Source organism: Ancylobacter defluvii, from assembly GCF_018390605.1.
GTDB classification, from domain to species: Bacteria; Pseudomonadota; Alphaproteobacteria; order Rhizobiales; family Xanthobacteraceae; genus Ancylobacter; species Ancylobacter defluvii.
Window position 1 is genome coordinate 55,798 of the sequence record NZ_JAHBGD010000028.1, and the last position, 55,620, is coordinate 111,417.

Genomic DNA, 55,620 nt, shown 5'->3' on the forward strand with positions numbered 1-55,620 from the left:
CATGGCGGCATTGCGGGGCGTCGCGACGCGCGGGGCGCCGGGAGCGGCGGCCGGGGCCGACGGCGTCGCGGCAGCCGGTGAGGCGGCGCGGGGCGCCGAAGGCGCGGCGGCCGGGGCCGACTGCGGCGCGTTCTCCTCGCCGAAGCGCTTGCGCGCCTCCTGCTCCGACTTGCGCTTGGCCTCTTCTTCGAAGGCGCGGCGCGCTTCTTCCTCGCGCTTGCGGGCCTCGGCGGCTTCGCGCTCGACCTTCTCGCGGGCTTCGCGCTCGGCGCGCCGGCGGGCTTCTTCCTCGGCGCGCTTGCGCTCTTCGACCTCACGTACGCGCGCGTCCTGAAGAGCGGCGGTGCGGGCCCGGGCCTCTTCCTCGGTCAGCGAGCGCAGCACGACGCCGCCGGGACGGGTGCCGACGGGGCCGGGACGCGGCCCGGAATAATTGGCGCCGGGATTCGGCTGGGTGCGACCCTGCGCCGGCGGGCGCTGCGGCTGCTGCGGCGTCGCGGCAGGACGGGTGCCCTGCGGCGTCGGCGCCGGGCGCGCGGCCTGAACCTGGGGGGCTGCCGGTGCCGGACGCGGCGCCTGCTGTGCCGGCGCGGCAGGAGCGGCAGAGGCGGCGGCGGCCGGAGCGGAAGGCGCGGACGGTGCTTCGGGCTTTTCGCCCGGACCGATCACGCGCCGCTTCACCTTCTCGACCACCACCGACTTGGAGCGCCCATGGCTGAAGCTCTGGCGAACGACGCCCTGCTCGACAGGCCTCTTGAGCGTCAGGGTCTTGCCCTGGCCCACGCCCATCGTCTTCTCGCCGGGGTTCTTCGTATCGGTCATTCGGTATCCGTTCCTGAGCATCCACGCCCCTTGCGGGATGCCTCACATCTGTGCGCTAGCTTCGCTTATCCAGCGCGCCAGCTCTCGAGCCTTCTCACGCGCGCAAGAAACCCTGCGCTCGTCGGATGGGCGAGCAGCGCAGCATGTACCACATTTGCCCGCCCCAACGCCAAGTCCAATTGCACGCCTGACAAAGAGTTAACGAAGGCTATTTCCTTACCCTCCGCCTCGCCGACGCGCCGGGCGAGTGCGTCGAGCTTGGCTGCCCCGTCGCGCGCCGCGTCACTGGCGTGAACGAGGATGGCGGCGCCACCCACCAGGGCTTCCCCCACCTTGGTCGTGCCGGTCACCAACTGCCCCGCCTTGTTGGCGAAGCTGAGGGCACTGAACACGTCCTTCTCAAGCAAGGCATCGACCAGGTCGATAAGACCCGGATCGACCCGGCCCTTGCCGCGGAACGCGCGGCCGAAGGCCCTTTTCTTCAGCGCCAGCGTCAGCTCGGAGCGGGTGGCCCCGACCCAGGCGCCGCGTCCGGGAAGCTTGGCGGCGAGGTCGGGCACCACCAGCCCGTCCGGCGCCGCCACGAAACGCAGCATCTCGCCCACCGGCCGCACCGTGCGGCTGGCGAGGCACAGGCGCGACAGCACGCGGCGCGCCGCGGCGGGACCGGCATCGGTCTCCTCCGGCTCGCCGGCACCGGCGGGGATCTCGTGATCCCCGACCTGTTCGCTCGCCTGCTGCATCGCTGGGCGATACTCCCTCTTTACCGGATCCGACAGTGAGTTCGGAGCCCCCGTCCCGTCACCCATATCGGGCGGCCGGGCGAAAGGGCTCCGCGGCTCACGCCGCGTTGCCGGCGTCCTCTTCAGTCGTCTCTTCGGCCTCGTCGCCCGCCTGCGCGAGCTCCTCGGCCGAAATCCAGCCCGCCTTCACGCGGGCCTGCATGATCAGTGCCTCGGCGTCTTCCTTCGAGAGCTGGAAGCCCTCCAGTGCGCCGGCGATGCGGACGGTCTCGCCATCCTTGCGCTCGCTCCAGCCGACGAGATCGTCGGTGGCGCAGCCGGCCAGGTCCTCGACGGACTTGATGTCGTTCTCGCCGAACGCAACCAGCATCGGCGAGGTCACGCCCGGCACTTCGCGCAGCTCGTCCTCGACGCCCAGCGCACGGCGGCGCTCGTCCAACTCGGCTTCCACCTGGGCGAGGTGGCCCTGCGCGCGGTTCTGCAGTTCCTGCGCAGTGTCCTCGTCGAAGCCCTCGATGCTCGCCAACTCGTTGATCGGCACATAAGCGAGCTCTTCGACGGTGGCAAAACCTTCCGAGGCGAGCAACTGACCCATCATCTCGTCGAGATCGAGCGCCTCGGCGAAGATCTTCGAACGTTCGGCGAATTCCTTCTGGCGCCGCTCGCTCTCTTCCGCTTCGGTCATGATGTCGATGTCCCAGCCGGTGAGCTGGGAGGCGAGGCGAACATTCTGGCCGCGGCGGCCGATGGCCAGGCTTAGTTGGGCATCGGGCACCACGACTTCAATACGCTCGCGGTCCTCGTCGAGCACCACCTTGACGACTTCCGCCGGCGCAAGGGCGTTGACGATGAAGGTCGCCACATCGTTCGACCACGGGATGATGTCGATCTTCTCGCCCTGCAGCTCGTTCACCACGGCCTGCACGCGCGAGCCGCGCATGCCGACGCAGGCGCCGACCGGGTCCACCGAGGTGTCGCGCGAGGTGACGGCAATCTTGGCGCGCGAGCCGGGGTCGCGGGCGACCGCCTTGATCTCGACGATGTTGTCGTAGATTTCCGGCACTTCCTGCGCGAACAGCTTCGCCATGAACTGGGGATGGGTGCGCGACAGGAAGATCTGCGGGCCGCGCGGTTCGCGGCGCACGTCATAGACATAGGCGCGGATGCGGTCGCCGACCTTGAAGACTTCGCGCGGCAGCAATTCGTCGCGACGAAGCGAGGCTTCGCCTTTGCCGAGGTCGACGACGACGTTGCCGTACTCGACGCGCTTGACCGCGCCGTTGATGACTTCGCCGATGCGATCCTTGAATTCTTCATACTGCCGGTCGCGTTCGGCCTCGCGCACCTTCTGCACGATGACCTGCTTGGCCGACTGGGCGGCGATGCGGCCGAAATCGAAGGGCGGCAGGGTGTCGGCGATGGAATCGCCCACCTGCGCCGCCGGGTTCAGCCGGCGGGCGCCGACGAGGTCGATCTCGGTGGCGTAGTTCTCGACCTGATCGACCACCAGAAGGTGACGGGCAAGGCGCAGCTCGCCGGTGCGCGGGTTGATCTCCGCATGGATGTCGGTCTCGGCGCCGTAGCGGGAGCGCGCCGCCTTGGCGATCGCGTCCTCCATGGCGGCGATGACGATATGCCGGTCGATCGACTTTTCACGCGCGACCGCATCGGCGATCTGCAGCAGCTCGAGCCGGTTTGCGCTGACGACAGCCATCAGTGCGTCTCCTTCGCGGGGGTTTTCCGTTTGGCGTTCGATTTCTTGCCGGGCTTGACGCCCGGCGGTTTCGGCCAAGCCTTCGGCGACGGCTTCTTCACCGCCGCCTTGCGCACCGGCGTCGGCTTGGCCGGAACGATGCGCACCAGAACCTGCTCGTCCGCCCCGTCGCCGGCATCGTCCTGCGGGTCGTCGTCCAACTCGTCGCCCAGTTCATCGTCTTCGTCGAAGCCGCCGCTCTCGCGCAGCGCCTTGTCGCGGCGCAGCGCGTCGCGGATCAACTCATCGGTCAATACGAGGCGCGCATCGCCGATATCGGCGACCGGCAGGCGATGCGTGTCGGGGGCGCCGGCGGGAGCGTCGGGAAGACGAACCACCGCCTCACCGCCCTCGACGCCGAGCAGCAGGCCGCGAAAGCGCTTGCGCCCCTCATGCGGCACCGCCATCTCGACCTTGACGTCATGCCCGGTCCAGCGCTGGAAATCGCTGACGCGCACCAGCGGCCGGTCGATGCCGGGCGAGGACATTTCGAGATTATAGGCGCCGGAGATCGGGTCTTCGACGTCGAGTACCGGCGAGATCGCACGGCTTGCCGCTTCGCATTCGTCGATGCCGAAGCTGCCGTCCGGCCGCTCGGCCATGATCTGCAGCGTCATCGAGTCGCCGCCCGAGATCTTCACGCGCACCAGCCGGAAGCCGAGCCCTTCCAGCACCGGCGCGACGATCGCCGCCACCCGTGCGGCCGGGCCGGTCTCGGTGACGAGGCGCGGCTCGTCGAGCCGGGCTTCGATGGCAGCGGTATCGGCGTTGATGTCGTTCTCGCTCATCGTCCTCACCGGACCCGACATGGTCGGCAATGCAAAAAGAGCGGGTCCCGTCGGCGGAACCCACTCTCAACCAACCGTCAGGTCATCTGAGATATGTGAATGACCGTCATATACAGCCAAAACCCCCTTCGGCGCAAGTCGCCGCTTCGGCGGGCCGATCGCCGCCGCCGCTTGCCGGCCGGCGCGCCGCCGCTCATAAGCAGGGCATGCCCCATCCGACCACCGCCGCGCCGACCGCTTCATCCCCGCCAGCCGCGCGGCTGGCGGAGCGCGCGCCGGCCAAGATCAATCTCTCCCTCGCCGTGCTCGGGCGCCGGGCCGACGGCTATCACGAATTGTCGAGCCTCGTCGCTTTCGCCGGTGCGGCGGATCGGCTGGCCTATGATCCGGCCGGCGCGCCGGGCCTCGATCTCGCCGGTCCCGGCGCCGCGACGCTCGCCGTCGAGCCGGACAATCTGGTGCTGAAGGCGGTGCGGGAGCTGACGGCGCGCGTGGAGGGGCTGGCCGTCGGCCGCTTCACCCTCGACAAAAGGCTGCCGGTCTCCTCCGGCATCGGCGGCGGCTCGGCGGATGCGGCGGCGGCGCTCCGGCTGCTCGCCCGAACCAACGGGCTGGCGCCCGACGACCGGCGCATGTTCGAGGCGGCGCTCGCCACCGGCTCCGACGTGCCGGTCTGTCTTTATGGCCGCGCCTGCCTGATGCGCGGGCGCGGCGAGGCGCTGACACCCGTCGCCCTGCCGCGCTTTGGCCTGGTTCTGGTCAATCCGCGCATTCCGGTGGCGACCGCCGCCGTATTTCGCCAGCTCGGCCTCGTGCCGGGCGAGCGGTGCCGGTCGGTGCCGCCGCCTCCCACCGGCTTTGCGACGCGGGCCGAGGTGCTCGCCTTCCTCACCGGCATGCCCAACGATCTCGAACCGCCGGCCCGCGCGCTCGAACCTTCGCTCGGCGAGGTGGCGGACCGCCTTGCCGGAACGCCGGCGGTGCGGCTGGTGCGGATGTCCGGCTCCGGCGCAACATTCTTCGGGCTCTATGACGATTGCCGGGCGGCGGCGCGGGCGGCGAAGCTCATCGTCGCGGCGCGGCCGGACTGGTGGGTCAAGTCCACCATCATCGGGTGAGGGGAAGCCTTTGACGACGGCATTCGTCTACGCGCTGGCGGCGCTCGCCGAGATCGCCGGCTGCTTCGCCTTCTGGGCGGTGGTACGTTCGGGGGCGAACCCACTCTGGCTGGCGCCGGGGGCGCTGAGCCTGATCGCCTTCGGCGCGCTGCTGACGCGGGTCGATGCCGAGGCGGCGGGTCGCGCCTTCGCCGCCTATGGCGGCGTCTATATCGCCGCCTCGCTGGTCTGGCTGTGGGCGGCGGAGGGCTTTCGTCCGGATCGCTGGGACCTGACCGGCGGCGCCATCTGTCTCGCCGGCGCGGCGATCATTCTCTACGCGCCGCGCGGCTGAGGGCTCTTGGCGGGCGACCTTTAGCGGGCCCGCGCGACGCAGAACTCCACCACGTCGAGCAGCGCCTGCTTGGCCGGGCCGTCGCGGAACAGGCCGAGCGCGTCCTTGGCGATGGCGCCGTAGTGACGGGCGCGCTCCACCGTGTCGGCGAGCGCATTGTGGCGGGACAGCAGCTCGATCGCCCGCTCGAGGTCGCCCTCGCCGATCTCGCCATCCTGCAGGCAGCGCGTCCAGAAGCCGCGCTCCTCCTCATTGCCGCGCCGGAAGGCGAGCACGATCGGCAGGGTGATCTTGCCCTCGCGGAAGTCGTCGCCCACATTCTTGCCGAGCTTGGCGCGCTGCCCGCCATAATCGAGCGCATCGTCGATCAGCTGGAAGGCGATGCCGAGATTCATGCCGTAGCTGCGGCAGGCCGCCTGCTCGGCCTTGGTGAGCTTGCCGAGCACCGGGCCGACCTCGCAGGCGGCGGCGAACAGCTCCGCCGTCTTGCCGCGGATGACGGCGAGATACTCGTCCTCGCTGGTCGATGTGTTCTTGGCGGCGGCGAGCTGGGCCACCTCGCCCTCGGCGATCACCACCGCGGCGGTGGAGAGGATGTCGAGGCAGCGCATGTCGCCGACCTCGATCATCATGCGGAACGCCTGGCCGAGCAGGAAGTCGCCGACCAGCACGCTGGCCTCGTTGCCCCACAGCATGCGGGCGGCCGGCTTGCCGCGGCGCATGTCGCTGTCGTCCACCACGTCGTCATGCAGCAGCGTCGCGGTGTGCATGAACTCCACCGAGGCGGCGAGCTTGACGTGGCCCTCGCCCCGATAGCCGGCGAGAATGGCGGTGGCCACGGTGAGCATTGGCCGCAGCCGCTTGCCGCCGGAGGAGATGAGATGCGTCGCCACTTCCGGGATCATGGTGACGTCGGAGCCGGTGCGCGACAGGATCAGCGCATTGGCGCGCTCCATGTCGTCGCGGACGAGAGAGATGATGGTCTCGAGCGACGGTTCGGCAACGGGATCGAAAGGAACGACGACAGCCACAGTCATTTTCCGACAGGATGAAAACCGGCGCCACAATAAGGACAGGCCCGCCTCTCGGGCAAGCCGCCCGCGGGAACGCCGGTTTCCGGGCGAGGCCGGCCGGCGGGATCCGGCGGGCGGAATCGGCGCGCCCCTCCCCAGTCGGAGGGCGCCGTGCCATGATGCACGCATGCGGGAAATCATGCGTACCAACGACCCGGTCCTCATCAGCGCCGTCGAGTCGCTCCTCGCCGCCGACGGCATCGGCCATCTGGTTCTCGACCGGCATATGAGCATCCTCGAAGGCTCGCTCGGGGTGATCCCCCGCCGGGTGCTGGTGGAGGACGACGCGGCGAATCGCGCCCGCCGGCTGCTGGTCGAGGCCGGCCTCGGGCGTGAACTGGTGCCGGAATGAGCGCGGGCGAGCCGCCACCGGACGATCTGCCGCTCACCGACGACGCGCTGCTCGGCGGCCGGCTGCGGCTGCTGCAGCCGGCGCGCGGCCACCGCGCCGGGCACGACGCGCTGCTGCTCGCCGCCAGCGTGCCGGCGGCGATTCGCCGCGCGGTCGACCTCGGCGCTGGTGTCGGCGCGGCCGGCCTCGCCGTCGCCGCACGGCTGCCGGCGACGCGGCTGCACCTTGTCGAGATCGACCCGGTGACCGCTGCGCTCGCCCGCCGCAACGCCGCGCGCCAGCAGCCCGATCTCTCGGCGCGGGTGTCGGTGGTGGAGGCCGACATCGCGACGCTCGCCCGGCCGGGCGGGCCGGCGGAGCCCGGGGCCCGCGCCGCCGACGCCGTGCTGATGAACCCGCCCTTCAACGATCCGGCGCGCCATCGGGTCTCGCCCAGCGGCCGGCGGGCGCTGGCCCATATGGCGGAAGACGTTGCGCTCGACGACTGGGTAAAGGCGGCCGAGCGGCTGCTGGCGCCGGGCGGCCATCTCGCCCTCATCCACCGCCCTGAGGCGCTGGAGGCCATCCTCGCAGCGCTGTCAGGCCGTTTCGGTGCCGTGACGATACGCCCGGTCCATGGCCGGCCGGACGCGCCGGCGATCCGCGTGCTGGTCGGCGCGGTGAAGGGGCGGCGCACCCCGCCGGCGCTGCTGCCCGGATTGCTGCTCGCCGATGCCGGCGGCCGGCCGACGCCGGCGGCCGAGGCGGTGCTACGGGATGGTGCCGGGGTCGCGTGAGACCCTCGGCTGCGCGCGCTCGCCGGACCGTTATCGCGTTCGCCGGCGGATGCGCTTGAGCCGGAGCGCGTGCGGCCCTATGTCTTGCTGATGGCAACTGCGTCCCTGTTTACCCAGCTGCGCCGGCACATGGCGCCCATCCTGCCGGCTTCGCTGCGTGACGACGCGGCCATCGTGCCGGTGGTCCGCCTTGCCGGCACCATCGGCGTCGGCACGCCGCTGCGCCCGGCCCTCACTCTCGCCGGGGTGGCGAAAAGCCTCGACAAGGCCTTCGCCGTGAAGGGCGCCAAGGCGGTGGCGCTGGTCATCAATTCGCCCGGCGGCGCGCCGGCGCAGTCGCATCTGATCTATAAGCGCATCCGCGATCTCGCCGCCGAGAAGCACCTGCCGGTGATCGCCTTCGTCGAGGACGTGGCCGCCTCCGGCGGCTACATGCTGGCCTGCGCCGCCGACGAGATCGTCGCCGACCCGTTCTCGATCGTCGGCTCGATCGGGGTGGTGAGCGCCGGTTTCGGCTTCGACAAGGCGCTGGAGAAGCTCGGCATCGACCGGCGCGTCTACACCGCCGGCGAGCGCAAGGTAATGCTCGACCCGTTCCAGCCGGAGAAGGCGGAGGACGTCGAGCGGCTGAAAAGCCTGCAGAAGGACATCCACGCGGTGTTCGCCGGCCTGGTGCGGGCGCGGCGTGGCGATGTGCTGACCGCCGACGAGACGACGCTGTTCTCCGGCGAGTTCTGGACGGCGGAACAGGCGCAGGAATTCGGCCTCGTCGATTCGATCGGCGACCTGCGCGCGTTCCTGCGCGCCCGCTACGGCGAAAAGGTCGTCACGCCGCTGATCCAGTCCGGCGGCGGGCTTTTCGGCCGCCGTGTCCCCGGTGTCGGTGCCCAGGCCGAATCGGCCGCCGCGATCGGTGCCGGCTTCGCCGACGAGATCGTCCAAGCCGCCGAGGCACGGGCGCTTTGGGGCCGCTTCGGCCTGTAACCGAGGAAACCGTTCATGCCCCCTTTCCTGATCGTCGCCCTGGGCGCCCTGGGCGCCGCCGCCCTGATCAAGAAGCTGGCGCAGGAGTCGCGCCGGGTGAATGCCGAACTAGATGAGGCCCGCAACGACGAGACGGCGGTCGCGCCGCCCCCGGCCACGCTACGGCGCGATCCGGCGACGGGTGACTACCGGCCGCAGCAGCGCTAGAGCCCATTCCGATCGGGCGGAATCGCCCGGTCGATAAAAAGGGCTCTGGAGGCAACGCGTTAGGTAATGGCGCCCGCGGGCGACATTACCGCGAATTCACTTTATGCCGTGCGGCTTCCGGTCTATCCCCTTGGATGGACAGGGAAAGCGGCGGAACGGCGATGCTTCAGCGCTCTGGTACGGAATTGGGTGAGACGCGCCTCGCGCCGCGCCGGCGGCGTTGGCCGTGGCTGGCGCTGGTGGCCGTTCTGGCGGCCGGCGGCGGCGCCTATGCCTATCTCGCCGGCGAGCGCAATGCTGCCGAGGCGCCGGCTTACCAGACCGCCAGGGTCGAGCTCGGCGACATCGAGACCGTGGTCACCGCCATCGCCAAGCTGCAGCCGAAGAACTATGTCGATGTCGGCACCCAGGTCTCCGGCCAGCTCCGCGTCATCCATCCCGATGTCGGCGCGGTGGTGAAGAAGGGCGATCTGCTCGCCGAGATCGATCCCACCGTGTACCAGACCCGCGTCGCCGGCGACCGCGCCAGCCTCGACAATCTGCGCGCCCAGCTTGCGCAGGCGGAAGCACAGCTCACGCTCGATCGGCTGCGCAACGAGCGCGCGCAGCAATTGCTGGCCAATCAGTCCGGCAGCAAGGATGCCGCCGATGCCGCCACCGCCACGGCGCGCATCAGCGAAGCCAAGATCGACGCCCTCAAGGCTCAGATTGCCCAGACGCAGGCGACGCTCGAGGGCGATCTCGCCAATCTTGGATACACCAAGATCTACGCGCCGATGGACGGCACCGTGGTGTCGATCACCGCCCGCGAAGGCTCGACGCTCAATGCCAATCAGAGCGCGCCGATCGTGCTGCGCATCGCCGACCTCCAGACCATGACGGTGACGGCGCAGGTCGCCGAGGGTGACATTCCGCGCATCCAGGTCGGCACCCCCGCCTATTTCTCCACGCTGGGCCTGCCGGACCGGCGCTGGGAGGGCACGGTGCGGCAGGTCGAGCCGACCCCCACCATCGTAAACGACGTGGTGCTCTACAACGTGCTGATCGACGTGCCGAACCCCGATCTGATGCTGATGACCGACATGACGGCGCAGGTGTTCTTCCGGCTCGGCGAGGCCAAGGGCGTGCCGCTGGTGCCGACCGCCGCCATACGCACCGGCCGCGACGGCGCCAAGACGGTGCGCGTGCTCTCCCGTGGCGGTGCGGTGGAGGAGCGCGCGGTGACGACGGGGCTGTCGAACCGTTCGATGACGCAGATCGTCGAGGGCCTGGCGGTCGGCGACCGGGTGATCACCGGCAACCGCGCGCCGGGCGCCGCCCCGGGGCAGGGCCGGCCGCCGATGATGCCGCGGCTCGGCTGAGGCAGCGCCATGAGCGATGGAGCTACACGCGATGGAGCCACAGGCGACAGGTTGATCGGCGAAGCCGGCCTCGACGGCCGCCACTTCCCCTCTCCCGTTCAGCCGCCGGGAACGCCGATCGTCGAGTTGGTGGATGTGAGCCGGCTCTATCCGAACGGCGAAACGGTGGTGTGGGCGCTCGACCGGGTGTCGCTGTCGATCATGCCCGGCGAGTTCGTCGCCATCATGGGCCAGTCGGGCTCCGGCAAATCGACGCTGATGAACATCGTCGGCTGCCTCGACCGGCCGAGCAGCGGGCAGTACCGCGTCGCCGGCGTCGATGTCGCCGGGCTGGACCCCGACGCGCTGGCGCATCTGCGCTGTGCGAGCTTCGGCTTCGTGTTCCAGCGCTACAACCTGCTGCCGAGCCTGACGGCGGCGGAAAATGTCGAGATCCCCGCCATCTACGCCGGCCTGCCGCGGGAGCGGCGGGTGTCCCGTTCCCACGCCCTGCTCGCCCGGCTCGGTCTTGCCGAGCGCGCCGAGCACCGGCCGAGCCAGCTTTCTGGCGGCCAGCAGCAGCGCGTCTCCATCGCGCGGGCGCTGATGAACGCCGCGCCGGTGATCCTCGCCGACGAGCCGACCGGCGCGCTCGACAGCCGCTCGGGCGAGGAGGTGCTGGCGCTGCTCACCGAGCTGAACGCCGAGGGGCACACCGTCATCCTCATCACCCATGACGCCGAGGTGGCGGCGCATGCAAGGCGCATCGTGCGGTTCCAGGATGGGCACATCGTTTCCGACGAGCCCACCCCGCGCGCGGCGCTGCCGCCGCCCTCCGCCCCGCCCAAGCCGGCGGGCCATCTGCAGGGCCGCGGCGGCCTCGCCCGCTTCGTGCCGGATCTGGCGGAAGCGGTGCGCATGGCCTTCGCCTCCATGTACGCCAACCTGTTCCGCACCGTGCTGACCCTGCTCGGCATCGTCATCGGCGTTGCCTCGGTCATCACCATGCTGGCGGTCGGCGATGGCGGCAAGCAGCAGGTGATGGAGCGCATCGCCCAGATCGGCACCAACCTGCTGATCGTGCGGCCCGGCGCCGCGGGCATCCGCACCTCCGGCGACAATGCCACGCTGCTGCCGGAAGATGCCGATGCGCTGCGCGCCATTCCCGGCCTTGGCGCCGTCGCGCCGGAACGGACCGGCCGCTACACCATGCGCTTCGGCTCGGAGGATTATTTCACCCAGATCACCGGCACCACGGCGGACTATCTCGCCGCGCGCGACTGGCCGATGGAACGCGGGGTGATGTTCTCCGCCGACGACGTCAAGGCCTATGCGCCGGTGCTGGTGCTGGGCCAGACGGTGGCGAGAAACCTGTTCGGCGAGGATGACCCGATCGGGCGCTACGTGCTGGTCAAGAACGTACCCTATCAGGTGATCGGCATTCTCGGCGCGCGCGGCGCCAACGCCTTCGGCCAGGACCAGGATGATGTGGCGCTGGTGCCGCTCTCCACCGGCTTCGTGCGGGTATTCGGTCGCCGCTTCGTCAATTCGGTGACGCTGAAGGTGGACGACGCCGCCAATATCCCCGCCGTCGAGCGCGAGATTACCCGCATCCTCACCGAGCGCCACCAGACCGAGGACTTCCAGGTGCGCAACACCGCGCAATTCCTGGAGACGGCGGTGGCGACGCAGGAGACGCTGACGCTGGTGCTGGGCTGCGTCGCCGCCATCTCGCTGATCGTTGCCGGCATCGGGGTGATGAACATCATGCTGGTGAGCGTCACCGAGCGCACCCGCGAGATCGGCATCCGCATGGCGACCGGCGCGCGCATGAGCAACATCATGCTGCAGTTCAACACCGAGGCGCTGGTGGTGTGCGGGGTCGGCGGCGCCGTGGGCGTGGTGCTCGGCCTCGGCGCGGCGGTGGCGCTGGGCGCGCTGGGCGTCAACATCGTGCTCTCGCTGCTGCCGCCGCTGCTCGCCTTCGGCTGCGCCTTCCTCACCGGGCTGATCTTCGGCTATCTGCCGGCGCGCAAGGCGGCGGGGATGGATCCGGTGGTGGCGCTGGCCTACGAGTAGATCCCGTCTTGGCCCGGCGGCCCCTTGCTCCCCGGCGCCGGGTCGTCTAGGCGAAGCGCGGACCGGATGGCGCGTAGCTGGATGACGCGCAGCCGAATGACGCGAACGGGAGACGAGGCATGAAAGTTCTGCTGCTGGGCTCGGGCGGCCGCGAGCATGCACTCGCCTGGAAGCTGGCGCAGAGCCCGCTGCTCACCACGCTGATCGCCATTCCCGGCAATCCCGGCATTGCCGAGCATGCGCGCTGCCTCGAGTCCATCCCGCTTACCGATCACGACGCCATCGTCTCGATCTGTGCCGCCGAGAAGATCGACCTGGTGGTGGTCGGTCCCGAAGCGCCGCTGGTCGACGGCATTGCCGACCGACTGGCCGCCGAGGGCATCAACGTGTTCGGCCCGCGCCGGGCCCCCGCGCAGCTGGAAGGCTCCAAGCTGTTCACCAAGGAGCTGTGCCGCCAGCACGATATTCCGACCGCCGCCTTCGGCCGGTTCTCGCAGGCCGACGCCGCCCGCGCCTATGTGCGCGAGCGCGGCGCGCCGATCGTGCTGAAAGCCGATGGGCTGATGGCCGGCAAGGGCGTCGTCGTCGCCATGAGCCTCGACGAGGCGCTCGCCGCCGTCGACGAGGTGTTCGCCATGGGCACGCCCGGCACCGAGATCCTCATCGAGGAGTTCCTCGAAGGCGAGGAAGTGAGCTTCTTCTGCCTCGTCGATGGCGAGACGGTGCTGCCCTTCGGCTCGGCGCAGGACCACAAGCGCGCCTTCGACGGCGATCAGGGGCCGAACACCGGCGGCATGGGCGCCTATTCGCCGGCGCCGGTGTTCACCGCCGAGATGGAGCGCCGCACGCTGTCGGAAATCGTCAAGCCGACCGCCCGCGCCCTTGCCGATGGCGGCAGCCCCTATCGCGGCATCATCTTCGCCGGGCTGATGATCACCATCGATGGGCCGAAGCTCATTGAATACAATGTCCGTTTCGGCGACCCGGAATGCCAGGTGCTGCTGATGCGGCTGGAGGGCGACCTGCTGGAGCTGCTCCATGCCACCGCCACCGGTGCGCTTGCCGACGAGCGCGGCGTTTCCATGGCGCCGGATGCCGCCATCACCGTGGTCATGGCCGCGCGCGGCTATCCGGGTTCCTACGAGAAGGGCACGCCGATCAAGGGTGTCGGCGCCGCCGGCGCGCTGCCGGGCGTGCATGTCTTCCATGCCGGCACCCGGCTGGAGGGCGGGCATCTCGTCGCCAATGGCGGGCGGGTGCTGAACGTCACCGCCATCGGCGCCAACGTCGCCGAGGCGCGCGAGCGTGCTTATGACGCCGTGGCGCTGATCGACTGGCCGGAGGGTTTCTGCCGCTCCGACATCGCCTGGCGGGCGCTGGCGGAATAGCCTGACGGGCGAAACCGCAAAAGAAGATCGTCGTGCCGGCCGAACCATGAGGCTGTCGCGACGTTTTCAAACAATTGCCGTGGAATCATGCGACATAGCCGCCATGGACGACCCTCACGCCGGGCGCGGACGTCACGCGCCGCCTCACGAACCGGTCCTTTCCTCGCACGGTACCTCGCTTGCCGGGCGTGAGCCTTCGCTTGCCGTGGCGCTGGGGTCGGGTGGTGCGCGCGGTCTGTCGCACATCCTGGTGCTGGAAGCGCTGGACGAACTCGGCATCCGCCCCGTCGCCATTGCCGGCGCCTCGATCGGCGCGCTGATCGGCGCCGCCTATGCGTCCGGCATCCCGGCGCAGGAGCTGCGCCATATGGTGTCGAGCCTGTTGAAGGACCGCGGCGAGGTGATGCGACGCCTGCTGGCGGCCCGTGTGGGGCGCATCGCCGACCTGTTCGGCGGGCTGGGCAATCCGGTGCTGCTCGATGCCGAGCGTTTCCTTGAGGGTTTTCTGCCCGCCTCGGTGCCGGAGCGCTTCGAGGAGCTGGCGATTCCGCTGCATGTCGTCGCCACCAACTACTGGGCCCGGCGCGAGCAGGTGTTCTCCTCCGGCGAGATTCGCCCGGCGGTGGCGGCGTCGCTGGCGATTCCCGGGCTGATCCGCCCGGTGGTGCATGGCGGCCATACGCTGGTCGATGGCGGCGCGGTCAATCCGCTGCCGTTCGACCTGCTGCGGCTGCGCGCCGACAAGGTGCTGGCGGTGGATATCACCGGCGGCCACGGCGGCGAGACGCGCGGCGTGCCGCGGCCCTTCGACGCAATGTTCGCGGCGTTGCAGATCATGGCCGGCTCGATCGTCGCCGAGAAGCTTAAATCCGGTGCGCCGGATATCCTGATCCGACCCAATGTCGACGGTTTCCGGGTGCTGGACTTCTTCCGTTCAGCCGCGATCTTCAAGGCCGCCGAGCCGGTGAAGGACGAGGTGAAGCGCCGGGTCGAGGCGGTGCTGGCGTAGTTCCGCGCCGCCCGCCTAGCGCCGCGTCACAAAGAAGCTTTTCAGCAGTGTCGCCGCTTCGCTTGCCCTGATACCGTCATAGATCTCCGGCACATGGTGGCAGGTCGGCGCCGAGAAGAACCGCACGCCGCTCTCCACCGCCCCGCCCTTGGGATCGGCGGCGCCGTAATAGAGGCGGCGCAGCCGCGCCCAGGCAATGACGCCGGCGCACATGGTGCAGGGCTCCAGCGTCACATACAGATCGCAGTCGCTGAGCCGATCGGTGCCGAGAAGCGCCGCGGCCCGGCGGATCGCCAGCATCTCGGCATGTGCCGATGGGTCGGCGAGTTCGCGGGTGCGATTGCCCTCCGCGGCCAGTACCGCGCCTTCGCGTACCACCACCGCGCCGACCGGCACCTCGCCGCGCTCGGTGGCCTTTCGGGCCTCCTCAAGGGCCCTTTCCATGAAATCCGGCCGTGCCGTCGCCTCATTCAACCGTTGATGCCCCCAAAAGCTCGCGTCCGCGTTCCGGACGTGATAGCACCGCCGCCCAAAGTTCGGATCATCCCCATGCCCAAACCGCCTCCGCGCAACCCGTCCGCGCCCCGCAAGGAACAGAACCGCGTGCCGCGTGCGCCGCGCAACCTCGCCCCCGCCGAGCCGCGGGAGGCCGAGCGCGTCGCCAAGGTCATCGCCCGCGCCGGCCTCGGCTCGCGGCGCGAGATCGAGGACTGGATCGGCGAAGGCCGGGTGACGGTGAATGGCGAGGTGCTCGATACCCCCGCCCGCACCGTGACGCCCGAGGATGCCATCACCGTCGACGGTCGCCCGCTGCCGGCGAAGGAGCGCACGCGGCTGTTCCTCTACCACAAGCCCAAGGGCGTGGTGACGACCAATTTCGACCCCGAAGGGCGCCCGACCCTGTTCGAGATCCTGCCCGCCGACCTGCCCCGCCTGGTCTCGGTCGGCCGGCTCGATCTCAACACCGAGGGGTTGATCCTGCTCACCAATGATGGCGGCCTGTCGCGGGTGCTGGAGCTGCCGGAGACCGGCTGGCTGCGCCGTTATCGCGTGCGCGCCAAGGGCGAGATCACCCAGGACAAGCTCGACGCGCTGATCAATGGCATTACGGTGGACGGCGTGCATTACGGCCCCATCGAGGCCGTGCTCGACCGCGTGCAGGGGGCCAATTCCTGGCTGACCCTCGCTCTGCGCGAAGGCAAGAACCGCGAAGTGCGCAACGTCCTCGGCTCGCTCGGCCTCGACGTCAACCGGCTGATCCGCCTGTCCTACGGCCCGTTCCAGCTCGGCGAGATCGCGCAGGGCGCGATCGAGGAAGTGCGTACCCGCGTGCTCGCCGACCAGCTTGGCCCGGAGCTGACCGCCGCTGCCGGCGCCGATTTCGAGGGGCCGGTCTTCATCTATGACGGCTCGGACGAGGAGGCGCCCCGCGCCCCCGCGCGTTCCGGCAAGGCGGCGCGCTATGCCAAGGCCGAGGGAGCCGAGGATCGTCACCGCCGCAAGCCGATCGATACAGAAGAGACGCCCGAGCGCACGGTAAAGGCTGGGATCGTCGCCGATCGCAAGGGCCGCAAGGTGCTGGTGCAGCGCGTGAAAAGCAATGCGCCGGAGCCGGAGCCCGAGCGCGCGCCGTTGCGCGGCCGCCGCAGCGAAGGCGACCGCCCGTTCCGCAAGCGCGAAGACGGCGACCGTCCGGCCCGCAGCCCGCGCCGCGAGGGGGAAGGCGGCGAACGCACGTTCCGTTCGCGCAGCGAGCGTCCGGAGGGTGATCGTCCGTTCCGCCAGCGTGAGGATGGCGACCGTCCGGCCCATCGCCGCGATGGCGACGAGCGTCCGGCTCGCGGCCAGCGCCGCGAGGAGAGTGGCCAGCCGTTCCGTGCCCGCACCGAGCGCCCACGTCGCGAGGAGGAAGGCGGCGAGCGCACGTTCCGTCCGCGCAGCGAGCGTCCGGAGGGCGACCGTCCGTTCCGCAAGCGTGAAGATGGCGACCGTCCGGCGCATCGCCGCGACGGCGACGAGCGTCCGGCCCGCGGCCCGCGTCGCGAGGAGAGCGGTCCGCCGTTCCGCGCCCGCACCGAGCGTCCGCGCCGCGAGGAAGACGGTGGCGAGCGCCCGCCGCGTCCGCGCCGCGAGGATGGCGAACGCACCGAGCGGGCCTTCCGCCCGCGCACGCCGCGTGAGGAGGCTGCGGCCGCGCGTCCCTTCCGTCCGCGCTCCGAAGAAGGTGGCTTTCGCAAGCGGGAAGAGGGCGACCGCCCGTCCCGTCCGCGTCCGCCCCGCGAAGAGGGCGAGCGCGGCGAGCGCCCGTTCCGCCCGCGCGGCGAACGTGCGGAAGGTGAGCGTCCGTTCCGGCCCCGCACCGAGCGACCGGAGGGCGACCGGCCGTTCCGCAACCGCGATGGTGAGGAGCGCCCGGAGCGCGCGCCGCGTCGCGAGCAGGGCGAGCGGCCGTTCCGTGAACGCTCCTTCCGCGGCGAGGGCAGCAACCGGCCCTATAGTGGCCGGGTGAAGTCCGAAGAGGCCGGGCGCGGCCGTTCGTTCCGCTCCGGCGACGGCGCCGAGCGCCGCGACAGCCGGCCGGAAGGCAAGAGCTTCGGCGGCAAGAGCTTCGGGGCCAAGAACTTCGCCGGCAAGGGTGCCGCAGCGGACAAGCCGCGCGGCGAACGTTCCTTCGGCGACAAGCCTGGGGGGCGTCCTGCCGGCAAGTTCGCCGGCAAGCCGGGCGGCGGCAAGAGTTTCGGTGGCAAGCCCGGTGGTGGCAAGCCCGGTGGTGGCAAGCCGCGCGGAGAGCGTCCCTCCGGCGGCCCATCGAAGCCGCGCGGCCCGCGTCCGCCGCGTAGCTGAGCCGCGGGAACCGCACGATGCGCATCGTCGGCGGCCGGCTCGGCGGCCGGCCCCTCCGGGCCCCGACCTCCAATGCGACCCGTCCCACCACCGATCGGCTGCGCGAGGCGTTGTTCAACGTGCTCGCCCATGCCTATGACGATGCGGCCGACGATGCCCGGGTGCTGGACCTGTTCGCCGGCACCGGCGCGCTGGGCCTCGAGGCGCTGTCGCGCGGGGCGAAGCTCGCGGTGTTCGTCGAGGAGGCCGCCGAGCCGCGGGGCCTGATTCGCGCCAATGTCGAGGCGCTCGGGCTCGGCGGGGTTACCCGCATTTTCCGCCGCGACGCGACGAAGCTGGGCACCGCCTTTGCCAGCGATGCATTCGATCTCGTCTTCTGTGACCCGCCCTATGGACGCGGCCTCGCCGAGCAGGCACTGGCCGGTGCCCGCGATGGCGGCTGGCTGGCGCTGGGCGCCCTCATCCTCGTCGAGGAGGCGGTGGAGGCCGCCTTTGCGCCGCCGGAAGGCTTCGAGGAACTGGAGCGGCGGCGCTACGGTACGACGGAAGTCATCTTCCTGCGTGCGCCGGGCGGCAGCGCGGCCTAGCCCAGTTGCTCGACCGCCGCGAGGATGCGCGCAATGTCCTCCGGACGCGACAGCCGGTGATCGCCATCCTTGACCAGCGTCGCCACCACGTCGTCCTCGGCGAGGCAGGTAACCAGCTTCATCGCATGGCGCCACGGCACGACGTCGTCGGCGACGCCCTGGAGGATGCGCACCGGACAGCCTACCGCGAACGGTTCGCCCAGCACCTGGTGCAGCCGGCCGTCCTCGATCAGCTTCAAGGTGATGGGACTGCGGCCATGCTCGCTTTCGCGGTACCAGACCCCGTTTTCGACCAGCTCGGCGCGGATCTGCGGCGTCATCGCCTTCCACATCAGCTCCTCGGTGAAATCCGGCGCCGGGGCGATGAGGACCAGGCCGGCAAGTCGCTTGTCCTCTCCCGGCTTGTCCTCTCGCCGCTGTTCCTCCCGCGCCGCCAGCGCCCGGGCCAGCAGCAGCGAGATCCAGCCGCCCATGGAGGAGCCGACGATGATCTGCGGCCCTCTGGTGCAGCGATCGAACACCGCGAGCGCGTCCTCGGCCCAGTCGGAAATCGTGCCGTCGATGAAGGCGCCGGCGGATTCGCCGTGGCCGGAATAGTCGAAGCGCACCACCTGCCGACCCTGGGCGACGCCCCACTTGGCGAGCTCTTCGGCCTTGGTGCCGCGCATGTCGGAGAGATAGCCGCCACACCACAGGATGCCGGGCGCGCCCTGTTCGCTGCGTCCGGGCGTCGTCCGCACGGCGATGCGTCGCGCCGGCATGCCGACCTCGATGAAGCGCGCCCCGGTGAAGCTTGCCTCGGTGAAGCTTGCCTCGATGACATCCGGCGTATCGTCGGCCATTCCCGTCCTCGCTGCCCGTATCCGTTCTCGTACCGGCGCGGCGAAAATCCGTCGCCCGACAGCGCACTCAAGGCGTCCCGAGAGCCGAAAAGCAACATCAAAAGGCAGGGCGGAGAAGGAAATTGCTTATTTTCGCGGCTTTGAGGCCCTCTTACCCTTGGTAAGACCGTTGACTTCCGGCGGGTTTATACCGATGTTCTGCGACCGTTTTACACGCGCGTGAGCGAGCCGGCCGGCCTGTCCCGAGACGCGCGGTGAGATGTACCCGGAACGTCAGAGGAGAAGACCGCCATTCGTCGCCCTATGAGAGCCGCCGTGCCTGAGAAGGAAGGCCCGCGCGTCAACGAAGACATCCGCATCCGTGAAGTCCAGCTCATCGACCAGGACGGGCAGAATCGTGGCGTCGTGCCGACGCGCGATGCCATTGCCCTGGCGCAGGAGGCTGGCCTCGATCTCGTCGAGATCGCGCCGAACTCGGTCCCGCCTGTCTGCAAGATCCTCGATTACGGCCGCTTCAAGTACCAGAACCAGAAGAAGGCCAGCGAGGCGCGCAAGAAGCAGCACGTCGTCGAGATCAAGGAAATCAAGCTGCGCCCCGGCATCGACACCCACGACTACGAGGTGAAGATGAAGGCCATCCACCGCTTCTTCGACGAAGGCGACAAGGTGAAGGTCACCCTGCGCTTCCGCGGCCGTGAGATGGCGCATCAGGAGCTCGGCTACAAGCTGCTCAACAAGGTCAAGGAAGAGCTCGCGCCGATCGCCAAGGTCGAGTCGGAGCCGCTGCTGGAAGGCCGGCAGATGATCATGGTGCTGGCGCCGCGCTGAGCGCGGGCGCCGGGCCGTCTTCCGACGGAACGGGCCTTCTCCCGTGGATTGCAAGCCACCGGGCCCTTGCGGGCGCCGGTGCTTTTGCGTGTCCGGGGCGCAGCGTCAAAGCAGGCAGCGGCGGAAGGCTCGCCGCATCCCTCCGACCTTCCCGGATGGCCGGTCACTCCGGCAGGTTGCCGTTCTCTGCCAGTACCGCGCCGGCAAGATAGAGCGAGCCGGCGATCAGCACCCGCGGCGCCGGGGTCACCGGGAAGGCGGCGAGCCCGTCGAGCGCTGCGGCGACGCTGGGCGCCGTCGAGGAGGAGAGGCCGTGCGCCGCGCCAGCGGCCGCGACTTCCTCCGGAGAGCGGCCCTTGTGGTCGCCCGGCACCGGCACGGCGATGAGCTCGCGTGCCAGCCCGGCGAAGGGGGCAAGGAAGGCGCCGGAATCCTTGGTGCCCAGCATGCCGACGATCAGCACCAGCGGCCGCGGCACCCGATCCTCGATATCGGCGAGCGCGGCGGCGAGTGCCTGCCCGCCGGCGGCGTTGTGGCCGCCGTCGAGCCAGACGTCGACGCCGTCCGGCGCGCGGGCGGTCAGCGGGCCGGGACCGAGCCGCTGCAGCCGCGCCGGCCATTCCGCCGCGCGCACCCCCTCCTCGAACGCGTGAGAGGGCAGCACCAGCGACGGCATGGCCAGGCCGGCGACCCGCAGCGCCTCGACGGCGAGGCCGGCATTCTCGATCTGGTGCGGGCCGACGAGACGCGGGCGCGGCAGGTCGATGAGGCCGTTCTCGTCGGCGACGATGAGCCGTCCGCCCTCGTCATGCGCCTGGAACTGTTCGCCCATGATGGTGAGCGGCGCCTGCAGGCGCGCCGCCTGCCGCTCGATGACCCGGAGCGCCGCCTCGCTCTGGCGACCGATCACCGCCGGAACCCCGCGCTTGAGGATGCCGGCCTTCTCGCCGGCGATGGCGGCAACGGTCTCGCCGAGGAAGTCGACATGGTCGATCGACACCGGCGTGATGACGCTGGCCAGCGCGGTCTCGACCACATTGGTGGCGTCGAGCCGGCCGCCGAGGCCGACTTCCAGCAGCAGCACGTCGGCGGGAACGTCCGCGAACAGCAGGAAGGCGGCGGCGGTGGTGATCTCGAAGAAGGTGATCGGCTCACCGCCATTGGCTTGCTCGGCGCGGTCGAGCGCGTCGGCCAGCTGCGCGTCCTCGACCAGATGCCCGGCGAGACGGATGCGCTCGTTGAAGCGCACCAGGTGCGGCGAGGTGTAGACATGCACGCGCTTGCCGGCGGCTTCCAGGATCGCCCGCATGAAGGCGACGGTCGAGCCCTTGCCGTTGGTGCCGGCAACATGGATGAGCGGCGGCAGCCGGCGTTCGGGATGGCCGAGCCGCGCCATCAGCCGCTCCATGCGGTCGAGCGACAGGTCGATCAGCTTGGGATGCAGCGCCAGCAGCCGTGTGAAGATGGCGTCGATGGGCACGCCGCCGGCGGTCGGAAAGGCAGGCACGGCCGTCGTCCTTGCGTCAGGAGGCCGCCGGAGCAGCGGGTGCGGCGGCTGCGTCCGGGGTCTCGGCCGGTTGCTCGGCCCTGGCCGGGGCCACCTCGGCGGCGGGTGCCCGCATCAGCAGCCGGCACAGCCGCGAGAGGGTGGCGCGCATGTCGTGGCGGTGTACCACCATGTCCACCATGCCGTGCTGGCGCAGGAACTCCGAGCGCTGGAAGCCGTCGGGCAGTTTCTCGCGGATGGTCTGCTCGATGACGCGCGGGCCGGCGAAGCCGATGAGCGCCCCCGGCTCGGCGATGTGCACGTCGCCGAGCATGGCGTAGGAAGCGGTGACGCCGCCGGTGGTCGGGTTGGTGAGCACCACGACATAGGGCAGGCGCGCCTCGCGCAGTTCCTGCACCGCGCAGGTGGTGCGCGGCATCTGCATCAGCGAGAGGATGCCCTCCTGCATGCGGGCGCCGCCGGAGGAGGCGAAGATGATGAACGGGGTCTGCCGCGCCGCGGCGGTCTCCAGCCCGGTGACGATCGCCTCGCCGGCGGCCATGCCGAGCGAGCCACCCATGAAGCCGAAATCCTGCACCGCAATGGTCACCGGCAGGCCCTCGAGCTTGCCATAGCCGACCTTCAGCGCGTCCTGCGCGCCGGTTTTCGCACGGGCGTCCTTCAGCCGGTCGGTGTAGCGCTTCTCGTCGCGGAACTTCAGCGGGTCGGCGACGACCGAGGGCAGAGCGATATCGTACCATTTGCCGCCGTCGAACATGGTCCGCAGCCGTGCCGTCGGCTCCATGCGCATATGGTAGCCGGAGCCGGGAATGACGTGCAGATTGGCTTCCAGATCCTTGTGGAACACCATCTGCCCGGTCTCGGGGCACTTCACCCACAGATTCTCCGGCACTTCCCGACGGTTCAGGAAGCTGTTGAGCTTGGGGCGGACGACGTTCGAGATCCAGTTCAAGGGCTCGGCTCCGAGGTGGTCGAGGCGGCGCGCCACGGCGCCGGCCTTCATCTAGTCACGCAGCAAGTAATCATGCAGCAAGGCGAGGAAAAGGCGGACGCGCTACTCGGCGGCGGCCGGCCGCGCGTTGCGCACCGCCGTCGCCAGCGCCGAGACCAGCTGGGTCACGGCGGGGATGGTGGCCGGTGTCGCCTTCTCCTCGGTATCGAGCGTGCCGCGCAGGGCATCGATCAGTGCCGAGCCGACCACCACGCCATCGGCACCGGCGGCGATGGCGGCGGCCTGCGCCGGTGTCCTCACCCCGAAGCCGACCGCCACCGGCAGCGGCGTATGCGCCTTGATGCGGGCGACGGCCTGCGTCACCCGGTCCGCATCCGGCGTGGCGGCTCCGGTGATGCCGGCGATGGAGACATAATAGACGAAGCCGGCGGTGTTCTTCAGCACGGTCGGCAGGCGCTTGTCGTCGGTGGTCGGGGTGGCGAGGCGGATGAAGGCGAGCCCGGCGGCGAGCGCCGGCAGGCAAAGCTCGTTGTCTTCCTCCGGCGGCAGGTCCACCACTACCAGACCGTCGACCCCCGCGGCCTTGGCGTCGACCAGGAAGCGCTCGACGCCGTAGATGTACACCGGATTGTAATAGCCCATCAGCACGACCGGCGTGGTCGAGTCGGTCTCGCGGAAGGCGCGCACCATGGCCAGCGTCTTGACGACCGTCTGGCCGTTCTTGAGCGCGCGCAGGCCGGCGGCCTGGATCGCCGGGCCATCGGCCATCGGATCGGTGAAGGGCACACCGAATTCGATGACGTCGGCTCCTGCCGCCGGCAACGCCTTCAGCAGCGCCAGCGAGGTGTCGTAATCGGGATCGCCGGCGGTGACGAAGGTGACGAGCGCGGCGCGGCCCTCGCGGGCGCAGGCCTCGAAGCGGGTGGTGAGGCGCGAGCTCATATGCGGGTCCCCAGAATCTCCGCCACCTGCGGAATGTCCTTGTCGCCGCGGCCGGAAAGGTTGACCACCATCAGGTGGTCCTTCGGCAGGGTCGGAGCGAGTTCGACCACCTTGGCCAGCGCATGCGCCGGCTCCAGCGCCGGGATGATGCCCTCGAGCCGCGACACCAGCTGGAAGGCGGCCAGCGCCTCCTCGTCGGTCGCCGAGATATAGCTGGCGCGGCCGGTGTCGTGCAGCCACGAATGCTCCGGCCCGATGCCGGGATAGTCGAGCCCGGCGGAGATGGAATGCGCCTCGGCGATCTGGCCGTCATCGTCCATCAGCAGATAGGTGCGGTTGCCGTGCAGCACGCCGGGACGCCCGCCGGTCAGCGAGGCGGCATGCTGGCCGCTGGGGATGCCGTGGCCGGCGGCCTCGACGCCCCAGATCTTCACATGCGGATCGTCGAGGAAGGGGTGGAACAGGCCCATGGCGTTGGAGCCGCCGCCGATGCAGGCGATCAGGCTGTCCGGCAGCCGGCCCTCCTGCTCCAGCATCTGCGCGCGGGTCTCGTGGCCGATGATCGACTGGAAATCGCGCACCATCGCCGGATAGGGGTGCGGGCCCGCCACCGTGCCGATGCAGTAGAACGTGTCGTGCACGTTGGTCACCCAGTCGCGCAGCGCCTCGTTCATGGCGTCCTTGAGCGTCCTGGCGCCGGCTTGCACCGGCACCACCTCGGCGCCGAGCATCTTCATGCGGAACACGTTGGGCGCCTGCCGGGAGACGTCGAGCGCACCCATATAGACGACGCATTTCAGCCCGTAGCGGGCACAGAGCGTGGCGGTGGCGACGCCATGCTGGCCGGCGCCGGTCTCGGCGATGATGCGCGGCTTGCCCATGCGGCGGGCGAGCAGGATCTGGCCGAGCACGTTGTTCACCTTGTGCGAACCCGTGTGGTTCAGTTCCTCGCGCTTGAAATAGATCTTCGCCCCGCCATCGCGGCCCTCGGCCGCGGCCACACCACGAAGATGCTCGGTCAGCCGCTCGGCGAAATAGAGCGGGCTCGGACGGCCGACATAATGCTTCAGCCCGGCATCCATTTCCGCCTTGTAGGCGGGATCCGCCTTGGCGTCCTGATAGGCCTTTTCCAGATCGAGGATCAGCGGCATCAGGGTTTCGGCGACGAAACGGCCGCCAAACATGCCAAAATGCCCATTCTCGTCGGGGCCGGTGCGGAAGGAATTGGGTGTGTTCACGACGTGGAGCTCGTTAGGTTGGCGGGGCTTGCCGGCGCGGCCGGCAAGTGGTCCGCCGGCGGGCCGGCGGCGGCGGTTTCGTAGGCGCGGGCGACGTCGTGCGCGGCTTCCCGCGCGTGTCGCACAAAGGCGGCGATCCGCGCCGGATCCTTCACGCCCGGCGCGCTTTCCACGCCGGACGAGACATCGACCGCCCGGGCGCGGGTGATGGCCAGAGCCTGCCCGACATTTTCAGGCGTCAGCCCTCCTGACAGCATGAAGGGCTTTGCGAGGTCAAGGCCGGCGAGCAGATTCCAGTCGAACGGCACGCCATTGCCGCCCGGCAGCGCCGCGCCCTTCGGCGCCTTGGCGTCGAGCAGCAGCCGGTCGGCGACCGCCGCATAGGCCGGCAGCTTGGCGAGATCCTCCGGCCCGGCAATGCCGATTGCCTTCCATACCGGCCGGCCGAAGCGGGCCTTGACGGCGGCGACACGCTCCGGCGTCTCGCTTCCGTGCAGCTGCAGCGCATCGGGGGCGAGCGCGGCGATGATATCGGCGAGCGCCGCATCGTCGGCATCGACGGAGAGCGCGACGATCTGCGCCTTGCCGCGTGCGCGCGCGCCGAGCTGGGCGGCCGTGGCGAGGTCGAGATGGCGCGGGCTCGGCGCGAAGAACACCGCGCCGACCATGTCGGCGCCGGCGGCAAGCGCCGCGTCCAGCGTCTCCGGCGTCTTCAGCCCGCAGATCTTGATCTCGATGGCCACGCGCGTCTCTCCTCGGGGCCTGCCACTAGCACGGAACCATCGGCCGATGCGAGGTTTTGCTTGTCATATGGCGTCGCCCGCGGCGTCCCGCAGCCCCCGCCGCAGGCGGGAGCACGGCAGGCGAACCGCAGGGCGCGAATGCGTGCCGGTGCCGATTCACCCTTCCGTGACGACAATTGCCATGCTACATCAAATCCGACTGTGGAATTAGTATTTCCACAAATTACAATCGATAATTATCGCCTGCTGGAGACTACGCCATGCGCCTGTCGCGCCGCCTCGTCCTCGCCGCCGCCCTGGCGCCCCTCGTGCTGTCGGCCGCCGTGCCGTCCGCCCGCGCCGCCGAGCCCAATGCGATCCTCAACGCCTCCTACGATATCGCCCGCGAGCTGTTCGAGGCGATCAACGCCAAGTTCGAGCCGGCCTACAAGGCGGAGAAAGGCAGGGAGATCAAGGTCAACCAGAGCCATGCCGGCACCTCCAAGCAGGCGCGCTCGATCGTCGAGGGCCTGGAGGCCGACGTCGTCACCTTCAACCAGATCACCGACATCACCTTCCTGGTCGACAAGGGCTATGTCGCCAAGGATTGGCAGACCCGCCTGCCCAACGCGTCCTCGCCCTGGTATTCCTTCCCCGCCTTCCTGGTGCGCGCCGGCAATCCCAAGAATGTGAAGAACTGGGATGACCTCGTCCGCGACGACGTCAAGCTGGTGTTCCCCAACCCGAAGACCTCCGGCAATGGGCGCTACACCTATATCGCCGCCTATGCCTTCGCGCTGGAGAAGTTCAACGGCGACAAGGTGCAGGCCGATGCCTTCGCCAAGAAGCTGCTCTCCAACGTCGTCGTCTTCGACACCGGCGGGCGCGGCGCCACCACCTCCTTCGTCGAGCGCGAGCAGGGCGACGTGCTGATCACCTTCGAGGCCGAGGTCATCAGCGTGAAGGACGCCTATAAGGACAAGAATTTCCAGGTCGTGGTGCCGCCGGTGAGCCTGCTTGCCGAGTTCCCGGTCGCGGTGGTCGACAAGGTGGTCGACAAGCGCGGCTCGCGCCAAGTCGCCACTGATTACCTCACCTGGCTCTATTCGCCGGAAGGCCAGACCATCGCCGCGCAGGCCAATAACCGCGTCGTCGACGTCAATGTTGCCGACCAGTTCAAGGCGAAGTTCGCTCCGGTGCGGCTGCTAAAGGTCGAGGACGTGTTCGGCGGCTGGGCCGACCTGCAGAAGGAGCATTTCGTCTCCGACGGCAAGCTGGACCAGCTCTTCGTCGGCAAGTGATTGGCCTCTTTGAGGGGCCGTTTTTGGAGTGTTTCTCCTGAAGCGATGATTCTGCGGCTCCAGCATGTCCTGGCCTGCGCCGACCCTGGCTGTTGCCGGGGCCGGCCTTCGGCGCTTGGCGCGGGGCCGTCGTGCGGCTGGCTGCGCGCCGTTGTCACGGCCTCGGAGGACCAGGGCTCGCCACCGATACCGATGCCAAGTATTTCCTTTCAATAAATGTGAAAATCGCCCTCGCACTGGACATTGGCGGATAAGTGCGGCATGGCCGAAGCGGTGCTGGCGATTGGCCGCACCATGTCCGTCGCCGAGCTTGAGGAGCCGAGCCGTTGAATCGCGTCGTCCCGGGTTTCGGATTGTCGCTCGGCATTACCCTCACCTATCTCAGCCTGATCGTGCTGCTGCCGCTCGGCGCCCTGGTCTGGCAGGCGCTGGGCGTCGGCTGGGAGCGCTACCTCGCCATCCTGGCCGGCCCGCGCACCGCCACCGCCTTCCGTATTACCTTCGCTACCGCCGCGCTCGCCACCGCCTTCAACTGCGTCTACGGTCTCGCGCTCGCCTGGGTGCTGGCGCGCTATGAGTTTCCCGGCAAGCGGCTGCTTGACGCGCTGGTCGACGTGCCATTCGCCCTGCCCACCGCGGTGGCCGGCCTCGCGCTGTCGGCGCTGTTCGTCAAGAACGGCTGGTTCGGCGGCCCGCTGGCCTCGCTCGGCATCGAGGTCGCCTATACGCCGCTCGGCATCGCCATCGCCATGGCGTTCACTTCCATCCCCTTCGTGGTGCGCACCGTGCAGCCGGTGCTGGAGGATCTGCATGCCGATGTCGAGGAGGCGGCCGCCACGCTGGGCGCCTCCGATGCACGCATCTTTGCCACCGTGATCTTTCCGGCGATCTTCCCGGCCTTCCTCACCGGCGCGTCGCTCGGCTTCGCCCGTTCGCTCGGCGAGTTCGGGGCGATCATCTTCATTGCCGGCAACCTGCCCGGCAAGACCGAGGTGGTGTCGCTGCTTACCTTCATCCGCATCGAGGAATATGACTACCCCGCCGCCGCCGCCATCGCCACCACGCTGCTTCTGACCGCGTTCGTGATGCTGTTCCTCGTCAACATGATCCAGCTCTGGCAGCAGCGCCGGATCGGCGCGTCGGGAGACTGAGCATGGCCACTTCGCCGATCATTCCCCGTCCCCGCAAGGATGCTCTCGGCGCCCGCGTGCGCGTCGGCTCCGGTGCGACCACCCGCCGGGTGCTGATCGGCGCCGTGCTGCTGGTCACCGCGCTGGTTCTGGTGGCACCGCTCGTCGCCATCTTCGCCGAGGCGCTGCGCCATGGCTGGGGCGCCTATGCCAGCTCCTTCGCCGCGCCGGACACGCAATACGCGATCTGGCTGACGCTGATCACCGCACTGGTGGTGGTGCCGATCAATATCGGTTTCGGCATCGCCGCCGCCTGGTGCATCGCCAAGTTCAGCTTCCCCGGCCGCAACCTGCTGGTGGCGCTGGTGGAACTGCCCTTCTCTATCTCGCCGATCATCGCCGGCGTCGCCTATCTGTTCGTCTATGGCGCGCAAGGCCTGCTCGGGCCGTTCCTCGAGGCGCATGACATCAAGATCATGTTCGCGGTGCCCGGCATCATGCTGGCGAGCCTGTTCGTCACCGCGCCCTTCGTCGCCCGCGAGCTGATCCCGCTGATGATCGCGCAGGGGTCGGAGGAGGAAGAGGCGGCGGTGACGCTGGGGGCCGGCGGCTGGCGCATCCTGCGGACGGTGACGCTGCCCAATGTCCGCTTCGCGCTGCTCTACGGGGCGGCGCTGTGCAATGCGCGGGTGATGGGCGAGTTCGGCGCGGTGTCGATCGTCTCCGGCAACATACGCGGCCAGACCAACACGCTGCCGCTGCAGATCGAGCTGCTGTACCAGGACAACAACGCGGTCGCCGCCTTCGCGGTGGCGACGCTGCTCACCGCGGTGGCGCTGGTAACGCTGATCGCCAAGGCGATCATCGAGCGGCTCGACCGGGTACGGGAAGCCGCGCACTGAGGCGTTCTTTTCTTTCCCTCTCCCCATCGGGGAGAGGAAGCAGCTCTATCGTTTGAAATCGCGGCGTTGGCGTAGGCCCCTGCCCTCAATGCGCCTCGTCCCAATTGGCGGCGGCGCGGGCGTCGACCTTCAGCGGCACCTTGAGCGCCAGCGCCGGCAGCGGCGCCTCCTCCATTACCTTGGCGATCACCGGGATGGTCGCGGCGATCTGATCGTCCGGCACCTCGAAGATCAGTTCGTCATGCACCTGCAACAGCATGCGGGCGTCCAGCTTGGCGCGGGAGAGCGCCGCATCCATGCGCACCATGGCGCGGCGGATGATGTCGGCCGCCGAACCCTGTAGCCGGGCATTGATCGCCGCCCGCTCGTTGAAGGCGCGGATCGACGGGTTCTTGGCGGCGATGTCGGGATAGTGGCAGCGCCGGCCAAACAGCGTCTCCACATAGCCGTGCTCGCGGGCGAAGGTGCGCGTCTCGTCCATATAGGCGCGGATGCCGGGGAAGCGCTCGAAATAGCGCTTGATATAGGCCCCCGCCTCCTCGCGCGGGATTGAGAGCTGGTTGGCGAGCCCGAAGGCCGAGATGCCGTAGATGATGCCGAAATTGATCGCCTTGGCGCGCCGTCGCACCTCGCTCGGCATGCCGGCGATCGGCACGCCGAACATCTCCGACGCCGTCATCGCATGGATGTCGAGCCCGTCCTGGAACGCCTGGCGCAGCGAGGGCGTGTCGGCGATCTCGGCGAGCAGCCGCAGTTCGATCTGCGAATAGTCGGCCGAGACCAGCTTGTGGCCGGGCGCGGCGACGAACGCCTTGCGGATCTTGCGGCCTTCCTCGGTGCGCACCGGGATGTTCTGCAGGTTCGGCTCGGAGGAGGAGAGCCGGCCGGTCGTCGTCGCCGCCAGCGCGAAACTCGTATGCACCCGGCCGGAATGTGGGTTCACATAGGTCGGCAGCGCGTCGGCATAGGTCGATTTCAGCTTTTGCAGCTGGCGCCAGTCGAGGATGCGACGGGGCAGTTCGTGCCCTTGCTCGGCGAGTTCCTCCAGCACGTCGGCGCCGGTCGACCAGGCGCCGGTCGGCGTCTTGCGTCCGCCGGGAATCTGCATCTTGCCGAACAATATGTCGCCGAGCTGCTTGGGCGAGCCGGGATTGAAGCTCTCGCCCGCCATCTCGCCGATCTCGGCCTCCAGCCGCGCCATGCCCTGCGCGAAGTCGCCGGACAGCCGCGACAGCATCTGGCGGTCGATCAGGATGCCGCGCCGCTCCATATTGGCGAGCACGGTAACCAGCGGCCGCTCGAGCGTCTCATAGACCGCGCTCTTGCGTTCTGCCACCAGCCGCGCCTTCAGCACCCGCCAAAGCCTGAGCGTGACGTCGGCATCCTCGGCGGCGTACTCCACCGCCTTCTCGATGGCGACGCGGTCGAAGGTGACGGCGCCCTTCCCCTTGCCGGCGACCTCCTCGTACTTGATCGGCGTGTGGTTCAGCCAGCGCATGGAGAGCGGGTCCATGCCGTGCGGCGAGGCGCCGGCGTCCAGCACATAGGAGAGCAGCATCGTGTCGTCATAGGGGGCGATCTCGATGCCGTGGCGGGCGAGGATCAGCCAGTCATATTTGAGGTTCTGGCCGATCTTCAGCACCGCCGGATCCTCCAGCAGCGGCTTGATCGTCGCCAGCGCCTCGGCGAGCGGGATCTGGCCGGGGATCATCCCCTCGCTGAACAGCCCGTCGCCGGCGCCCACATGCTGGAGCGGCACGTAGCAGGCCTCGTTGGGGGCCAGCGCCAGCGAGAAGCCGACCAGCTCGGCCTGCATGGCGTCGAGCGAATTGGTTTCGGTGTCGATGGCTATGAATCCGGTCTCGAACGCCTTGCCGACCCAGGCCTGCAAGCGAGCGAGGCTCGTCACCGTCTCGTAGCGGGAGCGGTCCACCGGGGTCTTGCCGGCTTCCTCGACGCGCGCCACGGCACGTCTGGTTGGCGACAGACGCGGGTCATCGCCACCTCCTGTGGTGAAACCGGCCGCCGCGCCGGCTTCTCCGCCCTCCTCGGCCTGCGGCCCCAATCCGGCCGCCTCGGCAAAGGCCAGCGAGGCCGGCGCTCCGGCCTTCAGCCGCTCATCCGGCTCGATGGCGGCGATCTCGATCTCATAGGCCTCGCCGACGCGGCGGGTGAGGGTGGTGAACTCCATCGCCTTGAGAAAGGCGACCAGCCGCTTGCCTTCCGGCTCCACCACCGCGATCTCGTCGAGCGGTACCTCCACTGGCACGTCACGCTTCAGCGTCACCAGTTCGCGCGACAGCCGCGCCTGGTCGGCGAATTCGATCAGGTTCTCGCGGCGCTTGGTCTGCTTGATCTCGCCGGCGCGGGCCAGCAGCGTGTCGAGGTCGCCATAGTCGGCGAGCAGCTGCGCCGCGGTCTTGATGCCGATGCCCGGCACGCCCGGCACGTTGTCCACCGAATCGCCGGCCAGCGACTGCACGTCGATGACCTTGTCCGGGGTGACGCCGAATTTCTCGAACACCTCCTCGGCGCCGATCGTCTTGTCCTTCATCGGGTCGTACATGCGGACATTGTCGTCCACCAGCTGCATCAGGTCCTTGTCGGAGGAGATGATGGTGACCCGTGCGCCGCGCTTCTTCGCCTGCTCGGCATAGGTGGCCATGATGTCGTCGGCCTCGAAGCCGGCCTGCTCGACGCAGGCGAGGTCGAAGGCGCGGGTAGCCTCGCGGATCAGCGGGAATTGCGGGATCAGGTCTTCCGGCAGGTCGGGACGCTGCGCCTTGTAGAGCGGGTAGATATCCTTGCGGAAGGTCTGCTCGCTCTTGTCGAACACCACCGCGAGATGGGTCGGGGCGGGGGAGAAGCCCTGCGCCCGCACCAGTTTCCACAGCATGTTGCAGAAGCCGGCCACCGCGCCGACGGGCAGCTTGTCGGACGAGCGGGTGAGCGGCGGCAGCGCGTGATAGGCGCGGAAGATATAGGCCGAGCCGTCGATCAGCACGACATGGTCGTTCGGGTCTACGATGTCGGTGCGGTCGGTGGTCGGGGCGGTCATGGCGGGCTCCTGTCGGGCGCGCACGATGCCGAACCCGGTCCTTCGGAGCAAGTGCGCGGGACGAGATAGTGACGGCGCGCCCGGCCGGCGCTACAGAGCCGCGAGGATACGATCATGCCCCGCTACAAGCTCACCATCGAATATGACGGCACGCCCTTCGTCGGCTGGCAGATCCAGGCCGTCGGCGCGTCCGTGCAGGGCGCGCTCACCGATGCGGTGGAGCGCTTTTCCGGCGAGCGCGTGCATGTGCAGGGGGCGGGGCGCACCGATGCCGGCGTCCACGCCACCGGGCAGGTCGCCCATGTCGAGCTGGCGAAGGACTGGCGCCCGGACACGGTGCGCGACGCCATGAACGCACATCTGCGGCCCTTGCCGGTCGCCGTGCTGGCGGCGGAGGTGGCGGCGGATGATTTCCACGCCCGCTTCTCGGCAACCGGCCGCCGCTATCTCTACCGGATCATCATCCGCCGCGCCGATCTCGCGCTGGAGCGCAACCGCGCGTGGAAAATCCTGCGCCCGCTCGATGCCGCGGCGATGGCGGAAGGGGCAAGGCACCTGATCGGCCGGCACGACTTCACCACCTTCCGCGCCATAGGCTGCCAGGCCGCCTCGCCGGTGAAGACGCTGGACCGGCTGGAGGTGGAGCAGGTGCCGCTCGATTTCGGCAGCGAGATCCGCGTGCACGCCGCCGCGCGATCGTTCCTGCACCATCAGGTGCGCTCGATGGTCGGCACGCTGGTGAAGGTTGGGGAAGGGGCGTGGACGCCGGAGGATGTCGGCGCGGCGCTGGCGGCGGCGGACCGCACGCGCTGCGGCCCGATGGCGCCGTCGGCGGGGCTGTATCTGGCGGAAGTGACGTATTGAGGGACATGCTCCCTCTCCCCGTCGGGGAGAGGGCTGGGGTGAGGGGTCCTTTGCGACAACGGGAAGAAGCTAGGGTTGGCGCCTTCGCAACACGTCGAAGCGTTGTGCCCCCTCACCCGCCGCTGCGCGGCGACCTCTCCCCCTCGGGGAGAGGCGAAGAACCTCACAGCGGCTTCAGCGCATCCATGAAGCGCACCGGCGCTCCCTGCGACGGTGTCGCCAGCTCGCCGTCCCACATCACCTTCGTGCCGCGCACGAAGGTTCCGACCGGCCAGCCGGTGACCTCCACCCCGTCATAGGGCGTCCAGCCCGGCTTGGAGGCGATCCAGCCATTGCGGATGGTCTCGCGCCGCTTGAGGTCGACCACGGTGAAGTCGGCGTCATAGCCGACCGCGATCCGCCCCTTGGTGGCGATGTTGAAGATGCGCGCCGGCCCGGCGCTGGCGAGGTCGATGAAGCGCTCCAGCGTTAGCCGCCCGGCATTCACATGGTCGAGCATCATCGGCACCAGCGTCTGCACCCCGGTCATGCCGGAGGGGCTGTCGGGATAGGGCTTGGCCTTCTCCTCCAGCGTGTGCGGCGCATGGTCGGAGCCGAGCACGTCGACCACGCCGTCGGCCAGCGCCTGCCACAGCGCGGCGCGGTGCCGGGCCTCGCGCACCGGCGGGTTCATCTGCACCAGCGAGCCGAGCTTGCCGTACCAGCTCGCATCCATGGTGAGGTGGTGCGGCGTCACCTCGACGGTGGCGACGTCCTTGTTGTCGCGCAGGAACGCCATTTCCTCGGCCGAGGTGACATGCAGCACATGCACGCGCTTGCCGACCTCGCGGGCGAGGTTGACGAGGCGGGTGGTGGCGGTCAGCGCGGCGATCTCGTCGCGCCACACCGGATGCGAGGAGGCATCGCCCGGCACGCGCAGGCCCTTGCGCTCGGACAGGCGCGGCTCGTCCTCGCAATGGAACGAGGCGCGGCGGCGGATCACCTGCAGGATCGCCTTCACGCCCGGATCGTCGGCCACCAGCAGCGAGCCGGTGGAGGAGCCGATGAACACCTTGATGCCGGCGGCGCCGGGCAGCATCTCCAGCTCCGGCAGGTCCTTGACGTTCTCATGGGTGCCGCCGACGAAGAAGGCGAAGTCGCAATGCATGCGGCCCGTGGCGCGGGCGATCTTGTCCTCGAGCGCGCTGGCCGAGGTGGTCAGCGGATTGGTGTTCGGCATCTCGAACACCGCGGTCACCCCGCCCATCACCGCCGCTCGGGAGCCGGTTTCAAGGTCTTCCTTGTGCTCCATGCCAGGCTCGCGGAAATGCACCTGGGTGTCGATCACCCCCGGCAGCACGTGCAGGCCGGTGCAGTCGATCGTCTCGCCGGCCTGGGCGGCGTCGAAGGAACCGATGCCGGCGATGCGCCCGCCGGTCACGCCGACATCCCGCGGGGCGATGCCGTCCTGGTTCACCACGGTGCCGCCCTTGAGGAGAAGGTCGAAGGTCTGGGTCATGGTGTCCCCGCTGGTGATGGAAGCGCTTCGGCGCTCTTAACCCAGTTCCGGCCGCAAGGCCATGTCCGAAGGGTCGCGCGAGGGTTCCGCCGGGAGGGCCGCGCATCGGCTCGGCAGTGGGGCCGCTCAGGCGAGGGCGAACTCCACCCTCACCGCCGTGCCCCTGCCGCTGGCGGCGCCGGCAAGCCGCACCTCGCCGCCGAGCTGGGCGGCGAGGCCCTGGATGATCCGCCAGCCGAGGCTCTTGCCGCCGACCAGGTCCACCCCCTGTGGCAGGCCACGTCCATCATCGGCAACGACAATCTCGAAGCGACGTTCCCCACGCGGCGTCACCGTGATGCGCACCGTGCCGCCGCTGCCGGGCGCAAAGGCGTGCTTGAGCGAATTGGTGACGATCTCGGCGACCAGCATGGAGAGCGTGGTCAGCTGCGCCACGTTCAGCGGCAGGTCCGGCGAGGAGACCTCGCAGGCGATGTCCTCGACGCCGGCCGCGGCGATGAGATCGCCGCACAGCTCGCGCAGATACCGGTCGGTCGGCATGTCCAGCCGCTCGGGGGCATAGAGGTGGCGGTGAATGCGCGAGATGGTGTCGAGCCGCAGGCGCGCCTCGTCGAGCGCCACCAGCGCATGCCCCGGCTCGTCGGCGGCGCGGCGCTTGTGCAGGTTCAGCAGCGCCGCCACGAACTGCATGTTGTTGGCGACGCGGTGCTGCAACTCCTGGAACATGATGCGCTGGCTCTCATAGAGCCGGGCGGTGGTCGCCTCCTCCTCGCGCAGCTGCTCGGCGGCGCTGAAGGTGAAGTGGATCAGCGTGATGTCGATGGAGGCGATGGCGACGAAGAAGGCCAGCGCCATCAACGCCTGGCCGTCGGCGATGTTCATGCCGGTCGCCGGACCGATGAAGAACACCCAGGCGGCGAGGGTGGACAGCGCCGCGCAGGTGATGCCTGGCCGCAACCCGCAGAAGAAGGTGCTGAGGATCACCGCCGGGAAGAAGGTGAGGAAGGGAAAGCCCGGTGGCAGCACGTCGTCGACGGCGAAGCGCAGCGCCACCGCCGCGGCAAGCATGACGAGGCCGACGGCATCGCCCAGCCAGCGATGGTGGCGCAGCGGCCGTGCCGCGGTGACCAGCTTCCAGAACAGCGAAACCCTGGGCGATCCGGCCCGATGCGGCTCAGCCATGCCGCGGGACGGCCATTTTGCGAGCATGCCGGAATGAACCGCGGCGATCGCCGCCCCGGCGCCATGCCCCGTCCTTAACTGCCATTGATGCGGACGCTCCTGATTCACCGCGCGGCGAACATGCCCATGCTTGCCAGCCTAAGATACCGTCTTGTAGAGGCCCCCGGCGCCGGCTTCTGCACACTGGTGAACATTTCTCCCCCTACTGCGTTGCCTGTCTGTCGAAGGCGAACAGGGGTGGAGCGATATGGCGGCGACGGGCGCGACCAATATCCCGATCAACGGCACGGCGACCGGCAACAATCTTCTCGCGGCGGTGCGGGAGGTGGATTTTGCGCTGCTGCGCGGCCATCTGATGCGGCTGGAGCGTCCGGCCGGGGCGGTGCTCTACGAGCCGGGCGACGACGTGCGCACCGTCTATTTCCCCTGCGGCCCGACCCTCGTCTCCTTCATGGTGATGCTGGAGGATGGCCGTCCCGCCGAGGTCGGCATGGTCGGGCGCGAGGGAGCCGTCGGCGGCATCGTCAGCCAGGGCCGGCTGCCGGCCTATTGCCGGGCGCAGGTGCAGATCGGCGGGGCGCTGTTGCGCCTCGATAGCGCCGATCTCGAGCGCGCCAAGGAGCACTCGCTCAACCTGCGCCACCTCTTCTCTCGCTATGCCGATTGCCTGCTGGCGCAGATCTTCCAGTCGGTGGCCTGCAACGCCGCGCATTCCATCGAGCAGCGCACCGCCAAATGGCTGCTCGGTGCCATGGAACGCACCGGCGACGAGAATGTCCGCCTCACCCAGGAGCAACTCGCCGCCATGCTGGCGGTCGGCCGCTCCTATATTGGCCGGGTGCTGAATTCGCTGCGCGAAGCGGGTGCCGTCGATACCCGCCGCGGCCGGCTGGTGGTGAAGGACGCGACGCGGCTGCGGCAGATCAGCTGCGACTGTTCCGACGCGGTGCGCCGCCATTTCGACGAAGTGCTGAGCGGTGTCTATCCCAGCGGCGATCTCACCGGCCACGGCGTCGACATTGGCGCGCCGGCCGCGCCGCGCCGGACGTGAGAGCCGGCGCATCGCCGTCCTTTCGAAGCGTCCCGGTCGAGACCGTGCCCTGCCAGTCTCCGGCGGCTCTTGCCCGCGTCGCCGGCGCGCCTTACCTGTGCGGAACGGCCGGTCCGCCGGTCGAGTCGGTGCCCATACCGGCGTCCATGGTGCCGGGAGACGGCTGAATGCCCATCGCTCTTCACGAACAGCGCGCCGTTGCCCGGATCGACGGCGCCGATGCGGTGCACTTCCTCGACAATCTGCTCACCGCACGCACCCCGGCGCCGGGGGCGGCGCGCTATGCCGCGCTGCTGACCCCGCAGGGCAAGATCATCGCCGACATGTTCGTGCTCGGCGTCGAGGGCGGCTTCCGCCTCGATCTGCCCGCCGACCGCCTTGCCGATCTGCTCAAGCGCCTGACGCTTTACCGCCTGCGCGCCAAGGTGGAGATCGCGGCGCTGGAGGGTTGGCGCGTCGGTGTCGCCTGGGGCGATGCCGTGCCGCCCGCGGGTGCTACCGCCTTCACCGATCCGCGCCTGCCGGCGCTCGGCACCCGCTTCCTGCTCGCCCCCGATGTCGCCGTCGCCCTCGATGCCGACGAAGCGGCCTGGCAGGCGCACAGGGTGGCGCTCGGCGTGCCGGAAGGCGGGCGCGACTTCACCTATGCCGACGCCTTCCCGCATGAGGCGGATATGGACCAACTGCACGGCATCGACTTCGACAAGGGCTGCTATGTCGGCCAGGAAATCGTCAGCCGCATGCAGCATCGCGGCACCGCGCGCACCCGCATCGTGCCTTTCGCCATTTGCGGCGAGCCGCCGGCACCCGGCACGCCGATCCTTGCCGGCGGCAAGACGCTCGGCACCGTCGGTTCCGGCGTCGAGGGGCGGCTGCTGGCGCTGATCCGCCTCGACCGCCTCGCCGAAGCACGCGAATCCGGGTTGGCCATCGAGGCGGACGGCGCGACGCTGGTGCCCGAGCGGCTCGAATGGGCGAGCTTCGCCATTCCCGGCGCCGGGAGCGCCGCCTGATGTCCCAGGACACCAATCCTCTGCACGCCGACGGCCGGCATCGCTGCCGGTGGTGCGGCACCGATCCGCTCTATGTCGCCTATCACGACGAGGAATGGGGCGTGCCGGAGCGCGACGACCGCGCCCTGTTCGAGAAGCTGATCCTCGACGGCTTCCAGGCCGGCCTCGCCTGGATCACCATCCTGCGCAAGCGCGACGGCTTCCGCCGCGCCTTTGACGGCTTCGAACCGGAGATCATCGCCGGCTACGGGCCGGACAAGGTCGAGGCGCTGATGCAGGATGCCGGCATCGTGCGCAACCGCGCCAAGATCGAGGCCACCATCCGCTCCGCCCGCGTCTATCTCGATATCATGGGCAAGGGGCCGGGCTTCTCGGCATGGCTCTGGGACATTAACGGCCCGACGCTGGACAATCGCCGCGAGGAGGGCGCGCCATCGCTCGTTACTTCGCCGGTGGCGCAGGCGATGTCGAAGGAGCTGAAAAGTCGTGGCTTCAACTTCGTCGGCCCGACCATCGTCTATGCCTTCATGCAGGCGGTGGGCATGGTGGACGACCACGACCTCACCTGCCACCGGCACGGCGCACGCGAATTCGGGGGCCGGCGTTGAGCGCACCGCGCGCGCCGCGCGCCTGGCAGCGTATGCTCTCCGGCCGGCGGCTCGATCTGCTCGACCCCTCGCCGCTCGACATCGAGATCGAGGACATCGCCCACGGCCTTGCCCGCGTCGCCCGCTGGAACGGCCAGACCAGCGGCGAGCAGATCTTCTCCGTCGCCCAGCACTCGGTGCTGGTCGAACTGATCGCCCGCCGGCAGGCGGAGGTCGCCGGCGTCGAGCTCGACCGCCGCTGGCGCCTCGCCATGCTGCTGCACGACGCACCGGAATATGTGGTCGGCGACATGATCAGCCCGTTCAAGGCGGTGCTGGGCGGCGACTATAAGGGCGTCGAGGCGCGCCTGCTGGCGGCGGTGAGCCTGCGCTTCGGCCTGCCGGCGCAGTGGCCGGCGGTGCTGGTGAAGAAGGTGAAGGCTGCCGACCGCGCCAGCGCCTTCCTGGAGGCCACCCGCCTCGCCGGCTTCAAGGTCGATGAAGCCAGGCGGTTCTTCGGCACGCCGTTTCCGCTCGACCCGGCCGTCGAGCGCGAGCATCTCTCGCCCTGGAGCGCGGGTGAAGCCAAGGCGCGTTTCCTCGCCCGTTTCACCGAGCTTGCCTCGATACCCTTGCACGACCCCTCGGCCGGAGGCCCGCCATGATCCATGTCTGCCCGCTCTCGCGTCTCGAGGAGACGGTGACGCGAACCCGCGCCTCGCATGTGCTTACCGTGATCAATCTCGGCACGCCGGTCCCGCGTCCGGCCGCCATCCGCGCCGAGGACCATCTTTTCATCGGCTTCAACGACATAGTGGAACCGCAGCAAGGGTTGATCCATCCGGCGGCGGAACATGTCGAGGCGATCCTCGGCTTCGCCCGCAGCTGGCCGCGCCAGGCGCCGCTGGTGGTGCACTGCTTTGCCGGCATCAGCCGCTCCACCGCCTCGGCCTTCATCGCCGCTTGTGCGCTCGCCCCCGAGCGCGACGAGGCGGCGATTGCCCGTGCCCTGCGCGCCGCCTCGCCCAGCGCCACCCCCAACGCGCTGCTGGTCTCGCTCGCCGATGCCGCGCTCGGCCGGCAGGGGCGGATGAGCGCGGCGATTGCCGGCATCGGCCGTGGCAGCGAGGCGATGCTGGGCGAGCCGTTCGAGATCGCCCTCTGATTGCTGATCACGCGGGCGGCCTTGGCCTTGAGGGCCTTGGCCTTGAAGGTCCTGTCGTCGAGGGAACATGCTCCGGCCGCATTCTGCGGCTATTGAGCAACAGTCGCGGCTGAAAAGACACAGCCCGGCGAATTACCGAGCGCCGTTAACCCTTGTTCAAAACATGGGCAGACCATCGGGATCGTCGTGCTATGGTGAGTCGGGGCGCGGCCAGCACGCGCGGAGGTGCCAGTTTGTCCGAGATTACCGATCCGACCGCCATCGATCCCGCTGCCGAGCGGGCGCAGGAAGATGAGCGCCATGCCGCGCTCGCCTATCTCGATGAGGCGTGGAACGAGGCGGTCTATGACGGTCTCGACGAGGACTGTCTCGCCCAGGCGGCGCTGTTCACCGCCATCCGCTCGATGGTCGCCACCTATGGCGAGGACGCGGCTGCCGATTTCGCCGCCCGCCTCGCCGAGCGCATCCGTGCCGGCGAATACACGGTGCCGATGAACCGCCAGTGATGCCCGTCAATCGGGCAGCGATGCCCGGCTGAGGATTTCCAGCCCGCCCACATCAGCCTCAAGCGTGGTCCAGTCGCGGCGGCGGTAGTATCCGGCGTTTTCCGGCAGCGCCGCGAGATGGACCCGTCGATGGCCGAGGCGCAAGGCGAGGTGGCTCGCGGCCTCGACCAGCGCCGCGCCGATCCCGGCTCGCCGATGCGCCGGCTCCACCCACAACGCCGCCACCCAGGGCGACAGCGCCGGGCGCTGCTCCACGTCGCTGGCGATCAGCGAGACGGTGCCGAGGAAGTGCGCGTCGCGATGGGCCACCAGGGTGGTCGGTACCGGCTCGGTGCCGAGGCTTTCCTCCAGCCGCGCGCGCAGCGCATCCAGCGGCACGCCCTCGTCCTGCCACCAGGCACGCCAGACCCGATCGGCCACGATGGGGGCGAAATGGAGAGCGGTGCGCAGATCGCAGATACTCACCCCGCCGGCCCCGGTCGGGACCATGGCCGGATTGCAAGCCTGGGTTTTCGCGCTGTTCGCCATCTCGCCTCGCGCTCCGGTCCTGCCGATCAGCGGCGGCGGCAAATGCGATCCGTGATCATCGGTCCGGAAACACCAAAAAGCGCGGCGACATCGTCACCGCGCTCATCGGATAGTCGACGAGCCCCGAAGGGGCCGCGATCAGCGGCCGCCGATCGTCGGCTTTGGCTTGGACGGCAGCAGGCCTTCGCGCTGGGCGCGCTTGCGAGCCAGCTTGCGCGCGCGACGGATGGCCTCGGCCTCCTCGCGGGCACGCTTCTCGGAAGGCTTCTCGTAATGGCCGCGCAGCTTCATCTCGCGGAAAATGCCTTCGCGCTGCATCTTCTTCTTGAGGGCCTTCAGGGCCTGATCGACATTGTTGTCCCGAACGAGAACCTGCACGTGTCTTCCTCTTCGTGCCTTCGCTATCGCGCATGCGTTGAATATCGGCGACCGGAGGCGGCATCCCGACTTTGGGCGGAAACCGCGCAGATCCGATCAAGGTGTGCGCACATAGCAGACCCGTTCCGCCTTGTCCACATCCGGCGGTGGTCCGGCCGGGCGAATCCGCTTCCGGCCGGCGTCTTCACATCCAGCGGCCCTATTCGGCGCCGTGGATGATGATCACCTCGGCGTCGGCGGCGGCCTTACGGAAGCCGAGCGCGGCCTGGTACTCGGGCGAATGATAGGCGGCGACGGCGGTCGCGTAGTCTTTGAACGCCAATACCACATTGCGCGAGCGGGCGGGGCCGTGCACCGCCTCGTGCTTGCCGCCGCGCACCAGGAACCAGCCCTTCGAGCTCTCGATGGCGATGGCATCGGCGGCGATATAGGGCTTGTAGCCCTCGGCATCGTGCACGTCGATGCGCATCACCCAATAGGCGGTGCCCGGCCCGGAGGCCGGCCCGTCGATCACCCCCGCCGCCGGCTGGCTGCCCTCATATTCCTCGATGACGAGGTGCTCGCCATCGGAGGCGGCGAGCCGGTACTTGTAGGCGGCCTGGTATTCCGGCGAGTTGAAGCAGGCGAGCGCGGTCTCGTAATCCTTGAACTCGACGACCACGTTGCGCGCGCGGGCAACGCCCTCGGGCGCCTCGAACGCGCCGCCGCGCACCAGGAAGCGGCCACCATAGGCGGCGATCGCCGCATCGGCGCCGGCGACATAGGGCTTGTAGGCTTCGGCGTCGTTCACGTCGATGCGGCTGATCCAGTAACCCTTGGCCATGCTGTCGAAACCTTCCCGTTCGGAAAATTCAGGCGGCCGCGAGCGCGGCGGCGATCTCGGCCTGTACGGCGCGGGCGGCGGCGGCCGGATCGGGCGAGGCGATGATCGGCCGGCCGACCACCAGATGGTCGGCGCCGGCGCGGATGGCGGCGGCCGGCGTGGCGATGCGCTTCTGGTCGCCGGCGGCGGAGCCGGCCGGCCGTACGCCGGGCGTGACGATGGCGCGCTTCGGCCCCAGCACCCCGCGCACCATGGCAGCGTCGGTCGGAGCGCAGACAATGCCGTCGATGCCGGTCTCGCGCGCCTGCTCCACGCGCCGGCGCACCGTTTCGTCGACGCCCGCGGCATAGCCGGCCTCGGCGAGGTCGGCCTCGTCATAGGAGGTCAGCACGGTCACGGCGAGGATGCGCAACGGGCTGGCGCCCTTGCCTTCCATCGCCGCGCGCATGGTCTGCGGATAGGCATGCACGGTGAGGAAGCTGGCGCCCATGCCGGCGACGCTCGCCACGCCGCGCGCCACGGTATTGCCGATGTCGTGCAGCTTGAAGTCGATGAAGACCTTCTTGCCCTCGCCGATCAGCTCGCGGGCGAAGCCGAGGCCGCCGGCAAACCCGAGCTCATAGCCGATCTTGTAGAAGCTGACGGTGTCACCGAGCTTCGAGACTACGTCCTCGGCCGCCCGCAGCGAGGGTAGGTCGAGAGCGACGATCAGCCGGTCGCGCGGATCGGCAACGGCAAGGCGCGCGGCGGGGCTCATCGGCGGTCTCCGGTCGACTGGTCCTCAGGCTCCGCGCCGCGGCACGGTGGCTGCGGGCAGTGGCTGCGGGGCGGTGGCTTCGGCGCGGTGGCCTGGCGCTAGGCGCGCAGGCCTGCGCGCAGCGCCGACTGGTCGATAAGCGTGCGCAGCGTTCCGCGCAAGCGTTCGAGCTGACGATCGTCCTTGAAATCCCCGGCGTCGGTGAAAGCCTGGTGCGCGGCGGGCACCATCGCCTGCTCGGCGAGCACTAGCGCGCTCAGCCCGAGCGCCAGCACCTGGCGCAGCATCATCGCCGCGCGATAGCCGCCGAGCGCGCCGGGCGAGGTCGAGCCGATGGCGAAGACCGGCCCCTTGAAGGGGTCGTGCCCGCCGCCGCCCGGCGCGCCCTTGGCGCGGCTCGCCCAGTCGATGGCGTTCTTCAGCAGCGGCGACACGGAGGCATTGTATTCCGGCGTGGCGATGAACACCCCGTCGGCCAGCGCCAGCTGGTCGCGCAACTGCTCGGCGGCCTGCGGCACGCCTTCCTCGGCTTCGAGATCGGCGTCGTAGATCGGCAGCGGGTAGTCCTGGAGCGAGATCAGCACCGGCTCGGCGCCGAGCAAGGCAAGCTCCTTGGCGGCCACAGCCGCCAGATTCGCCGAATAGGAGCCGGTGCGGATCGAGCCGGCGAAGGTGAGGATCTTGGGCGGGCGCATGGCTCTCTCCGCAGGGGCGTGTTGATGGCGGGCTGGGTGCGGGGAATGCCCCCGGCCGCTCCGCCGCCGGGGGCGGATGTCAGGCGGTGCGGGAACGATACACCCAGACGCGGGCCGGCGGCAGATTGGCCCAGATGCGCGGGCTGCGGTGGGAATCGAAGCGCTCGGGCTGCAACGGCACCGGCGACACCACCGCATAGGTGAACTGGATGAACGGCGCCTGCGGCCGCGACAAGTCGAAGGACTGGTCGAGCAGGCTGTAGCGTTCGGCCACTGGCCGGGTGAACAGCGGCAGCGAGGAGACCACCGCCGCCGCCGGCTTGTCGAGCGAGCCGTCAAGCGTCTTGCCGATGCCGTAGGCATCGCCGCGGATCACCGTCGCGCCGGGAAAGCGCGCCTTGAGCAGGTTGCAGAATTCCGGGTTGTACTCGATCAGCACCAGCCGCTCCGGCGCCACGCCGCGGGCGATCAGCGCCGCCGTCACCGGCCCGGTGCCAGGCCCGAGCTCGATGACCGGGCCGTCCGCATCGGGGTCGACATAGCCGGCCATGGTGCGCGCCAGCGCCCGGCCGGACGGCGACACCGCTCCGGTGCGTAGCGGATCCTGCAGCCAGGATTGGAGGAAGCGGACTTCGTCGGGACGTGCCTTTTGGCCGTCGGAGCAGGAACGATGCAGCATGCCACTTGGATTCCAGAGCGCCGAAACGGAACGGCCGTGAATGAAGGGGACGAAATGCAATCCTGGAAGACTATGCGCGCTATCGGGCAATGTTAAGTCACTGCGATGACGCGGGCGTTACATCGGCCGGAGGTTCCGGCCGCTGCCGATACGTCACGCGTCGACGTCATTCCGCGTCGCCGGCGAAGAAATCCTTGACCTTGGCGAAGAAGCCATGCGCCTCGGGATGATTTTCAGTCGAGGATTCCGCCTCGAACTCGGTGAGCAGTTCGCGCTGGCGGCGAGTGAGGTTCTGCGGCGTCTCCACCACCACCTGCACATACATGTCGCCGCGGGTGCGGGTGCGCAGCACCGGCATGCCCTTGCCGCCGAGGCGGAAGCGCTTGCCGGACTGGGTGCCTTCGGGGATCTTCACCTTCGAGGTGTCGCCGTCGATGGTCGGCACCTCGAACGAGCCGCCCAGCGCCGCCGTCACCATCGAGATCGGCGCCCGGCAGAACAGGTCGGCGCCGTCGCGCTGGAAGAAGTCGTGCGGAGCGATGGACAGGAAGATGTAGAGGTCGCCCGCCGGGCCGCCGCGCGTCCCGGCCTCGCCTTCGCCGCCGAGGCGAATGCGGGTGCCGTCCTCGACGCCGGCGGGGATCGCGACCTCCAGCGTGCGCTCCTTGGTGACCTTCCCGGCGCCGGCGCAGGCCGGGCAGGGATCCTCGATCACCTGGCCGCGGCCCTGGCAGCTCGGGCAGGTGCGCTCCAGGGTGAAGAAGCCCTGCGCCTGCCGCACGCGGCCGGCGCCGCCGCAGGTGCGGCAGGTGGTCGGCTGGGTGCCCGGCTTGGCGCCGGTGCCGGTGCAGGCCTCGCAGGTGATCGAGGTCGGCAGGTGCAGCGTGGCATCCTTGCCGGAGAAGGCATCCTCAAGCGTGATTTCCATGTTGTAGCGCAGGTCCGCCCCGCGCTCGCGGCCGGTGCCGCGCCCGCCGCCGCTGCGCCGCCCGCCACCGCCGCCACCCATCCCGAACAGGTCGTCGAAGATGTCGGAGAAGGTGGAGGCGAAATCATTGCCGAAGCCGGCACCGGCGCCGCCGCCCGAACCATTCTCGAAGGCGGCATGGCCGAAGCGGTCATAGGCGGAGCGCTTCTGCGGATCCTTCAGCACGTCATAGGCTTCGCTGATCTGCTTGAAGCGCGCCTCCGCGGCGGCATCGCCGGGGTTCTTGTCGGGATGCCACTTCATGGCGAGCTTGCGATAGCTCGATTTGAGTTCCCCGTCCGAGCAGGTGCGGGTGACTTCGAGCAGTTCGTAATAGTCGATCTTGGCCATGGGTCGCCGTGCCGCCGAATCGTTCTGTCCACCGGCCAGCCGTGCCGTTCGGATCCGTCATGGATGCGCGCAGGCTGGCGGGACGCTCGGGCCCGTTACATGCAGGAAGCTTGCCGCCGGAAACTCCATCCGGCAGCAAATCTGCCGGGGCCTGGGCACGCTCGCCTGCGTCGTCACTACAAAGCCGCCCCGGAAGCGGACTCCCGGGGCGGGGTGTCGGAGAAGCCGATCAGGCCGACTTCTTCTTGTCGTCGTCGACCTCGGTGAACTCGGCATCCACCACGTCGTCCTTCGGCGCGCCGGCCTCGGCCTCACCGCCGCCCTGCTGGGCGGCGTACATCGCCTCACCCAGCTTGAGGGAGGCCTGGGCGAGGGCGTTGGTCTTGGCGGCGATCGCCTCGGCGTCGTCACCTTCCAGCGCGGTCTTCAGCTCGGCGATGCCGGTCTCGATCGCGCCCTTCTCGGCTGCGCCGACCTTGTCGCCATGCTCGGCAAGGGCCTTCTCGGTCGAGTGGATCAGCGCCTCGCCATGGTTCTTGGCTTCCACCAGCGCGCGGCGCTGCTTGTCGTCGGCGGCATGCGCCTCGGCGTCCCGCACCATCTTCTCGATGTCGGCGTCGGACAGGCCGCCCGAAGCCTGGATGCGGATCTGCTGCTCCTTGCCGGTGCCCTTGTCCTTGGCCGAGACGTTGACGATGCCATTGGCGTCGATGTCGAAGGCGACCTCGATCTGCGGCACGCCACGCGGCGCCGGCGGGATGCCGACAAGGTCGAACTGGCCGAGGATCTTGTTGTCCGCCGCCATTTCGCGCTCGCCCTGGAACACGCGGATGGTCACCGCGGTCTGGCCGTCTTCCGCCGTGGAGAACACCTGGCTCTTCTTGGTCGGGATGGTGGTGTTGCGGTCGATCAGGCGGGTGAACACGCCACCCAGCGTCTCGATGCCGAGCGACAGCGGGGTCACGTCGAGCAGCAGCACGTCCTTCACGTCGCCCTGCAGCACGCCCGCCTGGATGGCGGCGCCGATGGCGACCACTTCATCCGGGTTGACGCCCTTGTGGGGCTCCTTGCCGAAGAACTGCTTCACGATCTCCTGCACCTTAGGCATGCGGGTCATGCCGCCGACCAGCACCACTTCGTCGATCTGTCCGGCCGACAGGCCGGCGTCCTTGAGCGCCTTGCGGCAGGGCTCGACGGTGCGCTGGATCAGGTCGTCCACCAGCGCCTCGAACTTGGCGCGGGTGAGCTTCATGGTCAGGTGCTTCGGCCCGGAGGCGTCGGCGGTGATGAAGGGCAGGTTGATCTCGGTCTGCTGCGCGCTGGACAGCTCGATCTTCGCCTTTTCGGCGGCCTCCTTGAGGCGCTGCAAAGCGAGCTTGTCGTTGCGCAGGTCGATGCCCTGCTCCTTTTTGAATTCGTCCGCCAGGTAGTTCACCAGGCGCATGTCGAAGTCTTCGCCGCCGAGGAAGGTGTCGCCGTTGGTCGACTTCACCTCGAACACGCCGTCGCCGATCTCCAGCACCGACACGTCGAAGGTGCCGCCGCCGAGGTCATAGACCGCGATGGTGCCGGCCGACTTCTTGTCGAGGCCGTAGGCGAGCGCCGCCGCCGTCGGCTCGTTGATGATGCGGAGCACTTCGAGGCCGGCGATGCGGCCGGCGTCCTTGGTGGCCTGGCGCTGGGCGTCGTTGAAATAGGCCGGGACGGTGATCACCGCCTTATCGACCTTGGCGCCGAGATAGGCCTCCGCGGTCTCCTTCATCTTCTGCAGCGTGAAGGCGGAGATCTGCGAAGGCGAATATTTCTTGCCGTCCGATTCGAGCCAGGCGTCGCCATTGTCGCCCTTCACAATGGAATAGGGAACGAGCTTCTTGTCCTTCTCGATGATCGGGTCGTCGTAGCGGCGGCCGATCAGGCGCTTCACCGCGAAGAAGGTGCGCTCGGGATTGGTGACCGCCTGGCGCTTGGCCGGCTGGCCGACGAGGCGCTCGCCATCTTCGGTAAAGGCGACGATGGAGGGCGTGGTACGGGCGCCTTCGGCGTTCTCGATCACCTTGGGCGTGGAGCCTTCCATGACCGCGACGCAGCTATTGGTCGTGCCGAGGTCGATGCCGATGACTTTAGACATATATATTCTCCTTCTGGCAGGCCGGCCGGGCCTCATGAAGCACCCGGAGAGGAACGACACCGGCGCTCGTCGCGCCACGCCGTCCCCCCGGACCGGCCTCCGATAGATTGGGTACGACGCTTTTTCCGAGCGTCGTTCGCTCGCCGATATAGGGGCGGCGTTACGCGCCTGCAAGAAGCCTTCTCGGGTTGAATCCGAGCCATGTTGGATTGAATCGCGGCCTTGGCCGGCTGACCGCGGCTTGCTTGCGCAATGCGCGGCGGGGAGCCGCCGCGACGCCTCAGGCCGCCACGGCGGTGGCGACGCCGCGGAACCGTCCCGCCAGTTCCCTGAGCACCGGCACCTGGGTGCCGATCTCCCGCCAGTGACGCGGGTTGAGCTCCAGGATCGCCGTCACGGCGGAGGTGAGCGGCGCCGCCTCGGCGACCGCCTGCCAGTCGATGCCGCCCCAGCCGATCGGCAGGTGCAGGTCGCCCTCGCCGAAGGCCACGGCCTCGGCGGGATGATAGGTCCACAGGTCGCTCGGCCGGCCGAAGCTGTCATGCAGGTGCAGATGCGCGACATACGGCGCCAGCGCCGCGATCTCGGCGATCGGGTCGTGCCGGGTCTCGGCGCAGCGGATGAAGGCATGGCTGACGTCGAGCGTCGCCCTCACCGCGTCGTGGTCGATGGCGGCGAGCTCGCCGGCCAGCTTCAGCGGGGTCGCGGTCTCCCGCGCGCCGGCAAAGCGGAAGATGTTCTCGACGCACAGCGTCAGCCCGGCGGCGGCGGCGCGGTCGCCGGCGCGGACCAGCGCATCGCGCTGGCGGGCATAGGCGACCTCGATGTCGTCGCCCTGCTCGCGCACGATGCCGGTATGGATGACCAGTTTGTCGGCACCGATGGTGCCGGCGATCTCGATTGCGGCGTCCAGCACCGCTTCATGGCGCGACAGCCGCTCGGGCAGGTCCATCAGGTTGATCGAGAGCGGCCCGTGCACCGTGTAGCGGAGCTTGCGGCCGGCTAGGCTGCTTGTGAGGTCGGCGAGCCGGCCGGTCAGCACCCGGCCGCCGACGATGAGGTGCCACGCATAGACCGGCAGTTCCACCACATCGACGCCGAGCGCCTCCGCTTCGTCGAGAGAGAGACCGAGATCGTCGAACTCGGGACTGCCTTCACGCAGGGAATAGCCACAGGCACGGATGGGGGAAGCCGGGAGGGGCATCTGCATCGTTCGGAATTTCCTTCACTTCGCAGGTTGATAGAGGTCGTGCGGACGCCGGAGCGCCACTTGATCGACGCACCTGCGCCTTCAACATGACATGCGAATGTCGGAATCGCCTAATGCCCTACCGTCATCAGGGCCTTGCGCCGCCTCACATTTTTGGCGTGATCCAACCCATATAGGCACCTTCGGCATCCCGCACGATGGCGATCCGGCCGACGCCGGGCACGTCGAAGGGCGGCCTGACGATGGTGCCGCCGGCGGCCTGCGCCTCCCCGGCGCGCGCATCGACGTCGTCGATGGCGATGTAGGTCATCCAGTGCGCCGGCATGTCCTTGAAGTCCGGCCCGGCGAGCGGAAACAGGCCGCCGATCTCCGTGTCGCCCTTCTTGATGATCCAGTACTCGCCCTCCGCCATGGGGAAGGGCGCGAAGCTCCATCCCATCAGCCGGGTGTAGAAGGCCTTGGCGGCGGCGGGATCGGGGCTGTTGAGCTCGTTCCAGACGAAGCTGCCGTGCTGCGGCGTCTCGGACATGGGTTCCTCCCGTGCGGCGCCGGCCGGCGGGAGGGCCGGAGCGGCGATGTTAACGGTCCGGATACGATACTCCGAGAAAGGCGATCCGTGGCGTAGCGGCGACCCGTTCTCGTCGGCCATCTTGATGCCGTCATCGCTTGCGATGTCGCCGTAACCTCTCTAGACCGATCAACGGACGGCGCTTTTCTCAAGCAGCCGCGCGGCGCATCCCGGAAAATGCAGCTCTATCATCACCCCTTCTGCCAGTTCTCGCGCATGATCCGTCTCGCCCTCGGCGAGATGGGAATGGACCCCGAGCTCATCGAGGAACGGGTCTGGGAACGTCGCCCGGGCTTCCTGATGCTCGACCCCGCCGGCCAGACGCCGGTGCTGGCGGAGGCGGACGGGCTGGTGGTGCCGGGCGGTACCGTCATCGCCGAATATCTCGACGAGACCTATGGCCATGCGATGGGCGACCGTCGGCTGCTGCCCGCCGGGCGCGAGGACCGCGTCGAGGTGCGCCGGCTAATGGCCTGGTTCAACGAGAAGTTCTACTTCGAGGTGTCCGAGCCGCTGGTGCGCGAGAAGGTCTACAAGCGCTACATGCCGCGCGAGGCCGGCGGCGGCCCGCCGGACATGCCGGCCATCCGCGCCGCGCGCGCCAATATCCGCTATCATCTGCATTATATCGGCTGGCTTCTGAAGACGCGGAACTGGCTCGGCGGCGACCGGCTCACCTTTGCCGACCTCGCCGCCGCCGCCCATATTTCCTGCGTCGACTATCTGGGCGACGTGCCGTGGGGCGAGGACGAGACGGCGAAGATCTGGTACGCGCGCATCAAGTCGCGCCCGGCCTTCCGGCCGCTGCTCGCCCTGAGCATGGCGGGGATGCCGCCGGCCGCCTGCTACGCGGATCTGGATTTCTGAACCCGCAGGCTTCCGACGCGCCGCGCGCCGCTGCCGCTGCCAGGGCTCTGCTCCACCAGCTCGCCCGCGACGAGGGGTTCGACGCCATCGGCATCTGCGCCGCCGACGCCATCCCGCAGGCGGCGCCGCGCCTTGCGCAATGGCTGGCCTCCGGCGCCCAGGGCGACATGGAGTGGATGGAAGAGACCGCCGCGCGCCGTTCCTCGCCGCGCGCCCTGTGGCCGCAGGCGCGCTCGGTCGTCATGCTCGGCCTCAATTACGGCCCGGACGAGGATCCCCGTCTTGCACTGGCCGACGCATCGCGGGGCGCCATCTCGGTCTATGCCCGCGGCGATGACTATCACGAGCTGGTCAAGGGCAAGCTGAAGCGCATCGCCTCGCGCTTTGTGCCGCGCGTCGGAGGCCCTGAGAACGTCGAGGTGAAGGTGTTCGTCGACACCGCGCCGCTGATGGAGAAGCCGCTGGCCGCCGCCGCCGGCCTCGGCTGGCAGGGCAAGCACACCAATCTGGTCTCGCGCGAAAAGGGCTCCTGGCTGCTGCTCGGCGCCATCGCCACCACGCTGGAGCTGCCGCCGGACGCGGCGGAGCGCGATCATTGCGGCTCCTGCCGTGCCTGCCTCGATGCCTGCCCGACGGGCGCCTTTCCGGCCCCCTATCGCATCGATGCCCGCCGCTGCGTGTCCTATCTCACCATCGAGCACCGGGGGCCGATCCCGCGTGCGCTGCGCCCGCTCATCGGCAACCGCATCTATGGCTGCGACGATTGCCTCGCTGCCTGCCCGTGGAACAAGTTCGCGCAGCTCGGCCGCGAGGCCCGGCTCGCCGCCCGCGACGAAAACCGCAATCCCGCCCTCGCCGAACTCGCCCGGCTCGACGATGCGCAGTTCCGCGCCCGCTTCAGCAAGAGCCCGATCAAGCGGACCGGGCGCGTGCGTTTCTTGCGCAATGTGTTGACCGCCATCGGCAATTCCGGCGACCCTTCGCTCGCCGGCGAAGCCGAGCGTCTGCTTGCCGATCCGGAGCCGCTGATCCGCGGCGCGGCGGTCTGGGCGCTGTCGCGCCTCGTCCCGCCGGACGATTTCGCCCGCCTCGCCTCCCGGCATCTGCCGGGTGAACCCGACGCCGAGGTGCGTGCGGAATGGGATACCTCGTTGGAGAGCGCCGCGTGACCACGCTGATCTGCCTCGGCTACGGCTTCTGCGCCCGTGGCTATGCCGCGCTGTTCGCCGGGCGCTTCTCCCGCGTCCTCGGCACCTCGCGCCAGGGTGCGGGCGCGCAAGGCCCGGTGGAACGGCTGGCACCGGATTCGCCGGCCCTCGCCGCGGCGATATCCGGCGAGGCGGCGGTGCTGGCCAGCGCCGCGCCGGGGGAGGCCGGCGATCCGTTCCTGCCCGCGCTCGCCGGCGCGCTGGAGCAGGGCTCCGGCCCGATCGTCTATCTCTCCACCATCGGCGTCTATGGCGACAGCGCCGGTGCCTGGATCGACGAGAGCGCGCCGCTCGATGCCGGCAAGCCCCGCGCCAGCCGCCGCATCGAGGCGGAGGCGGCTTGGCGCGCGCTCGGCGCCCGCGCCGGCCGGCCGGTGGCGATCCTCAGGCTGGGGGGCATCTACGGTCCCGGCCGTAACGCGCTGGTCGATGTCGCCGATGGCAGTGCCCGCTGCATCGAGCGCGCCGGCCAGATGTTCAACCGCATCCATGTCGACGACATCGCCCGCACTGTCGACGCCGCCTTCCGCCTCGGTTTCGAGGGTGCGGTGAACGTGGTGGACGACGAGCCCGCGCCGGCTTGCGCGCCGGTGCGCCATGCCGCGCGCCTGCTCGGCCGGCCGGAGCCGGTGGCGGTGCCGTTCGCGCAGGCCGCGCCCGCCATGTCGGCAATGGCGCTGTCGTTCTGGGCCGACAACCGCCGGGTGCGCAATGCGCGGCTCAGGCGCGAGCTCGGCGTCGACCTCGCCTTTCCGAGCTATCGCGAGGGGCTCGACGCGCTGTTCGCGCAAGGCGAGGGAAGCGCCGGGGCGCGCGACTGATTTTCGCTCACGCCGCCGGGCCGAAGGCGCGCAGGAAGGCGTCCACGGTGAAGCGGATCGCCTTCGCGATCTCGTCCGGCGCCGGTTGCTCCATCTGGCCGAACAGCATCGGGGTGACGGTCTGGGCATAGCAGCTGCAGATGAACTGCCGCGCCGCCAGTTCGGGGGCCTCGACGGCGAGTTCGCCGCGGGCGGATTTGGCGGCGAGCCAGTCGCTCAGCAGCGCCACGGCGGTCTCGATGCCGGCCTCGTGATAGGCGGCGCCAACCGCCGGGAATTTGTCGGCGACGCCGATCACCACCCGCACCGTGGCAATGTATTCCGGCTCCGCCATCGCCGCGATGTAGCGCCCGGCCACCGCGGTCAGCTCGGCGCGCACGTCGCCTTCCGGCTCGAGTACGAAGCAGCGCTCGGCGGTGCTGGCGCATTTCTCGCGCAGCAGCGCACGGAACAGCTCCTCTTTCGAGACGAAATAAGTGTAAAGCGTGCCCTTCGACACACCGGCGGCCCGCGCGATCTCGCCCATGCTGGCGCCGTCGAAGCCGCTCGCCAGAAACACGCCACCGGCGCCGTCGAGAATCCGTCGGCGTTTTTCCGTGCCGTGCGATGGAAAGGCCCAAACATCCGGTAGGGTGAGGGTGGCTGCCATATCGGTCCATCGTGACGCGAGAAAACGATCGGAAATCTATTACATTTCCGAATTTTTGCGATCACGTTGTCGCTATCGCCGTGGGCGTTCTCGGCAAAACCCTGACAAAGCTTCGTCTGGAGTCTATATAATTTCGGACGAATGACCGAACGGTTCGGATGGCGAATTGGATCCAATAATTCGATCCACCATCCCCCGGTCCGTCACCCGCCGTCGTGAGTCCGAATGGCTCCCGCAAGCCTTCGGGGCGCTCCGACGGATGGTCGAGGGAGGGGAGCTTTCCGCCCCCCATGCTCTCCTCCCTCAAACCCATTGCGTCGGTTGCCCATCGCGCCGGTTGCCCGTCGTCCTGCCTTGCTGGGCACGCGGCATCCGGCGTGCGATCCTTTTCGACGCGGCCTTCGGGGAAACTCCGCTTGGCGGCGGCAGCCTGCCGCGCTATTGCTGCGGTGCGCGACTTCCCCCTCATCGCCGGCGTCGATCATGCCAAGGGCCAGTTTGGTAAAATGCGTCCGGAGCGGCGGCCGGTGCCGACTGCGCCGTCCGTCAGGGGCATAACGAGGCATTATGGCCCGATCCTCTTCTTCGACCAGCGCGAAACGCGTGATTCCATTTACCGCCGAACTTGCGGCGCTGGGCGTGGTATTCGGCGATATCGGCACCAGCCCGCTCTATGCCTTCAAGCAGGGTCTTCTGGCGGTCGGCGGCGCCTCGGTGACCCATGACGAGGTGCTGGGCCTGCTTTCGCTCGTCACCTGGGCGATCATCCTGTCGGTAACCATCAAATATGTGCTGCTGGTGCTGCGGGCCGACAATGACGGCGAAGGCGGCATCCTGGCGCTGGTGACCCTGCTCGACCTGCACCGCAGCGCCAATGGCGGGCGGCTGTGGCTGCTCATTGCCGGGCTGGTCGGCGCGGCGATGCTGATCGGCGACGGCGTGCTCACCCCGGCCATGTCGGTGCTCTCGGCCATCGAGGGGCTGGAGGTCGTGGCGCCGGCGTTGGACCACTGGATCGTCGCCGTCACCGTGGTGGTGATCGTGGCGGTCTTCGTGTCGCAACGGGCTGGCACCGACCGTATCGGCGCGTTTTACGGGCCGATCATGCTGGTCTGGTTCCTTACACTCGGCGGGTTCGGCCTCTACGGCATCGTCCAGCAGCCCGGCGTGCTGGTCGCGGTCGATCCGCGCTACGGCATCGCCCTCATCGCCGATCATATCTGGCTGGCGGGCGCGGTGCTGGGCGCCACCTTCCTCGCCATCACCGGCGGCGAGGCGCTTTATGCCGATCTCGGCCATTTCGGCCGTCCGGTGATCACCCGGGCCTGGCTGTTCATCGCCATGCCGGCGCTGCTGCTCAACTATTACGGTCAGGGCGCCACGGTGCTGGTCAATCCGGCGGCGGTACGCAACCCGTTCTACGATCTGTCTCCGGATATTTTCGACGTGCCGCTGCTGTTCCTGGCGGCGGCGGCGACCGTCATCGCCTCGCAGGCGATCATCACCGGTGTGTTCTCGCTCGCCAAGCAGGCCATCGAGCTCGGCTACCTGCCGCCGATGCGGATCCGCTACACCAGCGAACACAACGACCAGCACATCTATGTCGGCCGGCTCAACTGGCTGCTGATGCTGGCCTGCACCGCCGTGGTGGTGTCCTTCGGCTCCTCGGACCGCCTCGCCTCCGCCTATGGCATCGCGGTAGCGATGGCGATGATCTCCACCACCATCCTGTTCGTCGCCTACGTCAAGCGCCTCAACCGGCTGCCGGTGATCGCCCTGGTCGGCCTCGCCGCCGGGCTGCTGGTGGTCGATCTCTCCTTCGCCGCCGCCAATCTCACCAAGCTGCACGATGGCGGCTGGCTGCCGGTCGCCATCGCCTCGCTGGTGCTGGTGGTGATGGTGAGCTGGCGGCGCGGGCTGGAAGGACTCGGCATCCAGCAGAAGCGCTTCGCCGAGCCGCTGGAGGAGTTCATTGCCCGCGGCAAGCCGGCCGGCAGCGCCACCAGCCCGCGCACCGCCATCTTCCTGTCGCGCGGCGGCGCGCTCACCCCGGTGGCACTCGGCCGGCTGTCCGATCTGCTCAACGTGCAGTTCACCAAATCGGTCATCGCCTCGGTGTGGATCGCCTCGCGCCCGCGGGTGCCGGTGGACGAGCGGGTGCGCGTCACCGTGCTGGATGCCGGCCATGTGCGCGTCGATGTGCGCTTCGGCTACATGCAGCAGATCGACGTGCCCTCGGTGCTCGGCCCGGCGCTGTATTCGCTGGGCATCGATCCGGACGAGGCGGTCTATGTCATCGGCCATGAGCGCATCATGCCGCCCGAGGAGATCCTGGGCATCCGCGACGCGCTCGCTCATGTGTTCGCCTTCCTGGCGCGCAATGCCGAACGCTCGGTCGACCGCTTCGGCCTGCCGCGCCCGCGCACCATCGAGATCGGCTATCCGGTGCGTTTGTGAGCGCCGGCTCCGGGCTTCCGTACGCACCGGCGCGCTGCCGACAGGCGCCTGCCATGGCCATGCCGCGTTCCGGGCGGATATGCCCGGCCATGGCGGCTCCAGAGCCGGCTCGGGCACCCTGCGTAAGGCCTCCCCCCGCGCGGTGCCGTCGCACTCAAGGCAGGTTCCGCCGCCGGCCAAGGTCTGCTACGGCTGAAAAGGGAATGCGCATGACGAGGCACAGGATGACGGGAACGCCATGAGCAGCAAGCTGAACACGACAGCGAGGTTCTTCCGCGAGCGTGTCGGCTGGCATGGCGTGGGCGTCGTCGCCAGCCTGGTCATCATCGGCATCGCGGCGGTGGTTCTGTATGAGATGCTCCGCAACATCCGCCCCGGCGAGGTGTTCGACGCGCTCACCGATACCGCGCCGTGGCGGGTAGCGCTGGCCGCGCTGTTCGTCGCCTGCGCCTATTTCACCCTCACCTTCTATGATTGGTTCGCGCTGCGCACCATCGGCAAGGCCCACGTGCCCTATCGCACCGCGGCGCTGGCCTCCTTCACCTCCTATTCCATCGGCCACAATATCGGCTTCTCCGCCTTCACCGGCGGCACGGTGCGTTATCGCATCTATTCGGCGCACGGGCTCGGGGCGGTGGATGTCGCCAAGCTGTGCTTCATCACCGGCCTCACCTTCTGGCTCGGCAACATGGCGATCCTCGGCCTCGGCGTTTCCGTCGAGCCCTGGGCGGCGAGCGCGGTGGACAAGCTGCCGGCCTGGATCAACCGGTTTATCGGCCTCGGCCTGCTCGCGGCGCTGGCCGCCTATGTGGTGTGGGTGGGCCTGAAGCCGCGGCGCATCGGAATCGGCAAGGGCCATTGGCAGGTCACCCTGCCGGGCTGGAAGCTGACGCTGCTGCAGATCGGCATCGGCATCGTCGACCTCTCGTTCTGCGCCCTGGCGATGTATGTGCTGATGCCGCAGACGCCGTTCATCGATCCGATCGCGCTCGGCGTGGTGTTCATCTCGGCGACGCTGCTCGGCTTTGCCAGCCATGCGCCCGGCGGGC

General features: G+C 69.1%; 54 protein-coding genes (2 of these 54 cut by a window edge). 28 read left to right on the top strand and 26 right to left on the bottom strand.

Features of this window, described 5'->3' with window-relative positions:
* The 4 genes from infB to rimP form a co-directional block, all read right to left on the bottom strand.
* Positions 1-822, bottom strand: partial view of a translation initiation factor IF-2 gene (gene infB / locus KHC24_RS23645; RefSeq protein WP_213366676.1) — the 5' portion only. The gene continues 1,998 nt to the left of window position 1, outside the view; 822 of the gene's 2,820 nt are visible here — the first part of the coding sequence; it begins with the start codon at positions 820-822; its stop codon lies beyond the left edge, outside the window.
* Between the two features lie 65 nt (positions 823-887).
* On the bottom strand, positions 888-1,565 hold the full coding sequence (locus KHC24_RS23650) for an RNA-binding protein (protein WP_213366678.1): 678 nt from the start codon (positions 1,563-1,565) through the stop codon (positions 888-890).
* A 97-nt stretch (positions 1,566-1,662) separates the two neighbouring features.
* The gene (gene nusA, locus KHC24_RS23655) at positions 1,663-3,279 is read right to left on the bottom strand and encodes a transcription termination factor NusA (protein ID WP_213366680.1); all 1,617 of its coding nucleotides are present in this window, start codon (positions 3,277-3,279) and stop codon (positions 1,663-1,665) included.
* A complete protein-coding gene (gene rimP / locus KHC24_RS23660; RefSeq protein WP_213366681.1) occupies positions 3,279-4,106 on the bottom strand; it encodes a ribosome maturation factor RimP in 828 nt (275 codons plus the stop codon). Before rimP ends, nusA begins: the two co-directional genes overlap by 1 nt.
* 206 nt (positions 4,107-4,312) lie before the next feature.
* Between rimP and KHC24_RS23665 the strand changes: the two genes are divergently transcribed.
* Positions 4,313-5,224 (top strand): 4-(cytidine 5'-diphospho)-2-C-methyl-D-erythritol kinase, encoded by a 912-nt coding sequence (locus KHC24_RS23665; RefSeq protein WP_213366683.1) that lies wholly within the window; start codon positions 4,313-4,315, stop codon positions 5,222-5,224.
* Between the two features lie 10 nt (positions 5,225-5,234).
* Complete coding sequence (locus KHC24_RS23670) at positions 5,235-5,558, top strand: YnfA family protein (protein ID WP_246547613.1); 324 nt, start codon at positions 5,235-5,237, stop codon at positions 5,556-5,558.
* 20 nt (positions 5,559-5,578) lie between these two features.
* Here KHC24_RS23670 and KHC24_RS23675 read toward each other — a convergent pair whose 3' ends face one another.
* Positions 5,579-6,589, bottom strand: coding sequence for a polyprenyl synthetase family protein (locus tag KHC24_RS23675; RefSeq protein ID WP_213366687.1), 1,011 nt, complete (start codon positions 6,587-6,589; stop codon positions 5,579-5,581).
* A 169-nt stretch (positions 6,590-6,758) separates the two neighbouring features.
* On the opposite strand from KHC24_RS23675, the gene KHC24_RS23680 reads away from it, so the two are divergent.
* The 8 genes from KHC24_RS23680 (at position 6,759) to KHC24_RS23715 (ending at position 14,766) form a co-directional block, all read left to right on the top strand.
* Positions 6,759-6,983: a putative signal transducing protein gene (locus tag KHC24_RS23680; protein WP_213366689.1), complete on the top strand. Its 225-nt coding sequence runs from the start codon at positions 6,759-6,761 to the stop codon at positions 6,981-6,983.
* Positions 6,980-7,759: a tRNA1(Val) (adenine(37)-N6)-methyltransferase gene (locus KHC24_RS23685; RefSeq protein ID WP_213366690.1), complete on the top strand. Its 780-nt coding sequence runs from the start codon at positions 6,980-6,982 to the stop codon at positions 7,757-7,759. Before KHC24_RS23680 ends, KHC24_RS23685 begins: the two co-directional genes overlap by 4 nt.
* Positions 7,760-7,849: 90 nt before the next feature.
* A complete protein-coding gene (locus KHC24_RS23690) occupies positions 7,850-8,743 on the top strand; it encodes a S49 family peptidase (RefSeq protein WP_213366692.1) in 894 nt (297 codons plus the stop codon).
* Between the two features lie 15 nt (positions 8,744-8,758).
* Positions 8,759-8,950: a hypothetical protein gene (locus KHC24_RS23695; protein ID WP_213366694.1), complete on the top strand. Its 192-nt coding sequence runs from the start codon at positions 8,759-8,761 to the stop codon at positions 8,948-8,950.
* Positions 8,951-9,111: 161 nt separating this feature from the next.
* Positions 9,112-10,311: an efflux RND transporter periplasmic adaptor subunit gene (locus KHC24_RS23700; protein ID WP_213366696.1), complete on the top strand. Its 1,200-nt coding sequence runs from the start codon at positions 9,112-9,114 to the stop codon at positions 10,309-10,311.
* Between the two features lie 9 nt (positions 10,312-10,320).
* Positions 10,321-12,369 (top strand): MacB family efflux pump subunit, encoded by a 2,049-nt coding sequence (locus KHC24_RS23705; protein ID WP_213366698.1) that lies wholly within the window; start codon positions 10,321-10,323, stop codon positions 12,367-12,369.
* A 119-nt stretch (positions 12,370-12,488) separates the two neighbouring features.
* Entirely contained in the window at positions 12,489-13,757 is a 1,269-nt protein-coding gene (gene purD / locus KHC24_RS23710; RefSeq protein ID WP_213366700.1) for a phosphoribosylamine--glycine ligase, read from the top strand.
* Positions 13,758-13,860: 103 nt separating this feature from the next.
* Positions 13,861-14,766, top strand: a complete 906-nt coding sequence (locus tag KHC24_RS23715) for a patatin-like phospholipase family protein (RefSeq protein ID WP_246547618.1) — start codon at positions 13,861-13,863, stop codon at positions 14,764-14,766.
* Positions 14,767-14,781: 15 nt separating this feature from the next.
* Here KHC24_RS23715 and KHC24_RS23720 read toward each other — a convergent pair whose 3' ends face one another.
* Positions 14,782-15,210, bottom strand: a complete 429-nt coding sequence (locus tag KHC24_RS23720) for a nucleoside deaminase (RefSeq protein WP_213366704.1) — start codon at positions 15,208-15,210, stop codon at positions 14,782-14,784.
* 105 nt (positions 15,211-15,315) lie between these two features.
* On the opposite strand from KHC24_RS23720, the gene KHC24_RS23725 reads away from it, so the two are divergent.
* Both KHC24_RS23725 and rsmD read left to right on the top strand, forming a co-directional pair.
* A complete protein-coding gene (locus KHC24_RS23725) occupies positions 15,316-17,610 on the top strand; it encodes a pseudouridine synthase (protein ID WP_213366706.1) in 2,295 nt (764 codons plus the stop codon).
* A gap of 17 nt (positions 17,611-17,627) precedes the next feature.
* Positions 17,628-18,197, top strand: coding sequence for a 16S rRNA (guanine(966)-N(2))-methyltransferase RsmD (gene rsmD / locus KHC24_RS23730; protein ID WP_213366708.1), 570 nt, complete (start codon positions 17,628-17,630; stop codon positions 18,195-18,197).
* Here rsmD and KHC24_RS23735 read toward each other — a convergent pair.
* Entirely contained in the window at positions 18,194-18,958 is a 765-nt protein-coding gene (locus tag KHC24_RS23735; protein ID WP_246547660.1) for an alpha/beta hydrolase, read from the bottom strand. The two genes, rsmD and KHC24_RS23735, sit on opposite strands and share 4 nt — an antisense overlap.
* A gap of 384 nt (positions 18,959-19,342) precedes the next feature.
* Here KHC24_RS23735 and infC point away from each other — a divergent pair, with 384 nt between their 5' ends.
* On the top strand, positions 19,343-19,867 hold the full coding sequence (gene infC, locus KHC24_RS23740) for a translation initiation factor IF-3 (RefSeq protein ID WP_213366712.1): 525 nt from the start codon (positions 19,343-19,345) through the stop codon (positions 19,865-19,867).
* Positions 19,868-20,030: 163 nt separating this feature from the next.
* Here infC and KHC24_RS23745 read toward each other — a convergent pair whose 3' ends face one another.
* The 5 genes from KHC24_RS23745 to KHC24_RS23765 all read right to left on the bottom strand — a co-directional run bounded on the left by KHC24_RS23745 (position 20,031) and on the right by KHC24_RS23765 (position 25,249).
* Positions 20,031-21,374 carry a bifunctional folylpolyglutamate synthase/dihydrofolate synthase gene (locus tag KHC24_RS23745; protein ID WP_213366714.1) on the bottom strand — a complete coding sequence of 448 codons (1,344 nt, stop codon included), beginning with the start codon at positions 21,372-21,374 and terminating at the stop codon, positions 20,031-20,033.
* Between the two features lie 16 nt (positions 21,375-21,390).
* A complete protein-coding gene (accD, locus tag KHC24_RS23750; protein WP_213367100.1) occupies positions 21,391-22,326 on the bottom strand; it encodes an acetyl-CoA carboxylase, carboxyltransferase subunit beta in 936 nt (311 codons plus the stop codon).
* Between the two features lie 102 nt (positions 22,327-22,428).
* Positions 22,429-23,268, bottom strand: coding sequence for a tryptophan synthase subunit alpha (gene trpA, locus KHC24_RS23755; RefSeq protein WP_213366716.1), 840 nt, complete (start codon positions 23,266-23,268; stop codon positions 22,429-22,431).
* The gene (trpB, locus tag KHC24_RS23760) at positions 23,265-24,452 is read right to left on the bottom strand and encodes a tryptophan synthase subunit beta (RefSeq protein ID WP_246547664.1); all 1,188 of its coding nucleotides are present in this window, start codon (positions 24,450-24,452) and stop codon (positions 23,265-23,267) included. Before trpB ends, trpA begins: the two co-directional genes overlap by 4 nt.
* 50 nt (positions 24,453-24,502) lie before the next feature.
* Entirely contained in the window at positions 24,503-25,249 is a 747-nt protein-coding gene (locus KHC24_RS23765) for a phosphoribosylanthranilate isomerase (protein WP_213366720.1), read from the bottom strand.
* A gap of 260 nt (positions 25,250-25,509) precedes the next feature.
* Between KHC24_RS23765 and cysP the strand changes: the two genes are divergently transcribed.
* The 3 genes from cysP (at position 25,510) to cysW (ending at position 28,561) form a co-directional block, all read left to right on the top strand.
* Complete coding sequence (cysP, locus tag KHC24_RS23770; RefSeq protein WP_213366722.1) at positions 25,510-26,529, top strand: thiosulfate ABC transporter substrate-binding protein CysP; 1,020 nt, start codon at positions 25,510-25,512, stop codon at positions 26,527-26,529.
* A gap of 326 nt (positions 26,530-26,855) precedes the next feature.
* Positions 26,856-27,680: a sulfate ABC transporter permease subunit CysT gene (gene cysT, locus KHC24_RS23775; RefSeq protein ID WP_213366724.1), complete on the top strand. Its 825-nt coding sequence runs from the start codon at positions 26,856-26,858 to the stop codon at positions 27,678-27,680.
* Between the two features lie 2 nt (positions 27,681-27,682).
* Positions 27,683-28,561: a sulfate ABC transporter permease subunit CysW gene (cysW, locus tag KHC24_RS23780; RefSeq protein WP_213366726.1), complete on the top strand. Its 879-nt coding sequence runs from the start codon at positions 27,683-27,685 to the stop codon at positions 28,559-28,561.
* 85 nt (positions 28,562-28,646) lie between these two features.
* On the opposite strand, the gene polA is transcribed toward cysW, so the two are convergent.
* Positions 28,647-31,619 carry a DNA polymerase I gene (polA, locus tag KHC24_RS23785; RefSeq protein ID WP_213366728.1) on the bottom strand — a complete coding sequence of 991 codons (2,973 nt, stop codon included), beginning with the start codon at positions 31,617-31,619 and terminating at the stop codon, positions 28,647-28,649.
* A gap of 114 nt (positions 31,620-31,733) precedes the next feature.
* Here polA and truA point away from each other — a divergent pair, with 114 nt between their 5' ends.
* Positions 31,734-32,483 (top strand): tRNA pseudouridine(38-40) synthase TruA, encoded by a 750-nt coding sequence (gene truA, locus KHC24_RS23790; RefSeq protein ID WP_213366730.1) that lies wholly within the window; start codon positions 31,734-31,736, stop codon positions 32,481-32,483.
* 163 nt (positions 32,484-32,646) lie between these two features.
* On the opposite strand, the gene KHC24_RS23795 is transcribed toward truA, so the two are convergent.
* Together KHC24_RS23795 and KHC24_RS23800 are read right to left on the bottom strand one after the other, a co-directional pair.
* Positions 32,647-33,981: a dihydroorotase gene (locus KHC24_RS23795; RefSeq protein WP_213366732.1), complete on the bottom strand. Its 1,335-nt coding sequence runs from the start codon at positions 33,979-33,981 to the stop codon at positions 32,647-32,649.
* Between the two features lie 126 nt (positions 33,982-34,107).
* Entirely contained in the window at positions 34,108-35,163 is a 1,056-nt protein-coding gene (locus KHC24_RS23800; protein ID WP_246547621.1) for a sensor histidine kinase, read from the bottom strand.
* 247 nt (positions 35,164-35,410) lie between these two features.
* On the opposite strand from KHC24_RS23800, the gene KHC24_RS23805 reads away from it, so the two are divergent.
* The 6 genes from KHC24_RS23805 (at position 35,411) to KHC24_RS23830 (ending at position 39,485) form a co-directional block, all read left to right on the top strand.
* The gene (locus tag KHC24_RS23805; protein WP_213366736.1) at positions 35,411-36,214 is read left to right on the top strand and encodes a Crp/Fnr family transcriptional regulator; all 804 of its coding nucleotides are present in this window, start codon (positions 35,411-35,413) and stop codon (positions 36,212-36,214) included.
* Positions 36,215-36,381: 167 nt separating this feature from the next.
* The gene (gene ygfZ, locus KHC24_RS23810) at positions 36,382-37,227 is read left to right on the top strand and encodes a CAF17-like 4Fe-4S cluster assembly/insertion protein YgfZ (protein ID WP_213366738.1); all 846 of its coding nucleotides are present in this window, start codon (positions 36,382-36,384) and stop codon (positions 37,225-37,227) included.
* Positions 37,227-37,835, top strand: coding sequence for a DNA-3-methyladenine glycosylase I (locus tag KHC24_RS23815; RefSeq protein WP_246547624.1), 609 nt, complete (start codon positions 37,227-37,229; stop codon positions 37,833-37,835). Before ygfZ ends, KHC24_RS23815 begins: the two co-directional genes overlap by 1 nt.
* A gap of 32 nt (positions 37,836-37,867) precedes the next feature.
* Positions 37,868-38,479 (top strand): HD domain-containing protein, encoded by a 612-nt coding sequence (locus KHC24_RS23820; RefSeq protein WP_213367102.1) that lies wholly within the window; start codon positions 37,868-37,870, stop codon positions 38,477-38,479.
* Positions 38,476-38,979: a tyrosine phosphatase family protein gene (locus KHC24_RS23825; RefSeq protein ID WP_213366743.1), complete on the top strand. Its 504-nt coding sequence runs from the start codon at positions 38,476-38,478 to the stop codon at positions 38,977-38,979. The genes KHC24_RS23820 and KHC24_RS23825 overlap by 4 nt, the downstream gene beginning before the upstream one ends.
* Positions 38,980-39,212: 233 nt before the next feature.
* Positions 39,213-39,485, top strand: coding sequence for a hypothetical protein (locus KHC24_RS23830; protein ID WP_213366745.1), 273 nt, complete (start codon positions 39,213-39,215; stop codon positions 39,483-39,485).
* Between the two features lie 6 nt (positions 39,486-39,491).
* On the opposite strand, the gene KHC24_RS23835 is transcribed toward KHC24_RS23830, so the two are convergent.
* The 10 genes from KHC24_RS23835 to KHC24_RS23880 form a co-directional block, all read right to left on the bottom strand.
* Positions 39,492-39,974, bottom strand: a complete 483-nt coding sequence (locus KHC24_RS23835) for a GNAT family N-acetyltransferase (protein ID WP_213366747.1) — start codon at positions 39,972-39,974, stop codon at positions 39,492-39,494.
* Between the two features lie 177 nt (positions 39,975-40,151).
* Positions 40,152-40,391, bottom strand: coding sequence for a 30S ribosomal protein S21 (gene rpsU / locus KHC24_RS23840; RefSeq protein WP_213366749.1), 240 nt, complete (start codon positions 40,389-40,391; stop codon positions 40,152-40,154).
* Positions 40,392-40,590: 199 nt separating this feature from the next.
* Complete coding sequence (locus KHC24_RS25485) at positions 40,591-41,214, bottom strand: DUF1330 domain-containing protein (RefSeq protein ID WP_213366751.1); 624 nt, start codon at positions 41,212-41,214, stop codon at positions 40,591-40,593.
* A 28-nt stretch (positions 41,215-41,242) separates the two neighbouring features.
* The gene (pyrF, locus tag KHC24_RS23850) at positions 41,243-41,971 is read right to left on the bottom strand and encodes an orotidine-5'-phosphate decarboxylase (RefSeq protein WP_213366753.1); all 729 of its coding nucleotides are present in this window, start codon (positions 41,969-41,971) and stop codon (positions 41,243-41,245) included.
* A gap of 98 nt (positions 41,972-42,069) precedes the next feature.
* Entirely contained in the window at positions 42,070-42,666 is a 597-nt protein-coding gene (locus KHC24_RS23855; protein WP_213366754.1) for an NADPH-dependent FMN reductase, read from the bottom strand.
* A gap of 79 nt (positions 42,667-42,745) precedes the next feature.
* Complete coding sequence (locus KHC24_RS23860; protein ID WP_213366756.1) at positions 42,746-43,345, bottom strand: class I SAM-dependent methyltransferase; 600 nt, start codon at positions 43,343-43,345, stop codon at positions 42,746-42,748.
* A 166-nt stretch (positions 43,346-43,511) separates the two neighbouring features.
* On the bottom strand, positions 43,512-44,663 hold the full coding sequence (gene dnaJ, locus KHC24_RS23865; protein ID WP_213366758.1) for a molecular chaperone DnaJ: 1,152 nt from the start codon (positions 44,661-44,663) through the stop codon (positions 43,512-43,514).
* A gap of 229 nt (positions 44,664-44,892) precedes the next feature.
* A complete protein-coding gene (gene dnaK / locus KHC24_RS23870) occupies positions 44,893-46,791 on the bottom strand; it encodes a molecular chaperone DnaK (protein WP_213366760.1) in 1,899 nt (632 codons plus the stop codon).
* 280 nt (positions 46,792-47,071) lie between these two features.
* The gene (locus KHC24_RS23875) at positions 47,072-48,001 is read right to left on the bottom strand and encodes a sugar phosphate isomerase/epimerase family protein (protein WP_213366762.1); all 930 of its coding nucleotides are present in this window, start codon (positions 47,999-48,001) and stop codon (positions 47,072-47,074) included.
* Positions 48,002-48,146: 145 nt separating this feature from the next.
* Positions 48,147-48,530, bottom strand: a complete 384-nt coding sequence (locus tag KHC24_RS23880; RefSeq protein ID WP_213366764.1) for a VOC family protein — start codon at positions 48,528-48,530, stop codon at positions 48,147-48,149.
* 216 nt (positions 48,531-48,746) lie between these two features.
* Between KHC24_RS23880 and KHC24_RS23885 the strand changes: the two genes are divergently transcribed.
* From KHC24_RS23885 to KHC24_RS23895, 3 genes are read left to right on the top strand one after another with little or no spacing between them, the layout of a single operon-like run.
* A complete protein-coding gene (locus KHC24_RS23885) occupies positions 48,747-49,436 on the top strand; it encodes a glutathione S-transferase family protein (protein WP_213366766.1) in 690 nt (229 codons plus the stop codon).
* On the top strand, positions 49,412-50,605 hold the full coding sequence (gene queG / locus KHC24_RS23890; protein ID WP_213367104.1) for a tRNA epoxyqueuosine(34) reductase QueG: 1,194 nt from the start codon (positions 49,412-49,414) through the stop codon (positions 50,603-50,605). The genes KHC24_RS23885 and queG overlap by 25 nt, the downstream gene beginning before the upstream one ends.
* A complete protein-coding gene (locus tag KHC24_RS23895) occupies positions 50,602-51,465 on the top strand; it encodes an NAD-dependent epimerase/dehydratase family protein (protein ID WP_271180536.1) in 864 nt (287 codons plus the stop codon). The genes queG and KHC24_RS23895 overlap by 4 nt, the downstream gene beginning before the upstream one ends.
* A 7-nt stretch (positions 51,466-51,472) precedes the next feature.
* On the opposite strand, the gene KHC24_RS23900 is transcribed toward KHC24_RS23895, so the two are convergent.
* The gene (locus KHC24_RS23900) at positions 51,473-52,114 is read right to left on the bottom strand and encodes a TetR/AcrR family transcriptional regulator (RefSeq protein WP_213366769.1); all 642 of its coding nucleotides are present in this window, start codon (positions 52,112-52,114) and stop codon (positions 51,473-51,475) included.
* A gap of 603 nt (positions 52,115-52,717) precedes the next feature.
* Here KHC24_RS23900 and KHC24_RS23905 point away from each other — a divergent pair.
* Together KHC24_RS23905 and KHC24_RS23910 are read left to right on the top strand one after the other, a co-directional pair.
* Positions 52,718-54,571: a potassium transporter Kup gene (locus KHC24_RS23905; RefSeq protein WP_271180537.1), complete on the top strand. Its 1,854-nt coding sequence runs from the start codon at positions 52,718-52,720 to the stop codon at positions 54,569-54,571.
* Positions 54,572-54,809: 238 nt separating this feature from the next.
* Positions 54,810-55,620, top strand: the 5' portion of a protein-coding gene (locus KHC24_RS23910) for a putative bifunctional lysylphosphatidylglycerol flippase/synthetase (protein WP_213366773.1). 317 nt of this gene lie beyond the right edge of the window; 811 of the gene's 1,128 nt are visible here — the first part of the coding sequence; it begins with the start codon at positions 54,810-54,812; the stop codon falls past the right edge of the window.

Excerpts from the sequence above, each read along its gene's own strand:
- trpB (WP_246547664.1), bottom strand. The coding sequence starts at position 24,452 with ATGTTTGGCGGCCGTTTCGTCGCCGAAACCCTGATGCCGCTGATCCTC.
- KHC24_RS23875 (WP_213366762.1), bottom strand. The coding sequence starts at position 48,001 with ATGCAGATGCCCCTCCCGGCTTCCCCCATCCGTGCCTGTGGCTATTCC.
- truA (WP_213366730.1), top strand. The coding sequence starts at position 31,734 with ATGCCCCGCTACAAGCTCACCATCGAATATGACGGCACGCCCTTCGTC.
- KHC24_RS23720 (WP_213366704.1), bottom strand. The coding sequence starts at position 15,210 with ATGGAAAGGGCCCTTGAGGAGGCCCGAAAGGCCACCGAGCGCGGCGAG.
- KHC24_RS23900 (WP_213366769.1), bottom strand. The coding sequence starts at position 52,114 with ATGGCAGCCACCCTCACCCTACCGGATGTTTGGGCCTTTCCATCGCAC.
- pyrF (WP_213366753.1), bottom strand. The coding sequence starts at position 41,971 with ATGAGCCCCGCCGCGCGCCTTGCCGTTGCCGATCCGCGCGACCGGCTG.
- KHC24_RS23805 (WP_213366736.1), top strand. The coding sequence starts at position 35,411 with ATGGCGGCGACGGGCGCGACCAATATCCCGATCAACGGCACGGCGACC.
- KHC24_RS23650 (WP_213366678.1), bottom strand. The coding sequence starts at position 1,565 with ATGCAGCAGGCGAGCGAACAGGTCGGGGATCACGAGATCCCCGCCGGT.
- cysP (WP_213366722.1), top strand. The coding sequence starts at position 25,510 with ATGCGCCTGTCGCGCCGCCTCGTCCTCGCCGCCGCCCTGGCGCCCCTC.
- cysW (WP_213366726.1), top strand. The coding sequence starts at position 27,683 with ATGGCCACTTCGCCGATCATTCCCCGTCCCCGCAAGGATGCTCTCGGC.
- KHC24_RS23855 (WP_213366754.1), bottom strand. The coding sequence starts at position 42,666 with ATGCGCCCGCCCAAGATCCTCACCTTCGCCGGCTCGATCCGCACCGGC.
- KHC24_RS23690 (WP_213366692.1), top strand. The coding sequence starts at position 7,850 with ATGGCAACTGCGTCCCTGTTTACCCAGCTGCGCCGGCACATGGCGCCC.
- KHC24_RS23735 (WP_246547660.1), bottom strand. The coding sequence starts at position 18,958 with ATGCCGGCGCGACGCATCGCCGTGCGGACGACGCCCGGACGCAGCGAA.
- KHC24_RS23725 (WP_213366706.1), top strand. The coding sequence starts at position 15,316 with ATGCCCAAACCGCCTCCGCGCAACCCGTCCGCGCCCCGCAAGGAACAG.
- purD (WP_213366700.1), top strand. The coding sequence starts at position 12,489 with ATGAAAGTTCTGCTGCTGGGCTCGGGCGGCCGCGAGCATGCACTCGCC.
- trpA (WP_213366716.1), bottom strand. The coding sequence starts at position 23,268 with ATGAGCTCGCGCCTCACCACCCGCTTCGAGGCCTGCGCCCGCGAGGGC.
- infC (WP_213366712.1), top strand. The coding sequence starts at position 19,343 with ATGAGAGCCGCCGTGCCTGAGAAGGAAGGCCCGCGCGTCAACGAAGAC.
- rimP (WP_213366681.1), bottom strand. The coding sequence starts at position 4,106 with ATGAGCGAGAACGACATCAACGCCGATACCGCTGCCATCGAAGCCCGG.
- KHC24_RS23860 (WP_213366756.1), bottom strand. The coding sequence starts at position 43,345 with ATGCTGCATCGTTCCTGCTCCGACGGCCAAAAGGCACGTCCCGACGAA.
- KHC24_RS23715 (WP_246547618.1), top strand. The coding sequence starts at position 13,861 with ATGGACGACCCTCACGCCGGGCGCGGACGTCACGCGCCGCCTCACGAA.
- nusA (WP_213366680.1), bottom strand. The coding sequence starts at position 3,279 with ATGGCTGTCGTCAGCGCAAACCGGCTCGAGCTGCTGCAGATCGCCGAT.
- KHC24_RS23695 (WP_213366694.1), top strand. The coding sequence starts at position 8,759 with ATGCCCCCTTTCCTGATCGTCGCCCTGGGCGCCCTGGGCGCCGCCGCC.
- KHC24_RS23795 (WP_213366732.1), bottom strand. The coding sequence starts at position 33,981 with ATGACCCAGACCTTCGACCTTCTCCTCAAGGGCGGCACCGTGGTGAAC.
- KHC24_RS23665 (WP_213366683.1), top strand. The coding sequence starts at position 4,313 with ATGCCCCATCCGACCACCGCCGCGCCGACCGCTTCATCCCCGCCAGCC.
- KHC24_RS23800 (WP_246547621.1), bottom strand. The coding sequence starts at position 35,163 with ATGGCTGAGCCGCATCGGGCCGGATCGCCCAGGGTTTCGCTGTTCTGG.
- KHC24_RS23700 (WP_213366696.1), top strand. The coding sequence starts at position 9,112 with ATGCTTCAGCGCTCTGGTACGGAATTGGGTGAGACGCGCCTCGCGCCG.
- KHC24_RS23685 (WP_213366690.1), top strand. The coding sequence starts at position 6,980 with ATGAGCGCGGGCGAGCCGCCACCGGACGATCTGCCGCTCACCGACGAC.
- KHC24_RS23885 (WP_213366766.1), top strand. The coding sequence starts at position 48,747 with ATGCAGCTCTATCATCACCCCTTCTGCCAGTTCTCGCGCATGATCCGT.
- dnaK (WP_213366760.1), bottom strand. The coding sequence starts at position 46,791 with ATGTCTAAAGTCATCGGCATCGACCTCGGCACGACCAATAGCTGCGTC.
- KHC24_RS23815 (WP_246547624.1), top strand. The coding sequence starts at position 37,227 with ATGTCCCAGGACACCAATCCTCTGCACGCCGACGGCCGGCATCGCTGC.
- KHC24_RS23825 (WP_213366743.1), top strand. The coding sequence starts at position 38,476 with ATGATCCATGTCTGCCCGCTCTCGCGTCTCGAGGAGACGGTGACGCGA.
- KHC24_RS23820 (WP_213367102.1), top strand. The coding sequence starts at position 37,868 with ATGCTCTCCGGCCGGCGGCTCGATCTGCTCGACCCCTCGCCGCTCGAC.
- KHC24_RS23880 (WP_213366764.1), bottom strand. The coding sequence starts at position 48,530 with ATGTCCGAGACGCCGCAGCACGGCAGCTTCGTCTGGAACGAGCTCAAC.
- rsmD (WP_213366708.1), top strand. The coding sequence starts at position 17,628 with ATGCGCATCGTCGGCGGCCGGCTCGGCGGCCGGCCCCTCCGGGCCCCG.
- ygfZ (WP_213366738.1), top strand. The coding sequence starts at position 36,382 with ATGCCCATCGCTCTTCACGAACAGCGCGCCGTTGCCCGGATCGACGGC.
- KHC24_RS23705 (WP_213366698.1), top strand. The coding sequence starts at position 10,321 with ATGAGCGATGGAGCTACACGCGATGGAGCCACAGGCGACAGGTTGATC.
- dnaJ (WP_213366758.1), bottom strand. The coding sequence starts at position 44,663 with ATGGCCAAGATCGACTATTACGAACTGCTCGAAGTCACCCGCACCTGC.
- KHC24_RS23835 (WP_213366747.1), bottom strand. The coding sequence starts at position 39,974 with ATGGTCCCGACCGGGGCCGGCGGGGTGAGTATCTGCGATCTGCGCACC.
- KHC24_RS25485 (WP_213366751.1), bottom strand. The coding sequence starts at position 41,214 with ATGGCCAAGGGTTACTGGATCAGCCGCATCGACGTGAACGACGCCGAA.
- KHC24_RS23680 (WP_213366689.1), top strand. The coding sequence starts at position 6,759 with ATGCGGGAAATCATGCGTACCAACGACCCGGTCCTCATCAGCGCCGTC.
- polA (WP_213366728.1), bottom strand. The coding sequence starts at position 31,619 with ATGACCGCCCCGACCACCGACCGCACCGACATCGTAGACCCGAACGAC.